The 42,792-nt window shown below is 72.2% G+C and carries 41 protein-coding genes and 1 tRNA gene; 9 read left to right on the forward strand and 33 right to left on the reverse strand.

The annotated features are described in order from the left end of the window. Positions 1 to 608 precede the first annotated feature (608 nt). Together RMN98_RS06915 and RMN98_RS06920 are read left to right on the forward strand one after the other, a co-directional pair. The gene (locus RMN98_RS06915) at positions 609 to 935 is read left to right on the forward strand and encodes a multidrug efflux SMR transporter (protein WP_309648075.1); all 327 of its coding nucleotides are present in this window, start codon (positions 609 to 611) and stop codon (positions 933 to 935) included. Position 936: 1 nt separating this feature from the next. Then, positions 937 to 1,557 carry a TetR family transcriptional regulator gene (locus tag RMN98_RS06920; RefSeq protein ID WP_309648076.1) on the forward strand — a complete coding sequence of 207 codons (621 nt, stop codon included), beginning with the start codon at positions 937 to 939 and terminating at the stop codon, positions 1,555 to 1,557. 401 nt (positions 1,558 to 1,958) lie between these two features. On the opposite strand, the gene RMN98_RS06925 is transcribed toward RMN98_RS06920, so the two are convergent. The 6 genes from RMN98_RS06925 to RMN98_RS06950 form a co-directional block, all read right to left on the reverse strand. Next, positions 1,959 to 2,032, reverse strand: a tRNA-Met gene (locus RMN98_RS06925). Positions 2,033 to 2,079: 47 nt separating this feature from the next. Next, positions 2,080 to 5,106 (reverse strand): UPF0182 family protein, encoded by a 3,027-nt coding sequence (locus tag RMN98_RS06930; RefSeq protein WP_309648077.1) that lies wholly within the window; start codon positions 5,104 to 5,106, stop codon positions 2,080 to 2,082. After that, positions 5,103 to 5,672, reverse strand: coding sequence for a PPA1309 family protein (locus RMN98_RS06935; RefSeq protein WP_309648078.1), 570 nt, complete (start codon positions 5,670 to 5,672; stop codon positions 5,103 to 5,105). Before RMN98_RS06935 ends, RMN98_RS06930 begins: the two co-directional genes overlap by 4 nt. Continuing rightward, the gene (locus tag RMN98_RS06940) at positions 5,669 to 6,718 is read right to left on the reverse strand and encodes a PDZ domain-containing protein (protein ID WP_309648079.1); all 1,050 of its coding nucleotides are present in this window, start codon (positions 6,716 to 6,718) and stop codon (positions 5,669 to 5,671) included. The genes RMN98_RS06935 and RMN98_RS06940 overlap by 4 nt, the downstream gene beginning before the upstream one ends. 48 nt (positions 6,719 to 6,766) lie before the next feature. Next, positions 6,767 to 7,132 carry a hypothetical protein gene (locus RMN98_RS06945; protein ID WP_309648080.1) on the reverse strand — a complete coding sequence of 122 codons (366 nt, stop codon included), beginning with the start codon at positions 7,130 to 7,132 and terminating at the stop codon, positions 6,767 to 6,769. Between the two features lie 36 nt (positions 7,133 to 7,168). Then, entirely contained in the window at positions 7,169 to 7,609 is a 441-nt protein-coding gene (locus RMN98_RS06950) for a molybdenum cofactor biosynthesis protein MoaE (RefSeq protein ID WP_309648081.1), read from the reverse strand. A gap of 43 nt (positions 7,610 to 7,652) precedes the next feature. Between RMN98_RS06950 and RMN98_RS06955 the strand changes: the two genes are divergently transcribed. Further along, on the forward strand, positions 7,653 to 8,975 hold the full coding sequence (locus RMN98_RS06955) for a zinc-dependent metalloprotease (RefSeq protein WP_309648082.1): 1,323 nt from the start codon (positions 7,653 to 7,655) through the stop codon (positions 8,973 to 8,975). After that, on the forward strand, positions 8,972 to 9,520 hold the full coding sequence (locus tag RMN98_RS06960) for an NUDIX domain-containing protein (RefSeq protein ID WP_309648083.1): 549 nt from the start codon (positions 8,972 to 8,974) through the stop codon (positions 9,518 to 9,520). Before RMN98_RS06955 ends, RMN98_RS06960 begins: the two co-directional genes overlap by 4 nt. A gap of 6 nt (positions 9,521 to 9,526) precedes the next feature. On the opposite strand, the gene RMN98_RS06965 is transcribed toward RMN98_RS06960, so the two are convergent. The 3 genes from RMN98_RS06965 to RMN98_RS06975 form a co-directional block, all read right to left on the reverse strand. Further along, the gene (locus RMN98_RS06965) at positions 9,527 to 10,048 is read right to left on the reverse strand and encodes a M48 family metallopeptidase (protein ID WP_309648084.1); all 522 of its coding nucleotides are present in this window, start codon (positions 10,046 to 10,048) and stop codon (positions 9,527 to 9,529) included. A 9-nt stretch (positions 10,049 to 10,057) separates the two neighbouring features. Then, entirely contained in the window at positions 10,058 to 11,098 is a 1,041-nt protein-coding gene (locus RMN98_RS06970) for a PHP domain-containing protein (protein ID WP_309648085.1), read from the reverse strand. Positions 11,099 to 11,424: 326 nt separating this feature from the next. Further along, entirely contained in the window at positions 11,425 to 12,219 is a 795-nt protein-coding gene (locus tag RMN98_RS06975; protein ID WP_309648086.1) for an enoyl-CoA hydratase-related protein, read from the reverse strand. Between the two features lie 203 nt (positions 12,220 to 12,422). Here RMN98_RS06975 and RMN98_RS06980 point away from each other — a divergent pair, with 203 nt between their 5' ends. Beyond that, on the forward strand, positions 12,423 to 12,581 hold the full coding sequence (locus RMN98_RS06980; RefSeq protein WP_091115022.1) for a DUF5679 domain-containing protein: 159 nt from the start codon (positions 12,423 to 12,425) through the stop codon (positions 12,579 to 12,581). A gap of 143 nt (positions 12,582 to 12,724) precedes the next feature. Beyond that, on the forward strand, positions 12,725 to 13,612 hold the full coding sequence (locus tag RMN98_RS06985) for a hypothetical protein (protein ID WP_309648087.1): 888 nt from the start codon (positions 12,725 to 12,727) through the stop codon (positions 13,610 to 13,612). A gap of 5 nt (positions 13,613 to 13,617) precedes the next feature. Here the strand turns inward: RMN98_RS06985 and RMN98_RS06990 are convergent, their stop codons facing one another. From RMN98_RS06990 to RMN98_RS07010, 5 genes are all read right to left on the reverse strand, one after another. Beyond that, positions 13,618 to 13,791: a hypothetical protein gene (locus tag RMN98_RS06990; RefSeq protein WP_309648088.1), complete on the reverse strand. Its 174-nt coding sequence runs from the start codon at positions 13,789 to 13,791 to the stop codon at positions 13,618 to 13,620. 140 nt (positions 13,792 to 13,931) lie between these two features. Beyond that, positions 13,932 to 14,129, reverse strand: coding sequence for a hypothetical protein (locus RMN98_RS06995; protein WP_309648089.1), 198 nt, complete (start codon positions 14,127 to 14,129; stop codon positions 13,932 to 13,934). 47 nt (positions 14,130 to 14,176) lie between these two features. Next, positions 14,177 to 14,518, reverse strand: a complete 342-nt coding sequence (locus RMN98_RS07000; RefSeq protein WP_309648090.1) for a WhiB family transcriptional regulator — start codon at positions 14,516 to 14,518, stop codon at positions 14,177 to 14,179. 140 nt (positions 14,519 to 14,658) lie between these two features. Continuing rightward, complete coding sequence (locus RMN98_RS07005) at positions 14,659 to 14,886, reverse strand: hypothetical protein (protein WP_309648091.1); 228 nt, start codon at positions 14,884 to 14,886, stop codon at positions 14,659 to 14,661. Positions 14,887 to 15,074: 188 nt separating this feature from the next. Next, entirely contained in the window at positions 15,075 to 17,132 is a 2,058-nt protein-coding gene (locus RMN98_RS07010) for an ATP-dependent DNA helicase UvrD2 (protein ID WP_309648092.1), read from the reverse strand. Positions 17,133 to 17,206: 74 nt separating this feature from the next. Here RMN98_RS07010 and RMN98_RS07015 point away from each other — a divergent pair, with 74 nt between their 5' ends. Next, positions 17,207 to 17,452 (forward strand): mycoredoxin, encoded by a 246-nt coding sequence (locus tag RMN98_RS07015; protein WP_309648093.1) that lies wholly within the window; start codon positions 17,207 to 17,209, stop codon positions 17,450 to 17,452. 1 nt (position 17,453) lies between these two features. Here the strand turns inward: RMN98_RS07015 and nudC are convergent, their stop codons facing one another. Then, positions 17,454 to 18,365, reverse strand: a complete 912-nt coding sequence (gene nudC / locus RMN98_RS07020; protein WP_309648094.1) for an NAD(+) diphosphatase — start codon at positions 18,363 to 18,365, stop codon at positions 17,454 to 17,456. Between the two features lie 31 nt (positions 18,366 to 18,396). Between nudC and deoD the strand changes: the two genes are divergently transcribed. Next, positions 18,397 to 19,131 (forward strand): purine-nucleoside phosphorylase, encoded by a 735-nt coding sequence (gene deoD / locus RMN98_RS07025; protein ID WP_309648095.1) that lies wholly within the window; start codon positions 18,397 to 18,399, stop codon positions 19,129 to 19,131. A gap of 58 nt (positions 19,132 to 19,189) precedes the next feature. Here deoD and RMN98_RS07030 read toward each other — a convergent pair whose 3' ends face one another. From RMN98_RS07030 to RMN98_RS07075, 10 genes are all read right to left on the reverse strand, one after another. Next, the gene (locus RMN98_RS07030) at positions 19,190 to 22,405 is read right to left on the reverse strand and encodes a UvrD-helicase domain-containing protein (RefSeq protein WP_309648096.1); all 3,216 of its coding nucleotides are present in this window, start codon (positions 22,403 to 22,405) and stop codon (positions 19,190 to 19,192) included. Then, positions 22,402 to 25,650, reverse strand: coding sequence for an ATP-dependent DNA helicase (locus RMN98_RS07035; RefSeq protein WP_309648097.1), 3,249 nt, complete (start codon positions 25,648 to 25,650; stop codon positions 22,402 to 22,404). Before RMN98_RS07035 ends, RMN98_RS07030 begins: the two co-directional genes overlap by 4 nt. 176 nt (positions 25,651 to 25,826) lie before the next feature. Further along, positions 25,827 to 26,705 carry a GNAT family N-acetyltransferase gene (locus RMN98_RS07040; RefSeq protein WP_309648098.1) on the reverse strand — a complete coding sequence of 293 codons (879 nt, stop codon included), beginning with the start codon at positions 26,703 to 26,705 and terminating at the stop codon, positions 25,827 to 25,829. Positions 26,706 to 26,858: 153 nt separating this feature from the next. Further along, the gene (locus RMN98_RS07045; RefSeq protein ID WP_309648113.1) at positions 26,859 to 27,524 is read right to left on the reverse strand and encodes a lysophospholipid acyltransferase family protein; all 666 of its coding nucleotides are present in this window, start codon (positions 27,522 to 27,524) and stop codon (positions 26,859 to 26,861) included. A 67-nt stretch (positions 27,525 to 27,591) separates the two neighbouring features. Next, on the reverse strand, positions 27,592 to 28,386 hold the full coding sequence (locus tag RMN98_RS07050; RefSeq protein ID WP_309648099.1) for a GNAT family N-acetyltransferase: 795 nt from the start codon (positions 28,384 to 28,386) through the stop codon (positions 27,592 to 27,594). 36 nt (positions 28,387 to 28,422) lie between these two features. Continuing rightward, positions 28,423 to 28,803, reverse strand: coding sequence for a response regulator (locus tag RMN98_RS07055; protein ID WP_309648100.1), 381 nt, complete (start codon positions 28,801 to 28,803; stop codon positions 28,423 to 28,425). Continuing rightward, complete coding sequence (locus tag RMN98_RS07060; RefSeq protein ID WP_309648101.1) at positions 28,800 to 29,375, reverse strand: hypothetical protein; 576 nt, start codon at positions 29,373 to 29,375, stop codon at positions 28,800 to 28,802. The genes RMN98_RS07055 and RMN98_RS07060 overlap by 4 nt, the downstream gene beginning before the upstream one ends. Then, positions 29,365 to 29,883, reverse strand: coding sequence for a pyruvoyl-dependent arginine decarboxylase (locus tag RMN98_RS07065; RefSeq protein WP_309648102.1), 519 nt, complete (start codon positions 29,881 to 29,883; stop codon positions 29,365 to 29,367). Before RMN98_RS07065 ends, RMN98_RS07060 begins: the two co-directional genes overlap by 11 nt. Beyond that, positions 29,880 to 32,006 (reverse strand): ATP-binding protein, encoded by a 2,127-nt coding sequence (locus RMN98_RS07070; protein WP_309648103.1) that lies wholly within the window; start codon positions 32,004 to 32,006, stop codon positions 29,880 to 29,882. The genes RMN98_RS07065 and RMN98_RS07070 overlap by 4 nt, the downstream gene beginning before the upstream one ends. A 453-nt stretch (positions 32,007 to 32,459) precedes the next feature. Then, positions 32,460 to 33,857 (reverse strand): amidase, encoded by a 1,398-nt coding sequence (locus RMN98_RS07075; RefSeq protein WP_309648104.1) that lies wholly within the window; start codon positions 33,855 to 33,857, stop codon positions 32,460 to 32,462. Between the two features lie 230 nt (positions 33,858 to 34,087). Between RMN98_RS07075 and RMN98_RS07080 the strand changes: the two genes are divergently transcribed. After that, positions 34,088 to 36,514 (forward strand): SCO7613 C-terminal domain-containing membrane protein, encoded by a 2,427-nt coding sequence (locus RMN98_RS07080; RefSeq protein ID WP_309648105.1) that lies wholly within the window; start codon positions 34,088 to 34,090, stop codon positions 36,512 to 36,514. Between the two features lie 106 nt (positions 36,515 to 36,620). On the opposite strand, the gene RMN98_RS07085 is transcribed toward RMN98_RS07080, so the two are convergent. From RMN98_RS07085 to RMN98_RS07120, 8 genes are all read right to left on the reverse strand, one after another. Continuing rightward, positions 36,621 to 36,917 carry an MGMT family protein gene (locus RMN98_RS07085; protein ID WP_309648106.1) on the reverse strand — a complete coding sequence of 99 codons (297 nt, stop codon included), beginning with the start codon at positions 36,915 to 36,917 and terminating at the stop codon, positions 36,621 to 36,623. Then, on the reverse strand, positions 36,914 to 37,438 hold the full coding sequence (locus tag RMN98_RS07090) for a hypothetical protein (RefSeq protein WP_309648107.1): 525 nt from the start codon (positions 37,436 to 37,438) through the stop codon (positions 36,914 to 36,916). The genes RMN98_RS07085 and RMN98_RS07090 overlap by 4 nt, the downstream gene beginning before the upstream one ends. Next, entirely contained in the window at positions 37,435 to 38,733 is a 1,299-nt protein-coding gene (locus tag RMN98_RS07095) for a DUF58 domain-containing protein (RefSeq protein ID WP_309648108.1), read from the reverse strand. Before RMN98_RS07095 ends, RMN98_RS07090 begins: the two co-directional genes overlap by 4 nt. A 12-nt stretch (positions 38,734 to 38,745) precedes the next feature. Further along, positions 38,746 to 39,744, reverse strand: coding sequence for an AAA family ATPase (locus RMN98_RS07100; protein ID WP_397209042.1), 999 nt, complete (start codon positions 39,742 to 39,744; stop codon positions 38,746 to 38,748). After that, the gene (locus RMN98_RS07105) at positions 39,741 to 40,214 is read right to left on the reverse strand and encodes a hypothetical protein (RefSeq protein WP_309648109.1); all 474 of its coding nucleotides are present in this window, start codon (positions 40,212 to 40,214) and stop codon (positions 39,741 to 39,743) included. Before RMN98_RS07105 ends, RMN98_RS07100 begins: the two co-directional genes overlap by 4 nt. Next, positions 40,211 to 40,999, reverse strand: a complete 789-nt coding sequence (locus tag RMN98_RS07110) for a DUF4129 domain-containing protein (protein ID WP_309648110.1) — start codon at positions 40,997 to 40,999, stop codon at positions 40,211 to 40,213. Before RMN98_RS07110 ends, RMN98_RS07105 begins: the two co-directional genes overlap by 4 nt. Positions 41,000 to 41,103: 104 nt before the next feature. Beyond that, positions 41,104 to 42,015: a hypothetical protein gene (locus tag RMN98_RS07115; RefSeq protein ID WP_309648111.1), complete on the reverse strand. Its 912-nt coding sequence runs from the start codon at positions 42,013 to 42,015 to the stop codon at positions 41,104 to 41,106. A gap of 135 nt (positions 42,016 to 42,150) precedes the next feature. Then, positions 42,151 to 42,792, reverse strand: a 642-nt coding sequence (locus tag RMN98_RS07120) for a rhodanese-like domain-containing protein (protein WP_309648112.1), incomplete at its 5' end; no start/stop codon positions are given.

Here is a 42,792-nt window from a genome sequence, read left to right on the forward strand (position 1 = left end):
TCGCCCTGATCGACAACTGCTCCTGCGCATGCAGCCGCCGGATCTCAGCCCAGTCCTCCACTGTCATCACCCAATCCATCGTGGTCGGGTGGCCTACTTTTCGAAGAGCGCTACTGGCCTAGTTTTCGAGGAGCGTCGACAAGCTGCCGAACTCAAGGCCCCACATCGCTGCGCGCCGTCCGGCCGGGATGTGGGGGGACCTCCTCCTTGAGGTAGACGGAAACCCGCCATGCTCCCGCGTTGCACTGGCCGGGCAGCTCGCAGCAACAACCCATTGCCACAACGTCTACGGCGAGGCACCCGGTCGGGTCGCTAACCACCACCATCCCCCCGCAGTTGTCGTCGCACGAGATGATCCGAGCCACACGCAGTCGGGGCCACGACGGCAGAGCTGGCGGTGATCACCGGCACCCGCCTCTTCGCCCACGAAGAGAGGCCCGCCGAGGTAGCGGCCGCGCTGCTGCCTGTCCTCTTGCCCGAAGGGCCAGTTCGAAGCTCAAACAGGGGCAGCCCTCCGCGGGTGCTCGCCCGCGGCCCTGACGGAGCAAGAATGCGTGCCCCCCACGCTTCTGCTAAAGTGGTACGCCCGTACCAATAAGGAGGTCGCAATGGCCTGGGCGCTGATAGTCATCGCCGGACTGCTCGAGACCGGATTCGCGGTAGCGCTGAAGTCGAGCGCTGGTTTCAGCCGACTTGTTCCCAGTCTCCTGTTCCTGGTGTTCGCCGCCGGCAGCTTCACCCTGCTCAGCATCGGGCTCAGGACGCTGCCTGTCGGCGCGGCCTATGCCGTGTGGACCGGGATCGGCGCCGCGGGTACCGCGTCCTACGGAATCTTCTTCCTCGACGAGTCCAGCGAAGTGTGGAAACTGGTGTCGATCGGACTGATAGTCGCCGGTGTCGTAGGTCTTCAGCTCACCAGCGGCGAGGCTCATTGACGTGGCCAAGGTCAGCAGAACCGCGCGCCGCATCTCAGCGAAGGGTCAACAGCGCAGGCAATCCATCATCACCGCAGCCAGTGAGCTCCTGTTGGAACAGGGGTTCTCTGCGGTGAGCCACCGAACGGTGGCCGACCGCGCCAGGATCCCGCTCGCGGCCACCACCTACTACTTCTCCTCGCTGGAAGACCTCATGGGCGAGGCACTCCACGAACTTGCACGAGGCTGGACGGCGCAGGCGAACGCCGCGGTGGAGGCCCTACCGGCTCGACTGGGCAGCACACAGGAGGTAGTGGCGGCCATCCTCAGCATCATGGTTCTCTCCCCCACGGATCGAACGGCCACGGACTCCGCGTCACTGCTGGTGTTCTACGAGCGCTATCTCGAATCGGCGCGACACCCCCACCTGCGTGACGCCGTCCGAACCTTCAACGCGCAACTTGACGAGCTGATCATCCAGATCCTGGCACGTGCCGACCTTCCTCCTGGACTGGAGTCCGCACGGCTCGTCCTCGCAGTAGCCGACGGAGCGCTGCTGCGGGCGGTGGCGGAGGGTGCGGCGGTCAACACCGTCGCCCCAACGATCCATCAGCTCGTCGAACAACTCCAGCAATGCCGATAGCTCAAGCAGTGCCGCGGATTGAAGTTACCGGACGGTTGGGTCTGCCCAGACTTGCGTTGACACCTGACCTGTGAGGACTCGTCCCACACTGGACGGCGCCTCCGCGCCGAACCCTCGTCACCCTGATCGGGGCACTCGGTTGCTTTCTCAATGACCCAGAGGTCAGGGCCCCAGATGCCGCCAAAATGACGTCCCCACAGGGCCCAGCTCGTCTCCGGACGTCCCGGCGCATCCAGATTCGTGTACGACGGCACGCTCAGCTCGTGGCCCAGCCGCTGGACGCCGCGACTACCCTCGCCCGCGCCGACTGCTTACAGATGCGGACAACCAGCGGTCGAGAAGCGCCAAAGGCGGCTCCCGGATCTCTCCGAAAACCGCCTCTGACCTGGTGTTTCTCTTTGTAGCGGGGGCAGGATTTGAACCTGCGACCTCTGGGTTATGAGCCCAGCGAGCTACCGAGCTGCTCCACCCCGCGTCGGTGAACACAACGTTAATGCATGCGGGGTGAGGCAACAAATCGGGCTACTGGGCAGCACCTTCCGTCGCCCCGTCGGTGGCCCCGTCGGTGGCCCCGCTGGCCGTGTCGCCACCCGTCGAGCCGGTCGCGCCGCCCGGTCGGGTGTTGGCGAGGGCGACCGCGTCGGAGATGAGCTGACGGGCCTCCTGGACCTTCTCGGCGTAGGTGACGGGGTCACCGTCGGTCAGTGCCTGGTCGGCGTCAGCGAAGGCAGCCTCGGCCTGGGCCAGCAGGTCACGGATCTGCTGGTTGATGGTCTGGGTCGGCTCCGGGTCGCCCGGGTTGCCCGGGTCCGGCTCGGGGACGGTCGGGTCGGTGACCGTCTCGGGGTCGACGTTGAGGGCGTCGGCCAGGGCCGCCGTCATCGTGGCGCCGATGCCGACCTCGTCCCCGTAGGAGACGAGGACGAAGCGCAGGATCGGATAGCTCGACGTGGAGCCGGCGCGCACGGCGTAGACCGGCTCCACGTAGATGAGCCCGTCCTGGACCGGCAGGGTCAGCAGGTTGCCGAAGAGCGGCGGCGACTGACCCGACTGGAAGGGCAGCAACGCCTCGCGGACGTTGTCGTCGTTGCTGAACTCGTTGGCGATCAGGCCGGGGCCCTTGGTGTTCTGGTCGGTCAGCTCGCGCACCGTGATCTTGCCGTAGTCGGGCGACGTGGCGTCGGAGTTGACCGACACGAAGGACGCCAGGTTGCTGCGGCCGAACGGCACGAACGTCGAGGTCAGGGACCAGGTCTCCTGCGACGTCGTCGCGCCCTCGGCACCCACCGTCTCGTCGACGAAGAGGCGGTAGGGAGGCTGCAGGTCACCCTGGCTGTTGGGGTCCTCGGGCACCTCCCAGCGGTCGTCACCCTGGTACCACGCGGTCTCGTCGGTGATGTGGTAGCGGGCGTACTGGTAGCGCTGCACCTTGAAGAGGTCCTCGGGGTAGCGCAGGTGCTCCATCAGCTCGTCCGAGATCTCGGACTTGGCGACCACCGTGTCGGGGAAGGCCCCCATCCACGCCTTCAGGATCGGGTCCTCCTCGTCCCACTCGTAGAGCGTGACGGTGCCGTCGTAGGCGTCGACCGTGGCCTTGACCGCGTTGCGCATGTAGTTGATCTCGTCGGTCGGCAGCGTCGCCAGTCCGGTGGTGTTCTGCAACGAGTCCTGGGTCATGGTCTCGAAGGACTCACGCTCGGCGCTCGCGTAGCGGTCGGTGGTCGTGTAGCCGTCGACGATCCAGACGACCTTGCCGTCCACGACTGCCGGGTAGACGTCGTCGTCGATGGTGAGCCACGGCGCGACCTTCTCGACCCGCTCGCGCGGGGTGCGGTTGTAGAGCACCTGGCTGTTCTCGTGGACACGACCCGACAGCAGGAAGTTGGGCTCGCCGAACTTCACCGCGTAGAGCAGCTGACGGAAGGTGGAGCCGATGTCGACACCGCCCTCGCCGTCGTACGTCGTGGTCTGGTCCTCGTCCTGGTTGGGACCGGCCAGGCTCAGCTCGACGCTGGCCGAGCCCTCGGACTGCTTGCCGACGACGGAGTAGTCGGGGCTGTCCTCGCCGAAGTAGATCCGGCTCTCGTAGTCGCCCGTGGCCTGGCTGAGCGCGTCCTGGCGACTGCCGTCGGGGTTGGTCTGGTTGCCCTCGGCCCACTGGATGTCGGTGCCGGGGCTGTTGTCGTCGGAGCCGCGCTGGTTGGCGTAGGCGGCGATGACGCCGTTGCCGTGGGTGTAGACGGTGTGCAGGTTGGACCAGTTCTGGTCGCCGGCGTTGAGGCCCGACTGGTCGAGCTCGCGCACGCCGAGCACGAGGGCCCGGTCGATGCCGTCGATCTCGTAGCGGTCGACGTCGAGCACGTCAGCGACCGAGTAGTAGGCACGACCTTGCTGGTTCTGCTCGAAGGTCTGGCGCACCAGCTGGGGGTCCACCAGCGGCACGGAGGCCGACTCGGCACTGAGCGTGCCGGCGGCGTCGGCGTTGGCCGTGGAGTTGCTGGTGTAGGCCTCGCTGTCGATCGACTCGAGGTCGTAGGCCTCCCGTGTGGCGGCGATGTTGGCCGCGATGTACTTCGCCTCGCGGTCGGCCTCGGAGGGCTTGACCTGGAACTGCTGGACGATGCCGGGCCAGATCATCCCGAGCAGGATCGCCGACAGGGCGAGCAGAGCGAGGCCGACCGACGGCAGCGTCCAGGTGCGGCGCCAGACGTTGAGGAAGAAGAGCACCGCGCAGATCAGCGCGATCCCCATCAGGATGCCTTTGGCGGGGAGCACGGCGTTCTCGTCGGTGTAGGTGATGCCGGTGATGAGGCGCCCGCCCTGGTTGACCAGGTCGAAGCGGTCGAGGTAGTAGTCCCCGGCCTTGGCCAGCACGAAGAACCCAAGCAGGACCGAGAGCTGGACCTGGGCGGCACCGGAGAGCCGGTCGCGGCTCGCCTGGAGCCGCACGCCGCCGTAGAGGTAGTGCGTGACCCCGGCCGCGATGAGCCCGACGACCAGGGCGGCCATCGTGAAGTCGACCATGAAGTGCAGCCAGGGCAGGTCGAAGACGTAGAAGCCGATGTCGCGCTTGAAGTAGGCGTCGGTGGTGCCGAACTCCTGGGAGTTGCGCCACAGCATCCAGGTGCGCCACTGACCGGCTCCGGAGGTGCCGGCGAAGATGCCCAGCACCACCACGATGCCGATGACCAGCCATGTGCGGATGGGGGTGACGGCGTCGCGGTAGCGGTCGAGGTTGGTCTGCTCCGGCGACGAGGGTCTGAAGAGCGGCCGGAAGCGGTAGGCCAGGACGATGTTGACGGCCACGATCACCGCCATCAAGGCCCCGAAGCCGAGGAACAGCCCGGTGCGGGTCCAGAAGAGGGTGCTGAAGACGCTGCCGTAGCCGGCGGCGGTGAACCACAACCGGTCGGTGTAGAGCGCAGAGAACGTCGTGAGCCCGAAGAAAGCGACGATGACGACGACCGCGGTGATCACCAACGCGCGGGAACGCCGAGACGTCGACCTCGGGGTCGTGTCGCGTGGGTCGTCGTCGAACAGCTCGCTCACTCGTTCTCCTCTTGTTCTGACGGTTCATCCGCCAGTGTCGCGCTCAGCAGTCCCAGCAGACCGGGGACCAGGTCGATGCCCCCGACGACGGATTGGTCGTCGTCGTGAGCACGCAGCCTCAATGCACAGTACGTAGAACCGCCGCGAGTAGTTCCCGCGACGATGCGAACTTCCTGGCGGTCCGGGTGCTCGCGGGCGAACTTCTGGGCCGCTGCCTGGTCCTCGGGGAGGTCGTCATCGACGTCCGGAGGCAGCACCAGCCGCTCCACGACCGCAGCGCAGCCGTGGACCCCGGGCGGCCACACGATGGACTCCAGGGCCCGCTCGAGCTCCACCGCAGGGTCGAGCTGGTCCTGCTCGATCGCGGTCAGGGAGCCCTGCTCGGAGGAGTGGTCCAGCCCCATCATCGAGGCCAGGGCCGGCTCGTGCTCGACCAGCCGGGCCGTCGGCACCAGCGCGTAGAGGCGGGCCGGCTGGTCCCACCCGCCCTCGGCGATGTGGCTCTCGATCTCGAGCACGGCCGAGGCCAGCGCCGGGTCGGCGTCGAGAGGGTCGGTCAGGCTCATGAGGCGTCCTCGCAGGAGGGCAGGTCGGCATCGGGATCCTCGACCCAGTCCTGGATCGCCTTCAGCGCGATGGGCATCGTGGTCGCCTTCACCAGGCGCATGTCGTCGTTGTTGGCACCGAGGGCCTCCTCGCAGTTGTCCGGCGGCACCAGGAACAGCTCGGCGCCGTCGTCGCGGGCGCCGGCGATCTTCTGCTGGATCCCGCCGATCGGGCCGACCGTGCCGTCACCGGCGATCTCGCCGGTGCCGGCCACGACCTTGCCCCCGGTGAGCGAGCCAGGTGTGAGCGTGTCGTAGATCGCGAGGGAGAACATCAGCCCGGCGCTCGGTCCCCCGATGGCGGGGTCGATGTTGACCCGAACGTCGAAGGGGAAGAGGTAGCCGATGCCCGGCGTGATGCCGATGCGCAGCTCCCCGTCGACCTTGCGCGGGACGATCGAGACGTCGTAGTCGGTGCGCACCCGTCGTACCTTGAAGTCGACCGCCTCCCCCGGCTCGGCGCCGTTGATGGCATCGACCAGCTGCTGGGGGTCCTTCAAGGGCCTTCCGTCGACCTCGAGGAGGATGTCGCGCACCAGCAGCTTGCCCTCCGAGGGTGATCCGGGCTCCACGAACGCGACCTCGACGGCGGACGTGGGCTGGTAGCCGAGCTGGCGCAGCGCCACCGCCGTCGCGGCGTCCTGGGAGGTCACCATCGAGACCGCCCCCTCGCGGTCGTTGGACTCGGGCGTCTCGTCCTCGCCGTAGACCGCGTCGTACGGGTAGACCGCGTCGTCGGACTTGGCCCACACGAGCATCAGGTCGAAGAGGTTCTTGCGCAGCTTGGGCACCGAGACCAGGACCGTGGTCATGCGCAGCTGACCGTCGTCGCGGTAGGTCTTGGCACCGTCGACCTGGATGATCTCCGCTCCGGCGTCCTCCGCGAGCACGTCGACGGTGTAGCCCGGCGCGTAGGTCACGTAGGGAAGCGGCAGGAAGGCCGCCGTGACGAGGAGCGCGAGCACCAGCGGTCCCGCGATCAACGCGGCGATCAGGCGCTGGCTCATGGCGCCCACCCTCTCATCCCCGCCAAGCACCGCAGGGAGGGGATCAGGTCAGGACACCCGTCGCTGGGGCTGCTCGTCCGGCGGCTCGAAGGCCGGCCGATCGGCGGGCGGATCGGCGACCACGGCCTGCTGGACGGGCGGCGCGACGGGCGCCGGGGCCGGCCGCGGCGCGCTTGCGCGCGAGGGTCGTACGGCGATCCCCGTGCTGCGGTCGGGCTGACGCGTCGGAGCATCCGCGGGGCGGCCGGTCGCTCGGCCCGGGACCGGTCTGCTCCGCTCGAGCGCCTCGCCCAGTCGGCGTACGGCGACGTCGCGATCGACCTCGCCGCGCCCCTCACGCCCCAGCCAGCTCACCCACACCATGGCGACGACCGTCACCACGGCGGGCGGGACGAGCCAGAGCAGGATCTCCATACCCGTCAGGGTAGGTCTCCGAGCGGGCCGATCAGGCTAGGGCGCGCCGACCCATTCCTCGGTGCCGTCGGCGAACGCCTGGTGCTTCCAGATCGGCACCTCGGCCTTGAGGGTGTCGATCAGCGCGCGCGAGGCGTCGAATGCTTGACCGCGGTGCGAGGCGGCCGTGGCGACGATCACCGCGATGTCGCCGATGTCGAGGTGACCGACCCGGTGCACCGCCGCGACCCCGTGGACGGGGTGGTCCGCGGCGACCTGCTCGCACACGGCGCGCAGCCGCTCGAGGGCGGTGGGATGCGCGGAGTAGTCGAGTCCCTGGACGTCCTTGCCCCCGTCGTGGTCGCGCACGCGACCGACGAACACGGTGACCCCGCCGTCGGTGGGATCGTCGAGCACGGCCATGACCTCGTCGATGCTGAGGGGGGTGTCCCGGATCTCCACGAGACGCACGACGGATGCGCTGACGGATTCACTCACGGGCCGACCTTACGACCTTGCCGGTTCGCAGTAACGTGGACTCATGAGCACAGGATCAGGAAGCGGCTCCGGCGAAGGGCCCGACGACGCCCAGAATCCCTTCAAGGGCACGCCGTTCGAGCAGTTCTTCTCCGGAGGCATGCCCGGGCTGGGCGGCGCCGGTGGGGCGATGCCGGACCTGCAGGCGCTCTTCGGCCAGATCCAGGCGATGATGCAGCCCTACGACGGCGCCCTGAACTGGGAGGTCGCCGAGGACATCGCCCGCAAGTCCGTGGCCCAGTCCCCCGACCCGACGCCCTCGCAGCGCGAGAAGGACGCGGTCGCCGACGCGGTCCGCCTGGCCGACCACTGGCTGGACGAGGCCACCGGCTTCCCCTCGGCGGTCACCACGACCGCCGCCTGGAGCCGCGCCGACTGGATCGTGCAGACCCTCGAGGTGTGGAAGGTGCTCGTCGAGCCCGTCGCCGAGCAGTCGGTCAAGGGCGTCAGCGCAGCGCTGCCGCCCGAGGCACAGGCTGCGGCCGGTCCGATCCTCGGCATGCTCGGCAAGGCGATCGGCGCCATGCTCGCCAACCAGGTCGGCGCCGCCCTGGGCGGTCTGGCCGGTGAGGTCCTCACCGCCTCCGACATCGGTCTTCCCCTCAGCGCTCCCGGCCGAGCGGCGCTCGTGCCGGCCAACGTCACGGCTTTCGCCGAGGGCCTCGACGTCTCCGAGGACGACGTCGTCCTCTACCTCGCGCTGCGCGAGGCCGCCCACCAGCGCCTCTTCGCCAGCGTCCCGTGGCTGCGCGACCACCTGCTGGGTGCGGTCAAGGACTACGCCGGCGGCCTCGAGATCAACGCCGAGGGCCTCCAGAGCCGCATCGAGGAGCAGATGCGCGGCATCGACCCGAGCAACCCCGAGTCCCTGCAGCAGCTCATCGAGGGCGGCCTCTTCGACCTGCCCAAGTCGCCCGCCCAGCAGGCGGCGCTCGAGCGGCTCGAGATCGCGTTGGCACTCGTCGAGGGCTGGGTCGACGAGGTCGTCGGCCAGGCCACCGAGTCCCGCATGCCCGCGGCCACCCGCCTCCAGGAGGCCGTACGCCGACGGCGTGCCGCCGGCGGTCCCGCCGAGGAGACCTTCGCCGCCCTGGTCGGGCTCGAGCTGCGCCCGCGCCGGCTCCGCGACGCCTCGACGCTGTGGGGCTCGCTGCGCACCCGCCAGGGCACCGAGGCCCGCGACGGGGTCTGGACCCACCCCGACCTGCTGCCCACCTCGGCCGACCTCGACGACCCGCTGGGCTTCCGCGAGGACGCCGCCGCCCCCGAGAGCCTGACCGAGGACGACTTCGACGCCGAGCTGCGCAAGCTGCTCGACGGCGAGTGACCCTCCACGGCGACGCGCTCGGCTCCCTGCGTGGCTGGCCGGCGCCGACGTCCGCGCAGGACGTGGTGCGTCGGCGTTATGTCGAGCACCTCGAGGCGCGCCCGGACGCGATGACGCGGGAGTGCCGGCCCGACCACCTGACGGCCAGCACGCTGGTGCTCAGCGCCGACCACAGCCACGTGCTGCTGACCCTGCACGCCAAGGCCCGCCGGTGGTTCCAGTTCGGCGGCCACTGCGAGCCGGGCGACACCACGCTCGCCGGGGCCGCGCTGCGGGAGGCGACCGAGGAGTCCGGTCTCGCCGACCTGGTGCTCGACCCGGTCCCGGTCCAGCTGAGCGAGCACGCCGTGCCGTTCTGCGGCGAGGGCCCCGACGGTCCGGTGCACCACCTCGACGTGCGCTTCGTGACGGTCGCGCCCGCCGACGCCCACCACGAGGTCAGCGACGAGTCGCTCGCCGTGGGCTGGTGGCCCGTCGACGCGCTCCCCGACCCGGACCCCGACCTCGTCGAGCTGATCTCCCTGGCCCTGGTGCGGGTCTCGTAGACCGGGTCAGTCCGTGCCCGGCGGCGGTTCCATCTTCACGGCCGCCGACCACCCCTCGAGGTAGCCCTTGGCCTTGTCGGCCTGCGGGTAGCGGTCGACCCAGCCCCAGAACGCCACGTCGTGGCCCGCCTCGAGGAGGTGGGCCAGCTCGTGGACCAGCACGTAGTCGATCACCCAGCCCGGCATCCCCTGGAGACGCACGGAGAGCCGGATCGAGCGGTCACCGGGCGTGCACGAGCCCCATCGGCTGTTCTGGTTGTCGACCCAGCGCACCGACTCGGGCACCGCCAGGCCGCCGAGGTAGTCGTTGCTCAAGCGCCACGCCCGCTCGCGCAGGTCGTCGTCGCTGAGCTGACGGCGCTGCTCGGAACGCTCGATACGCTCCACCATCGTCTCGACCCACTCGGCCTCCTCACGTCGGGTGAGCGTGGCCGGGATCAGCACCACGATGCGGTCGCCGTCGCGGTAGGCGGACACCGTGCGGCGGCGCCGCTTGCTGCGGCGCACCTCCACCTCGGGCTGTCCCATGGAGGGAATCTACTTGCGCGCCCAGCTCAGGAGGCGCTCCTGCGACCACGTGTTGACGATGCGATCCGGATCGATCCCGGCCGCCTCGGCACGCGCGCAGCCGAGCACCAGGAAGTCGAGCTGCCCGGGCGCGTGGGCGTCGCTGTCGATGGAGAACACGCAGCCGAGGTCGCGGGCGAGCTCGAGCAGCTGTGTCGGCGGGTCACGACGCTCGGGCCGGGAGTTGATCTCGATCGCCACGTCGTTCTTGGCGCACGCCTCGAAGACCGCCCGGGCGTCGAACTGCGACTGCCCGCGCACTCCCCGCCCACCCGTGACGAGGCGGCCGGTGCAGTGCCCGAGGACGTTGGTGCGGGGGTTGCGGACCGCACTGACCATCCGGCGCGTCATCTCGCGCGTGTCCATGGCGAGCTTGGAGTGCACGCTGGCGACGCGCACGTCGAGCCGGTCGAGCAGCTCGTCGGTCTGGTCGAGCGAGCCGTCGTCGAGGATGTCGACCTCGATGCCCTTGAGCAGGGTGAAGCCGCTGCCGGCGAGGTGGGCGTTGACCGCGTCGACGACGTCGAGCTGGCGGGTGAGCCGCTCGGCGCTCAGGCCGTGAGCGACCCGCAGCCGCGGCGAGTGGTCGGTGAGCACGAGGTAGTCGTGGCCGAGCTCGATCGCGGTGAACGCCATCTCCTCGATGGGCGAGCCGCCGTCGGACCAGTCGGAGTGGGAGTGCAGGTCGCCGCGCAGCTGCGAGCGCAGCTCGTCGCCGACGCCGCCGTCGGTCAGCGGTCCGGCCAGCTCGCGCTCGGCCTTGGCCAGCCGCTCCGGCACCTCCCCGCGCACCGCCGCCGCCACGACCTTCGCCGAGCTCGCGCCGATGCCGGGCAGGTCGGTCAGCGTGCCCTCGGCGACGTGGCGCCCCAGCTCGTCGGACGACAGCGGCAGGACCGTCGCGGCGGCCCCGCGGAACGCCTTGACCTTGTAGGTGTCCTCCCGCGCCCGCTCGAGCAGGAAGGCGATCCGGCGCAGCGCGGCGACCGGCCCGGCGTCGTACGTCGTCATGCGGCTCGCCTCCTCGACGGATCCATCTTTCCTCCACAGCCCGTGGACGACCATTGTGGCTGGTCAGGGCGTCGTACGACGGAGTCCCGGGCGTGTCCTCCACAGGCTTCTCCCGTCATTGCAGCCCTTTCTCCACGGGTGACGCCCGTTCTGCACACAGTTATCCACAGGCCCGTCCACAGGCTCCGCCGCGGAGACGTTGACCCGGGACGGGACGGGTCCTAGCGTTCGGGACAGACGAGGCCCCCGGGCCGCCGGTCGACGTTCGCAAGGGGAAGGCAAACGTCGTGCCGGTGGGCCGGGGGCCTCTTCTCGCTCGCGCGTGCTCAGCGGCCGGTGAAGACCGCGGGGCGCTTCTCCTGTGCGGCACGGATCCCCTCCTGGAGGTCCGCGGTCGCGAGCGTGATGGGCTGGGCCATCGCCTCCCACTGCAGGCAGGCCTCGACGTCCTGGTGGCCACCGTCGGCCAGTGCGAGCTTGGTCAGCCTGCTCGCGATCGGCGCGGTGGCGGCGATCCCGCGGGCGACCTCGAGTGCGTCCTCGAGGAAGGTCTCACGCTGCATCACCCGCGACACCAGACCCAGCGCCTGGGCCTCCTGGCCCTCGACGACACGGCCCGTGAGCAGCAGGTCCTTGGCGGCTGCCTCCCCGACGACGTGCGGGAGCAGGTAGGTGCCGGCCATGCCCGGGTGCATGCCGAGCTTGACGAAGGGCAGGCCCATCTTGGCGCCGGTGGCCGCGAGGCGCAGGTCGCAGGCCAGCGCCATGCAGAGGCCGGCGCCGATGGCGGCGCCGTTGATCGCCGCGATCGTCGGGACCTCGAGCCGGCGGATCGAGAGCCACGCACGGTAGAACGCCAGCATGCGGGTGCGCAGGTGGTCGACCGACGCGTCGGGCTCCGACGCGATCCAGCTGGTGTTGCCACCGGAGCAGAAGGCAGAGCCCTCCCCCGTGACGACGACCGCGCGCACCGAGGCGTCACCAGCCAGCTCGTCGATGGCCGAGACCCAGGAGGTGGTCATCTCGTCGGACATCGCGTTGCGCATGTCGGGGTTGTCCAGGACCAGCAGGGCGACGCCCTCGGAGGGGCGCTCGAGGCGCAGGTGGGTGAGCTCAGTCATGGGCCGACCCTACTGAGCGGGGCGCCGGCGCGCCGTGAGGGGCTTCACGGGCGATTTCAGGCGCGCGGGGCGCCTAGTGCGCCTGCGCGCCCTCGTGTCGTAGGGTCGCATCGGCTCATGGGCACCCGTCCACGAGCTTCCGACGGGCTTCCCCACCGATCCCCGTCGCGACGACCGAGTGAAAACTAGTCAAGGAGGCCGTCATGGCGGAGACCTGGAGCGGCGAGTTCTACTGCGTGAAGTGCAAGGAGAAGCGCGAGGCGGAGGGCGAGGTCAAGGTCAACGACAAGGGCACCCGCATGGCCAAGGCCGTGTGCCCCGTGTGCAGCACCAACCTCAACCGCATTCTCGGCAAGGCCTGAGTTTCTAGCACCGCGCACCACATGCTTCGCGGCGGCGTCCCCCCTCACGGGTGGCGCCGCCGCTGGCATGTCCGGGCACCCACGTCCCTGCGGCCTGTGGAGGAGCACCGCCGTCCAGCGCCTGACGGTGCGAGGGTGGCCCGATGGCACACCCACCTCCCCTCGCCGGGCTGCCGGAGCACCTCGCGCTGAGGCCCGGCGTCGCCGTGGCCCGCCACGACGACCACCGCCTCCAGGTGGGGATCGACCCACCCCAGCGGGTCGTCGTGGCCGACGTGCCGGCGGTGCGACGCCTCCTGGACGCGCTCGTCGGGTCGCAGGCCGTGCCGGTGCCGGACGAGCACACCTGGCCCGTGCTGCGTCGCCTGTGGGAGGCGGGCCTGCTCGTCGACGGCCGGGCCGTCGCCGCATCGGCAGCCCTCGGCCCCCCGGCCGCGGTGCGAGCGGCCTGGGCGCAGGTCGGTCCCGAGGCTGGGGACCGCCTCGCGGCGCGGGCGGCTGCCCGAGTGCGCGTGCTGGCCGAGGACGAGGCCCGCGCCGACGTGGCCCGCCTGTTGCACGCCTCCGGGGTGCAGGTGGTCGAGAACGGCGCTGCGGACGTCTGGCTGGTCGCCCACGACGGTGAGGTCCCCCGCGCCTGGGTGGACGACCTGGTGCGCGAGGGTGTCGCGCACCTGCTGCTCGCCGGTGCCTGCGGCTCGGTGGTCGTGGGGCCGTTCGTCCTGCCGGGCGTGACCGCCTGCCTGCGCTGCCTCGACGCCCACCGGGCGGAGGCCGACCCTCGTCGCGCCCTCGTGGTCGAGCAGGTCGTGGCTCGCCCGACCGCGGTCGTGCGTGACCCCGCGCTGCACGCCATGGCGCTCGCGTGGGCGGCGCGCGACGTGGTGCGGTTCGTCGAGGGCGCCCAGCCCTCGACCTGGTCGACGTCCTTCGACCTGGGACCGCTCGTGGCGCCGGTGGGCCGCCTGTGGAGCCGGCACCCGCACTGCGGCTGCTCCTGGGACGAGGCCCTGCTGGGGCGCGCGGGCTGACGCCCTCACCAGTGCTCGGCGTCGAGCTTGCCCTCCATCGAGCGCAGGTGCTCGCGCGAGCACGCTGGGCAGTAGGCGACCGGCTGGCCGCGCTCGACGGCCGTGGACCAGGTCAGCGCCGCCTCGCCGTCAGCCTCGTCGCCAGCCTCGTCACGGCCGCAGAAGTCACAGGTGCGCACAGGGTCAACCTAGGGGTTGGCCCCTCTGCGGGCACGGGCCGGACATGGGCGAGAGCCGGGCACGACGAGGAATCGTCGTGCCCGGCTCCCGTGGTCACCCGCGATCAGGGTGAGGGTGATCGGGGTCGATCACCCGGGTCCTACAGAGCGCGAGCGAGGGCGAGGCGGGCCTGCTGCGCTGCCCGCTCAGCCTTGCGGCTGAGCCGGGCGGCACGGGCAACACGGTTGCCCCTGCGCAACTGCTGCGCCTCTCCCAGGCGCGCGCTCATCTGCGCGCGGGCCAGGTCTTCGTGCATCAAGTGACTCATGTCGGTGCTCCGGTTCAGGAAAAGGGTCATGTGAAGGGTGTGCTCCGAAAAGGTGCGTTGGTCGGGATGGCGAGCGCTTACGCGGCCGCCTCGTTCTTGCGGGGCCGTCCACGGGGACGCTTGCGGGGGATCACTACTCCTTGCAGGAACAGCTCACCTCCCCAGACGCCCCAGGGCTCACGCCGGTCGAGAGCTCCGCTGAGGCACAGTGCCTGGACGGGACAGTCCTGGCAGAGGGCCTTGGCGAACTCCACGTCGCTCGGTGACTCTGCGAACCACAGCTCGGGGTCGTTCACCCGGCAGGGCAGCAGGTCGTGGGCGACGTGACCGGCCTGGTCGTGCAGCAGACCCAGGGACAGGTCGGGCTGCTCGCTCTCCGAGAGAGCCCCAGCAGTGCGGTCGAGAACGCTGATGGTCATCATTTCACCTCCTTCTCGGTGACCTGATCGCGGTGCAGGTTGGTGCGGGTGCGAGATCTGGGCCTGGGTGCGAGAAACACAAAGGCCGCGGATCCCTGGGTGGGATTCCGCGGCCTGGAGGTGCCGGTCTGGTTGCTAGCTCAGACGGGTGGACTCCAGGCGTGGACTCCCGGGACGTAGGCGGCGAGGCCCATGTGTCCCTGGGGTGCGACGGCGCGCAGACGTGCGACGACCGGGATGCGGCGATCGACAGCGCGCTGGCCCGTCACCCAGGTGGTGCCGAGGACGACGTGGCCGCACACGGGCATGCCAAAGTCGGACGCGGTCGTCTGGATGGACGGGTTCGTCGTGATGATGTTGGTGATCATGCGGGCCACCTCCTTCGGATCTTCAGGCGCCGACCTTGTCAGGGCCGTGGTGCGCGATTTGCTTGGTGACGGAAAGTTACCCCGCCCGCAATGTCATGAGCAAACGATTTTATGACTATTTCCAAGATTTCTTTCCACCCCGTTCTCGAACGGCCTCTCAGGGGGTCCCGAGGCCGCCCGGTAGCTCGCTAGTCCATCAGTGCGAGGACGTCGTCGCCGTAGCGCTCGACCTTGGAGGGACCGACCCCGCTGATGCTCAGCAGGTCGGCCTCCGAGCGCGGCTTGTGCTCGGCGATCAGCTGGAGGGTCGCATCGGTGAACACGACGAACGCCGGCACCTCGTCGTCGCCGGCCCGCGCCTTGCGCCACTCGCGCAGTCGCTCGAACAGGGCCTCGTCGTAGGAGGCCGGACAGTCGGCGCACCGGCCGCGCTTCTTCTCGGGGCCGGTGCGTAGTGGCTTGCCACACTCGCGACAGCTGGCCACCTTGCGACCGGCCGGAGTCGCCCGCTCGGCGCGTGACTCGGCCGGCAGCAACGGGTCGAGGAAGCGCGACGGCTTGCGACGCGCGGCCTGACCGGGGTTGCGGGCCTGGGCCCAGGACAGGGCGAGGTCGAGGCGGGCGCGCGTCATGCCGACGTAGAGCAGGCGGCGCTCCTCCTCGATCGCGGCCGGGGTGTCGGCGTAGGTGATCGGGAGCGTGCCGTCCTGGAGCCCGCAGAGGAAGACCGAGTCCCACTCGAGGCCCTTGGCGGCATGGAAGGTCGCGAGGGTGACGCCCTCGGCGACGGGGGCGTGCTGCTCGGCGGCGCGGCGGTCGAGGTCGTCGACGAAGGCCCCCAGCGTGGCGCCGTCGGCGCGGGCGAACTCCTCGGCCTGGCTGACCAGGGCCTGCCAGGACTCCCAGCGGTCGCGGGTCTGGCCGCGCGAGCCCGGGGCCTCGACGGTCCAGCCCATGCCGGCCAGGGTCGCCTTGACGGTGTCGACCAGGCCGTCGTCGCCTGCCTCCCCCGAGCGGGCCGTGCCACGGATGCGGGTGACGGCCTCGCGGACCTCGGGCCGGTCGAAGAAGCGGGCCGCGCCCCGGATGACGTAGGGGATCGCGAGGTCGGACAGGGCCTCCTCGTAGGCCTCGGACTGCGCGTTGATGCGGAAGAGCACCGCCACCTCGGACAGCGGACGCCCCTGGTCGCGCAGGGCCTGGATGCGCCCGGCGATCTTCTGCGCCTCGGCGACCTCGTCGGGGGCGGGGGTGTAGGTCACGGCGGGACCGGCCGGTCGCTGGGCGCGAAGCTCGACGCCCTTGCTGGTCGAGCGGGCGAGCAGCGTGTTGGCAGCCGTGACGATCTGCGGGGTGGAGCGGTAGTTGCGGACCAGCTCGATCGAGGTGGCCTGGGGGAACTTGGCCGTGAAGCCGGTGAGGTAGTCGGCGTTGGCGCCGGCGAAGGAGTAGATCGTCTGCGCCGGGTCACCGACGACGCAGATCTCGTCGCGCCCGCCCAGCCAGAGGTCGAGCAGCGCCGACTGGAGGGGCGAGACGTCCTGGAACTCGTCGACGACGAACCACTTGTACTGCCGACGCACCTGGGCGGCGACGCGCTCGTCCTCGGCGAGGATCCCGGCGGTGAGGAGCAGCACGTCCTCCATGTCCATGCGTCCCTGGTCGCGCTTGACCTCCTCGTAGGCAGCGAACACCCGACCCACCGAGTCGGGGGCCTGGCCCGTCACCGAGCGCCCGCGCTGCTCGGCGATGCGGGCGTAGTCGTCGGGCTGGACGTTGCTGACCTTGGCCCACTCGACCTCGGAGGCGAGGTCGCGCAGCAGCGCCTGGTCGGCGTTGAGCCGCTGGCGGCGGGCGGCCGTGGCGAGCAGGCCGATCTTGGACTCGATGATGCTGGGCAGCTCGGTGCCGTGGACGTGGGGCCAGAAGTAGCGCAGCTGGCGCAGCGCTGCCGAGTGGAAGGTGCGTGCCTGGACCGCGCCCGCGCCGAGCTGGCGCAGCCGCCCCCGCATCTCCCCTGCCGCGCGGGTGGTGAACGTGACCGCCAGGACCTCCGAGGGTGCGTAGACGCCGCTGTGGACGCCGTGGGCGATGCGGTGGGTGATAGCCCGGGTCTTGCCCGTCCCGGCACCGGCGAGGACCCGCACCGGACCGCGCAGCGTCTCGGCCACCCGGCGCTGCTCGGGGTCGAGCGCGGAGAGCAGGTCGGCGGCGCTGTCGGCGCCCCTCTCGGTGTCCTGCGACATCGTGGAACAACTCCTGGTGCGAGGTGGTTGGATCGGGTGAACACGACCCTAGACGGCGGAGGCGACAGTCCCAGATGAGCAGCTTCACGATGTACACGACCCCCTGGTGCGGCTACTGCCACCGGCTCAAGAGCCAGCTCGACCGTGAGGGGATCACCTACGACATCGTCGACATCGAGCAGCAGCCTGACGCAGCCCTGATCGTCGAGTCGGCCAACAACGGCAACCAGACGGTGCCGACCCTGGTCTACTCCGACGGCACCGCTCAGACCAACCCGTCCCTGGCGGAGGTCAAGGAGAAGGTCGCCTCCCTGGCGTAGGTCACCAGCTGCCGGGGAGCGGACCGCCGTACCAGTGCTCGATCAGGGACCGGCTGATCGAGACGCCGCCGGGCAGCAGGAGCGTCCCGGCCTCGGCCTGCTCGCGCATCTCGGCGCGGGTGAACCAGGCCGCCTCCTCGATCTCGTCCTGGTCGACCTCGATCGTGGTGGACTCGGCGCGGCCGATCATCGCGAGCATCAGGCTGGCCGGCAGCGGCCAGGGCTGGTTGCCGAAGTAGGTGACGTCGCCGACCTGGACGCCGACCTCCTCGGCGACCTCACGTCGTACGGCGTCCTCGAGGGTCTCCCCCGGCTCGCAGAAGCCGGCGAGGGTGGAGAAGCGGCCCTCGGGCCAGACCGACTGCCGCCCCAGCAGGCAGCGCTCGTCGTCGCTGCCGGGCTCGCCGGAGGTCACGAGCATGATGACCGCGGGGTCGGAGCGCGGGAACTGCGGCTTGCCGCACTGCGTGCAGTGCAGCTCGTGGCCGGCCGCGGCAGGGACGAGCGAGCCCCCGCAGCGGGGGCAGAAGCGGGTCGCCCAGTGCCACTCCGCGAGACCGAGGGCGTGGAGGACCAGCGGCGCCATGTCGGTCGAGCCGCCCGCGAGGGCCGGCAGCAACCCGCGCAGCGGGAACCACTCCCCCTGCTCGGCCTTGGCCAGGGCGCCGTCGGCGAGGACGGCGAACCACGTCTCGTCGTCGCGCTCGCCCAGCAGCACCCGCACACCGTCGGGCGCCTGCTCGGGGCTGGTCCACCCGATCGCGCCGTCGCGCGGTCGCACCCGGGTCCCGGACACCACGAGCACCCGCGTGCGTGGGTCGGACCAGCGCTCGTCCAGCCAGGCGTCGTCCTTGCGGCGCAGGCCGGAGCGGTCGTGAGCGGGCGTCGAGAGCCGGAGGTGGGGATGAGTCACGGACCCGAAGTTAGTCCTAGGGTCATGAGGCATGAGCACCCACATCGGCGCCGCCCGCGGCGACATCGCTCCCCTCGTCCTGATGCCCGGCGACCCGCTGCGCGCCCAGTGGATCGCCGAGACGTTCCTCGACGACGCCCGCTGCTACACGCAGGTGCGCGGCATGCTCGGCTTCACCGGCACCTGGCAGGGGCAGCCGGTCTCGGTGCAGGGCAGCGGGATGGGCCAGCCGTCGCTGGCGATCTACGTCAACGAGCTGTTCACCGACTACGACGTGGCGTCGGTGATCCGGGTCGGCTCCTGTGGCGCGCTGACCGAGCGTGTCGCGGTGCGTGACCTGGTCATCGCCTCCGGCGCGTGCACCGACTCCTCGATGAACCGGATCGCCTTCGAGGGCCTCGACTACGCCCCTGTGGCCGACTTCGGGCTGTTGCGCGACGCGGCGGCCACCGCCGAGGCACGGGCCGCGGTCGCTGGCCCGGGTGGTCCGGCCGTGCACGTGGGGCTGATCTTCAGCAGCGACTCGTTCTACGCCGCGCGGCCCGAGCTCACCGCGCGGATGGTCGACTACGGCGTGCTGGCCGTCGAGATGGAGGCGGCCGCGCTCTACACGCTGGCCGCCAAGCACGGCCGGCGCGCCCTGGCGATCTGCACCGTCTCCGACCACGTGGTCACCGGCGAGGAGACCTCGGCGCACGAGCGCGAGCAGACCTTCGGCGAGATGGTCGAGATCGCGCTGGCGGCCGGGGGCGCTTCCGGGGCATAGCCGCGACGACGGCGGGGTCCGCGCAGGCGGCGCTCGCGGGTCCTCCGGCTCCAGCGGGCTACGGCCTGAGCAGCTGCTCCAGGAGCTCGCGGCCGGGCAGGTCGGGCGGCTCGATGAGCCGGTCGCTGCGGACGTAGTAGAAGCCGGCGCGCACCTTCTCGAGGGGAACGCCGTGCAGCTCGGCCCAGGCGAGCCGGTAGACGGCGAGCTGCAACGGGTCGGCGTCGTGGGTGCGGCTGGTCTTCCAGTCGACGACGAGGAAGCCCCCGCCCGGCTCGGCGTAGACGGCGTCGATGCGCCCCCGGACCACCTGCCCGTCGAGGACCAGCGCGAACGCAGGCTCCACGACGTGCGGGACCCGGTCGGCGAAGAGGCCCTTCTCGAAGAGCTCGACCAGCTCCGCCAGCTCCGCGTCGTCGGCCACGTCGGCGTCACCGCGCCCCGAGAGCTCGTCGGGGTCGAGCAGCGACTGCTGACCGAAGCGCGCCTCGACCCAGGCGTGGAACCGGGTGCCGAACCGGGCTGCCGGCGACGGCTGGCGCGGCATCGGGCGGGCCAGGTCGCGGGCGAAGGCGTCGGAGTCGTCCCGCAGCCGCGCGAGCGCCGTGGCCGACAAGCTGGACGGCAGCGACACCGCCACGTCGGTGGCGCGGTCCTGCCGGGCCTCCAGGAGGAGCCGATCGATCTCGGCGTCCCAGTCGGCGACCTGAGCGGCCTCGACCATGTCGAGGCCCTCGTCGGGCGTCTTGGGGTCGGCGGCCAGGACCCGGGCTGCGGCGTCGAGCCGGAGCCGAGCCTCGACCCCCCGCTCGGTCGGCGGCCACGGCCGCGCCGGGTCGATGGCGTCGTAGGGATTGGGGTCGCCCTTGACCGGCTTGTCGCGCCAGCGCTCGACCGGCTCGCCCCACGCTTCGAGCTGCTCTCGCACGACCCGTTGGTAGGCGGAGGGACCGTAGGCGGTCGCGCGGGTGGCCCAGCAGTAGGACGTGACCGAGAGCAGGTGAGCGGCCCGGGTGAAGGCGACGTAGCCCAGCCGGAGCTCCTCCTCGGCGTCGTGCTCCCGGGTGGCGGCGCGGTAGGCGTCGAGGGCGGTCTTGTCGGAGCCCTGGAGCTGGGGCAGGTCGGCGGCGTCACCGCGCAGCGGCGCCGGGAGCACCGACGGCGATGACGTCCAGAGGGTGCGTGAGCGGTTGGAGGGGAAGCGGGTCTCGCACACCCCCACGAGGAACACCGAGGCCCACTCGAGGCCCTTGGCGCGGTGGACGGTGAGCAGCTTGACCGAGTCGGCCTCGCTGGGGGTCGCGATGTCGAGACCGTTGCCCTGGTCGTCCTCGGCCGTCAGGTAGGCCAGGAGGGCCGGGAGGGTCACGTCGCCGTCGACGGCCTGGAAGTCGGCCACCGCCTTGACGAAGAGGTCGAGGTTGTCGCGGCGCGCCGAGGCCGCGGGACTGACCGCTGAGGCGAGCTCGACGTCGACCCCGGTCGTCTCGAGGATCCGGCGTACGACGTCGAGCAGCGGCTCGCCGACGTGGGTGCGGAGCTGGCGCAGCTCACCGGCGAGCAGGGCGAAGCGCTCCCGGGCCTCGGGTGAGAAGGGTGCCTCCCCCGGGTCTGCGAGCGCGTCGTCGAGGGCCGGGATCTCGGCCGGGTCGATGCCGTCGGCGATCTCGACCAGCTGCTCGCCGATCGACGGCGACTCCGACCGGCGCAGGTGCCGGCCCGCGAGCTCCTGGGCCCGCCGGCTCAAGAGGCGCAGGTCGCGCGGACCGATCGCCCAGCGCGGCCCGGTGAGCAGCGTGAGCATGGCGGCGTTGGAGGTCACGTCGTGGAGCAGGTGCAGCGTCGCGACGACCTCTGCGACCTCGGGCAGCCGCAGCAGCCCGGACAGGCCGACGATCTCCACGGGCACCGAGGCGCGGGTGAGGGCGTCGAAGACGTCCTCGGCGTGCGCGTTGTCGCGGGTGAGCACGCCGATGTCGGACCAGGCTCCCGTGTGGGCCAGCTGCACCGCCGAGACGAGGTGGTCCAGCTCCTCGGCGTGGGTCTCGAACACCGCGGTCGTCACGGTGCCGCGCTGCGCCTCGGGCGCGGCCAGCAGCGGCTCGACCTGGTCGTAGGCGGCGTAGAGCGGCGCTGCGAGCCGGTTGGCGACCTCGAGGATCCGTTGGTCGGAGCGACGGCTGACGGTCAGGTGGTGGGTCGGACACGTCCCGGTCGCCGCCGGGAAGGTCTGGTCGAAGTTCAAGATGTTGGAGACCGATGCGCCGCGCCAGCCGTAGATCGCCTGGTTGGGGTCGCCGACCGCCGTGACGGCGTGGCCCAGGCCGGTCGCCGGGTCGGGCCCGGAGAAGAGCCGCGACAGCATCGTCGCCTGGGCGACCGAGGTGTCCTGGTATTCGTCGAGCAGGACCACCTTGTACTTCGCCCGCTCGGCGGTGCCGACCTCCGGCTGGTCCTCGGCGAGCCGGGCTCCGAGCTCGATCTGGTCGGAGAAGTCCATGAGGCCCAGGTCGCGCTTGAGGCGGCGGTAGCCGGCCACGAGCTGTAGCAGCTCGGCGCGCCGGTCGATCGCGGAGATGGCCTTCTCGCAGGCCTCGCGGTGACCCTTGCGGTCCTTGCCGGCGCGTTCCTCGGCGATGGCGCGCTCGAAGCCCTGACGGGCCTCCGCGTCGGTCGCCCGCACGTCGTCGGCACTGCGCAGGTGCTCGCTCATCGCCCCGTCGAGGGCGAGGAGGTTCTGGATGGCGGTGGCCGGGTGGTCGGTGAGGTGGACGACCTCGCCGGTGAAGCGGTCGACGACCCGAGCGCCGAGCTGGTAGCGCGCGGCGTCGGTGATCACCCGGGTGTCGGGCTCGTGGCCGATGCGCAGGCCGTGCTCGGTGAGCAGGTTGGCGGCGTAGGCGTTGTAGGTCAGGACGGTCGGCTCGATCGGCTCCTCGGCCTCCCCCTCGGCTCCGTCCGGACCACGGGTGGTGTCGAGGGCGCCCGCGGCCAGGAGGGCGTCGCGGATCTTGCGACGCAGCTCGCTGGCGGCCTTGGTCGTGAAGGTGAGGCCGAGGACCTCCTCGGGCCGGACCTGCCCGGTGACCACGAGGTAGACCACCCGGGCCGCCATCAGCGTGGTCTTGCCCGACCCGGCACCGGCGATGACGACCGCCGGTGCCATCGGCGCGGAGATCGCCGCCCACTGCTGCTCACTGGGTGCGTAGGACGTCATCATGACCGCCTGGAGGTCCTGCGGCGTCTCGATCCGCAGCGGTGCGGGGCGGCTCACTGGTCGGTCACCGACCCGGCGCTCTTGATCGGGCAGATCGGGACGAACGAGCAGTCGCGGCACTGCGTGCCCGCCACGGCCGGGAAGCGCTCCGTGCGCAGCAGCTCGGCCGCCCGGACCAGCTCGTGGCGCAGGGCACCGCGGTAGGGACCCTGGTCGTCCTGGGGGTCCTGGGTCTGCACGGCGGCCGCGGTGGACTCGTCGAGGATGCCCAGCTGGACCAGCTCGGCACCGCCGGCCCGGGCGCTGCTCCCCTCGGGGAGCAGGTCGTCGACGGCGCCACGGTCGACGGCGTACTGGTAGAGGCCGAGCTGGACGTGCTGCTCGACGGACTTGTCGCTGGGCTTGTTGCGACCGGTCTTGAGGTCGACCACGACGACCGAGCCGTCGGCGTCGAGCTCGACGCGGTCGGCGTAACCGGTCAGCTCCACCTCGACGGGCTCCTCGTCCTCGGCTCCCAAGGTGACGACCGCACGGAAGGGCTGCTCGGTGGCCAGCAGGGTGCGACCGTTGGCGTGGTGCCACTGGAGGAAGCGGGCGAGCGCTGCTCGCACCCGCTCGTGCTCGCGCGCCTTGGACCACGGCGTGCGGAACTCGAGACGGTCCCAGACCTCGTCGACGTGGGTCATCAGCAGGTCGGTGTCGTCGGGACCCGCGGGGATCTCCCCGGACGCGACACGCTCCGCGAGGGCGTGGAGGAGCTGCCCGAGGTTGGCCGACTGGTGGGCGCGGGCGACCCCGCCTGCCTCCCGCTCGAGGAACCACTGGGTGGGACAGACCATCAGCGACTCCAGCACGCTCGCCGACACCGGCACCGGCTGGTCCGGGTCGCGCACCGGCTGCACCGACCGCGACGCCGCGCGGATGCCCCACCACGAGGCGGGGTCGGCCTGGGGCACCAGGGACCTCGTGCCGGCGGTCTCCCCCGCCAACCGGGCCAGGCGTCGCGCCGCGGCGTCGCGCAGTGGCGTCGGCGTCTCCGGGTCCGCCAGGGTGCGCCGGAGCTCACCCACGAGGCCGCCCATCGAGAGCGGTCTCGCGGGTCGCCCCACGACGTGGGCGACGTCGCCGACCCCGAGCTCCTCGAGGAAGCGCGACGGCTGCTCCCCGTCGTCGTCGGGCGACTCGACCGCGGTGACCACCAGGCGCTCGCGGGCCCGGGTGCACGCGACGTAGAAGAGCCGACGCTCCTCGAGCAGGAGCTCGCGCGGGCTCACCGGCGGCACCAGCCCGTCGGTGCCGATGCGGTCGGCCTGGAGCAGGGTCGTGCGGCGGCGCAGGTCGGGCCAGGCGTCCTGCTGCACGTGGGCGATGACGACGAGGCGCCACTCGAGCCCCTTGGACCGGTGCGCCGTCAGCAGCCGCACCGCGGCGCCCCGGGCACCGCGCTCGGCCAGGGTGTCGGCCGGGATCTGCTGCGCGGTGAGCGTGGCGAGGAGGTCGGCGACGCCGAGGTGGACCCGCTGCTCCTCGGAGCGCGCGACCACGTCGAAGAGCGCGCACACGGAGTCGAGGTCACGGTGGGCACGACGGGCAGCACCGCCACCGACCTCCACCGCCCGGCGCAGCCGCTGGGGCCAGCCGGTCCCGGACCACAGGTGCCAGAGGACCTCCTCGGCCGACGCGCCCTCGTCCAGCGCCGCCCGGCCACTGGCCAGCAGGTCACCCAGGGCACGCGCCCGGGTGATCTCGGGGCCGTGCAGCCCGTCGAGGAACGCCGGGTCGACGACCGCGCGTCGGACCAGGTCGCGCGACGGAGCAGGCGAGGTGCCCTCGGCGTGGGCCTGCTCCTTGGCGCGGGTGCGCAGCGCGCGGGCCAGGCGTCGTACGTCGCCGGAGTCGAGACCGCCCAGGGGGCTCAGGAGCAGCGCCTCGGCGCGGGTGGGATGGACGTAGGCGACGTGGTCGGGGTCGTCGTTGTCGAGGTTGACCACGGCGGACATCGCATCGATCAGCGGCAGCACGGCAGGGTCCCGGACCAGCGGCACCTCGTCGCTCGCGACCTCGACGGGCACACCGGCGGCGCCGAGCGCTCGGCGCAGCGGCGGGATCGAGGTCCGGCCCGAGCGCACGAGCACCGCCATGTCGTCCCACGCGATGCCGTCCTCGAGGTGGGCCCGGCGCAACAGGTCGGCGAGGTGCTCGGCCTCGGCCCGGTCGGTGTCGAAGGTGCGCACCAGCACCTTGCCGTTGCCGATGCCGGGCGCGTCGGCCCGGGGCTCGAGGAAGGCGAGCTTGGCGGCCTCGGGGATCGAGCCCGGCAGGGCGAGGCGCGAGGCGACGCGTTGGGAGGCGAGGAGCAGGTGCGGCCCGAAGCGACGCGTCGTGCGCAGCGCCACCACGTCGGCGCGCTCGCCGTCGGCCTTCAGGAAGTCGGCGGGGAAGTCGAGGATGCCGCGCACCTCGGCGCCGCGGAATCCGTAGATGGACTGGTGAGGGTCGCCCACCACGGTCAGGTCGCGGCCGTCGCCCGCGAGCTGACGCAGCAACGCGACCTGCCCGGGGTCGGTGTCCTGGTATTCGTCGACGAAGACGTGGCGGTAGGCGGCGCGCAGCTCGTCGCGGTGCTCGGCGGCCTCGATCGTGGCGCGGCGGATGAGGTCGGCGTAGTCGGTCGCACCGACGTAGTCGAGGTTGGTGAGGTATTGCTCGAGGAAGAGCCCGGCAGCGAGGAACTCGGGCAGGTCGTGCTCCTCGCCCAGCGCCCGGAGGTCGGCGCCGTCCTTGCCCTTCTCGCGGGCCCGCGACAGCACGGCGTTGACCTCGCGGGCGAAGCCGCGCGTCCCGAGCGCGCGGTGCAGCGACTCGGGCCACGTCACGGACTCGGGGTGGTCGGTCAGGAGCTCGCGGAGCACGACGTCCTGCTCGGGCGCGGACAGCAGGCGCAGCGGGGCGGCATAGATCTCGGCCGGGGCGTAGCGCCGCACGAGGCCGTAGGCGAAGGAGTGGAACGTCGCGCACAGGCTGGTCGCCATGGTGCGCCCGAGACGGGCGGTGACCCGGTCGCGCAGCTGCTCGGCGGCCTTGCGGGAGAAGGTCAGCGCGAGGACCTCGTCGGGTCGCGCGCCCTCCTCGACCCTGCGCACGATCGCCTCGACCAGGGTCGTGGTCTTGCCCGTGCCCGGCCCGGCCAGCACCAGCAGCGGCCCGCCCGGGTGGTCGACCACCTGCTGCTGGTGCTCGTCGAGCTCGGGCACCACGACACGGGCCTCGGGGCGGACGAGGTGGTAGGTCGACGCAGGCACGAGGCCACCTCATCACACGGCACCGACAGTGACGGGCGACGACCTCGAGACAGCCCGCTGGCTGCGGGGCGTCATGCGAGCCGAGCAGGCGACTCCGCTGTCGACTCCGCGATCCGTATGACGTCCCACGGCCGGTCGGCAGCCACCAAGGTCGGCGACCTGCTCGGCGGACGACGTCAGGCGAGCTCGAAGTCCTCGAAGTCGAAGCCCGGTGAGACCAGGCAGCTGACGAGCGCGTCGTCGGTCGAGGGCAGCGTGCGCTGCCACTCGCCTGCCGCGACGAGCAGCTGCGGGCGTGAGGCGTCGACGAGGTGGGTCGTCGCCACGGCAGGCACGGCACCGTCGCCACCGAGCTCGAGGGCCACCGCACCCGTGTGCGCCAGCCACAGCTCGGCGGAGGACACCCGGTGCCAGGCCGACGACTCCCCCGCCGGCAGCAGGAAGTAGATCAGCGTGGCCGTCGGGCGGACCCGACCGTCGGGAAGGGTGACGGTCACGGGTGAGGCCCACGTTTGGCGGTACCACCCGCCCTCGGGGTGCGGCTGCAGGTCGTGGACGACGGCGAGCGCGGGCCGTCGTACGGCCAGCGCGTAGCGGTGGTTGGGCACGAGGATGGGACCGTCGGGGCCCTCGGCGGCGTAGTCGACCAGCCCCTGGTCCACCCAGCCCTCGCGCTCGTAGAACCGGCGGGCGCGGGCGTTGCCGGCCGCCGCGACCAGCCACGCGCGGTCGTGCCCGGCACCGGCGATGCGCCGCAGGCCCTGGGCCATCAGCGCCTGCGCCACCCCCGTGCCGCGGTGGCGCCGGTCCACGAAGACCTGCTCGAGCTCGTCGTCGTGGACGACCACGAAGCCGGCCACGACGCCCTCGACCACCGCGACGCTCGTCTGCGGCACGCGGTCGGCGGTGCGGGTGCGGAAGGACTCCGGCGTGCGCACGGCCGTGAGCTCGTCGGGGACGTGTCCGTCGTGGCCGTCGTGCCAGCCGGTGTCCCAGATGGCGGCGACTGCCTCGACGTCGTCGGGGGTGGCCGGTCGCAGCAGTGGCTCGCTCACGCGCAGCAGCGTCGGGCCCCCGGAATGTGCGGGACTTTTTCCACCCTCGGGGCGCGTAAGTGGGTCTAAAACGTCCCGCACTATCCAGCCGAGAGCGTCGCCGTCCGGACCGCCGGGGTCGATGACGACCGAGAACGGGTCGGTCCCAGCGGATCAGGCCTCGACGGGCCGCTCGTTGTAGACCCCGGCGGGCTCCTGGCCGCTGAGGCCCTGGATCGCGGCCATGATCTCGTCGGTGACCTCGCGACGAGCCCGCCCGAGCGGGACGCCCTCGAACCGACCGGCCACCTGGATCGGCTCGCCGAAGGAGACCGTGACCCGCGCCAGCGTGGGGAACCGCGCGCCCACGGGCTGGAGACGCTCGGTCCCGATCAGCCCGACGGGTACGACGGGGACACCCGCGGTCAGCGCGAGGTGCGCGACGCCGGTGCGCCCCCGGTAGAGCCGGCCGTCGCGCGAGCGGGTGCCCTCGGGGTAGATGCCGAACGCACCGCCACGCCCCAGCACCTCCAGCGCCGTGTCCAGGCTGGCGATCGCCGCCTTGGAGTCGTCGCGGTCGACGGGCAGCATCCCGAGCCCCTCGAACCAGCCGCGCTGGAGCGCACCCCGGACCCCGGTGCCCGTGAAGTAGTCGGACTTGGCGAGGAACGCCACGGGCCGCGGAGCCACGATCGGGATGATCATCGAGTCGGCGAAGCTGAGGTGGTTGCTGGCGAGGAGGACGCCGCCGGTGGTGGGGACGTGCTCGAGGCCGTGCACCGTCGGACGCCACACGACCTTGGCCAGCGGCGGGACGACGGTGTGCAGCACGTGGTACATCACGCCGCTCAGTGTGCTGGTTACCGGCCGGTCAGCCGATTCGCCCTTGCGGGAACGCCGCGCGGGCTCACGGTCGGTGCCAGACGTAGGGCGTGGAGGTGGTGACCCGGCGCAGGCCGGAGCGCTCCAGGATCGGCCGCGACATCTCGGTGCAGTCGCTGTGCAGGTAGCGCACGCCGCGCGCCATCGCCGACCCGGCCCGAGCGCCCGTCAGCGCCCGGTAGATCCCCCGCCCGCGCCATCCCGGCAGGGTCGCCCCGCCCCACAGCCCGGCGCACTCGGTCCCGGGCACGATCTCGAGCCGGCCCGCGCTCACCACCACGCCGTCGGACGACTCCGCGACCCAGACCTCCGTGAGGCCCCCGCTGCGGTCGACGCGCGCGAGGAGGTCGGCGCCGCTGCCCCCGCGCCCGAAGACGCCGACCTGCATGTCGGCGGCCGCCTCGAGCAGGGCGACCCGGTCGGCGAGCTGGTCCACCCGTCGTACGACGATCCCCGCGGGAGGCTCGACGGCTGCGGCGAGCAGCGCCTCGGCCTCCCCGAGCATGATCGTCTCCTCGTCCTCCGGCTCGAAACCGGCGCGGAGCAGCCGGCCGTGGAGGTCGTCGGTGACGTCGTGCGACCGGGTCTTCCACTCCACCGAGTCCACGGCGGGGTCCGCGGAGAAGTGCTCCACGCTGCGGCGTACCAACGCATCCAGCTCGGCGCCCGCGACGTGCGCGAGCGAGCGGTAGGTGACCATGCCACCGAAGCCGTAGGTGGCTCGCCACACGGGACCGTCCTGGTCCCAGGCGATGCTGCCGATCACCTCGGACTCCCCGCGCAGCTGCAGGTCGTAGGTCTCGAGCAGGTCGTGGCTCATGCACCCATCATCACCCCGGCAACGGCCGGACTGCACTCACCAGTCGAGCAGCGCCGACACCTGCTGGGCGAGGGTCATGGGGTCGAAGGGCTTGGGGATGACTCCGGCGATCGGGAGACCGTCCCACACCTGGCGTTCGTCGGCCTGGCGCTTGGCGGTCACGAGGATCACGGGGATGTCCTTTGTCCGCTCGTCGGCCCGGAGCCGGTGGAAGGTCTCGATGCCGTCCATGACCGGCATCATCACGTCCAGCAGGATCGCGTGGGGACGGTGCTCGGCGGCCTGATCCAGGGCGGAGGCGCCCCCGTCGGCTGCGAGGACCTGCCACCCGCCGACCAGCTCGAGGGACAGCTGGGCTATCTCGCGGATGGAGTCGTCGTCGTCGACGACCAGCACGACCGGCTCGGCGGGGATCATCTGGACCGCGCCGGTCCGGCGAAGGTGCCGGCGTAATAGGTCTGGCGGTCGATCTTCTCGACCGTCACCTCGGCCTGGCTGTGCAGGAAGTGCTCGATCGCGGCACCGAAGCCCAGGGAGTCGTCGTTGAAGGCGCAGATGTCCCAGGCGCAGACCGCTCGCTCCGCGACGAGGAGCTCGACGACCCGCTCGATCATGGCTTGGAAGACCCGGGAGCGCCGGTGCTCGGCACGCACGAGCGTGAAGCCGAGGTAGAAGACCGCCCGGCGCGCGGTGTGCTCCGGGTAGTGGTGCGCGAAGTAGTCCGGGCTGATCCACGGCACCGTCTCGAGGTCGGAGGTCAGCGTGGAGATGCCGACGATCTGGTCGTCGAGACGGGCGACGTACTTGTGCACGCGGGGGTCGCGCATCTCCTCCATGAACTCCGACTCGTGCAGCACCTGGCGGGCCACGGCCCGGGTCGCGAGCTCCCCGAACGTCTCGCGGTAGAGCCCGAAGTAGTCCTGGGCCGTCTGCTCGTCGACGGTCTCCTCGATCGTCACCGTCGGGGGGTGCGTGGTCTCAGCGCGCATCGGCACCCCAGGAGACGACCGAGTAGGCGGCCAGGACCAGGGCACAGACCGGCCGGTCCACGCAGTGTGCCGAGGAGACCATGGTCTCGACCTCGCCGTAGCCGCCGCCCCTGCTCTCGACCATGTCGGTGAGGGTCAGCGTGATCATCTCGAGCAGGGACTCCTCACTGCCCGCGTGCTGCTCCACGAAGAGCCCGGCCCCGGTGTCGGGGTCGCGGACCCAGCCGAGCCCGGCCCAGACGATCTCTCCCGGCTGCTCGGCATGGGCTGCGGACAGCACGCAGTAGAGCCGGTCCCCGTGCACGCCACCGAGGTCGTCGCTCTCGAGCCGGACGGCACTGCCCGGCGGGATCACCGACGACAAGGCGATGAGGTTGAAGTTGGACACCCCCGCGTCGAGCAGCGCCCTGTCGAACGCGGCCAGGGCAGTCCGCCCGACCCCGCTGCCGCTGCGGACGGTGATGTCCGGGGCGGAGCCGTCGGGGATCGTGGAGGGGACGTGGTTCACGCAGGTGACTCCTTCAGGGGGGACTCAGCCCGAGGCAGGCTGAAGTACAGGGTGGTGCCGTGGCCGTGCGAGCTCTCGGCCCAGATCCGGCCGCCGTGACGTTCGACGATGGAGCGACTGATGGCCAGGCCGAGGCCGGTGCCGCCCTTGACACGGGCGTCGGATGAGTCGACCTGCTCGAAGCGCTCGAAGATCGCCTCCAGCTTGTCGGCGGGGATCCCCCGCCCCTCGTCCCGGACCCGGAAGACGACCTCGCCGGGCCGGGCTCCGGGGCCGTCCTCGGGGACGGTGTCGGCGACGACGCGGCCGCCCACGTCGGAGAACTTGATGGCGTTGCCCAGCAGGTTGGTCAGGGTCTGGATGATCTGGTCCTCGTCGGCACGGACGACACCGACGCACGAGCCGATCCGGACCTCGATGCTCATCGAGCGCGCCAGCCCGTCGATCTGCGCGACCGCCGCGGACACGAGGTCGCCCGCCTCGATCCTGGCGACCTCCATGGCCCGCGTGCCGGACTCGATGCGCTCGAGGTCGAGGACGTCGTCGATCAGGCGCGTCAGCCGCTCGCTGCTCTGCACCGCGATCGTCAGCACCGACCGCGCGCTCGTGCTGAGGTCGCCGAGGACCCCACCGGCGAGCAGCCCCAGCGATCCCCGGATGGAGGTGAGCGGGGTGCGCAGCTCGTGGCTCACCACCGAGAGGAACTCGTTCTTCATCCGGTCGACCTCGCGTCGCTGCGTGACGTCGCGGAAGACCACGACCGCGCCCTGGACGAGCCCCTCATCGACCACGGGGCTCGCGGTGATCTCGACGGGGAACGTCGAACCGTCCGCGCGGACGTAGCTGTCCTCCTCGGCGTTGGTCACGATGCCGGAGATGGCCTCCGTGACGTAGCAGCCGCTCCACGGGTAGGGCAGCCCCTGCGGGTCGGGCGCGTGGAAGTGGTCGTGGGCGTGGCGACCGAGCAGGTCATCGGCGCGGTGGCCCAGAGCGGCCGCACCCGACGGGTTGATGAACGTGACCCGGCCGTCGACATCGACGCCGTAGATGCCGTCGCCGACCGAGGTCAGGAGCACCTCGGTCTGACGCGCGAGCCGACGCAGGTCGGTGGTCTGCTCCGCCACCCGGCGCTCCAGGCCACGGCGGAGCTGGGCGTTGTCCCGCGCGAGCAGTGCCTGCCGCGCGCCCGCAGCGACGATGAGCACGAGCCACAGGACCGCCTGCGGTCGCTCGAGCCGACCCTCGCCGGCAGCAACCTGCACGGCTCCGGCCACGAGGAAGGACGCGACGACCAGGGCCGTGCCCCAGGCGTCGGTCGCGTCGGTGTCGTGCGTGGTCGCGGGCGCGTCCTGAACGGTGCTGGGGAAGCACGCTGCGAGCCCGATGAGGACGTAGCCGGTGATCCAGCCGAGGTCGAGCACCGTGCCGAACTCGAAGGTCTCCTGCGCGGCGCGCACGGCGAAGGTCAGGTCGCCGACGGCGTACATCACGAAGCCGCTGGCGATCAGGGCCAGCGGGAGCCGGTCCGCGCCGCTGCCGCGCAGCACCAGCAGGACCGCCACCGTCGCGAGCAGGACGTCGAGCACCGGGAAGGCCAGGTCGACGGCTCGGGCCGCCAGGCTGCCGGAGGCCGACCCGATGAGCTCGTCGTAGACCAGGACCGACGACATCACGAGCACGGCGGCAGCGGCGACGAAGCCGTCCAGGGACATCAGCACCTGGTCGACCCCGCGCCGCCGGGTCGTGGGGAAGTTCAGGACTCCGACGATCGAGAGCAGCAGTGCCACCCCGATCGTGGTCTCGCCGACGACGCTCGGGGCCGCCACCGGGTCGGCACCGACGGCGCTCGACCACACGTTGCCCGCGACGGCGACGACGGCCGCGCTGGTCAGCAGCAGCCAGGAGCGCCGGCGGCGTCCCGTCGTACGCCGGGCGCGCGCAGCGCAGGCGAGGAGGGTGAAGAGGCCGGCCACCAGGAGCCCGATGCCGCTCGCGGCGGCGCTCAGGTTGGTCGGGTGGTGCACCTCGAGGAGCAGCCCGAAACCGACGACCCCCACCACGGATGCGGGCAGCACGATCCGGAACGCACGCTGCTGCGCGGCAAGGTCCCGAGCCCTCTCCATGCCCCGGAAGGTATCGCAGAGCAAGGTCATCCGGCCCGGGGACGCCCGGAAAGGAGTCCCCGGGCATAGGCGAAGGGCCCTCGTGAGTATGAGTCACAAGGGCCCTTCTGGGTGATCGGTCTCGGTGATGCTCGCGATCGACTGCTCGTCATCTCCGGCCCCGGCAGCCGCATCACCCGACTGCCGCGACAGGTCCCCGGGCGAGCCGGTTCTCCGTCGTCTGGACCCTCGTCTCCGAGCTGTCCCGCTCTCCCCGGGGGGAGTGCGTGGGAGTAGTTCTACGCCTGGTGTGACGTCCGACACAAGGGGTGCGCGAGACATTCTCCTGGTTCCACCGGAAGTGGGCCGCTCCTCCACAGATCGGGCCCTGCTCATGCACAGAACGCGCCTGGTTCTCCACAGCTCTGCCGGTCGAGCAGCGATGGGCATCAGCGAGGAACGCCCCCGAGACCCTCAGCGGGAGTACGCCCGTGCCTGCTCGAACGCGGCAGCCACCTCGAGCAGCCGGCGGTCGGCGCCGTGGGGCGCCACGATCTGCAGCCCCACGGGCAACCCGCCCGGCGTCGTGCCTGCCGGCACCGAGATGGCCGGGCACCCGGTCATCGTGACGAGGTAGGCCGAGCGCATCCAGTCGAGGTAGGACGTCAGCGCCACGCCGTTGATCTCGGTGGGGAACTCCTGGTCGGCGGGGAAGGGCGGCACCTGCGAGACCGGCAGCACCAGGACGTCGTAGCGCTGGAAGAACACCCGCATCCGCTCGGCCAGGGTCGTGCGCTGCGCGTAGGCCCGGGCGACGTCGGAGCCGGTGAGCGACTCCCCCGCGCGGATGTTGTCGGCGAGCGAGGCCTTGAAGGCATCGGGCTCACGCGCCAGCAGCGGGCCGAGCTTCGCTTGGAAGAGCCATGCCCGCAGCGTCCGGAACGCCTCCTCGGCGCCCTCCATGTCCGGGTGGTCACCGAAGACTTGCGCGCCCGAGCGGGACAGCAGCCGCCCGGCCTCCTCGACCACGGCCGCGACCTCACGGTCCACGGCGAAGGCCCCGCCGAGGTCCAGCGACCAGGCCACGCGCAGCCCGTGGAGGGACCCGGCGACCGGTGGGGCGAAGGTGGAGCCCGGGTCGCCCAGCGCCAACGGGGCCCGTGGGTCCGGGCCCGCGATGACCGACAGCAGCAGTGCCACGTCGCCGACGTTGCGCGCCATCGGACCGCCGGTGGCCGTCGCCTCCCACTGGTTGTCGCGCGGCCACTCCGGCACCCGTCCCAGGGACGGACGCAGTCCGACGACCCCGCAGAACGACGCGGGGTTGCGCAGCGACCCGCCCATGTCGGAGCCCTCGGCGAGCGGGACCATGCCGGAGGCCAGGGCCGCGGCCGCTCCCCCGCTGGACCCGCCAGCGGACCTGGTGGGGTCGACCGGGTTGAGGGTCGTCCCGAACACCTTGTTGAAGGTGTGGGAGCCTGCGGCGAACTCCGGCACGTTCGTCTTGCCGAGGAGCACGACGCCGGCTCGCCGCAGGCGTTCGACGATCAGCTCGTCGGTGTCCGGGACGTGGTCGGCGAGGATCGTCGACCCGTAGGTAGTCCGCCAGCCGGCGGTGGCGTGGGTGTCCTTCACCGCGAAGGGCAGGCCGTGCAGCGGCCCGGTGGCCGCTCCTGACGCGAGGTGCTGGTCGGCTGCCGAAGCCCCTGTGCGGGCTCGCTCCTCGTCGAGGGACACGATCGCGTTGAGCTTGCCGTTGCGCTGACCGATCCGCTCGAGGTGCAGGTCGAGCAGCTCGCGCGCCGAGATCCGCCGCTCGCGGACCGCGGTCACCATCTCGCGGGCGGTGGACTCGACCGACAGCTCACTCATGGGGTCATGATCGCCGACGACCGCGTCGACGTCCCACTCGCTCCGGGTGCCGGTCTCGTCACGAGCCGTCGTAGGTCCCCCTGATCGCCGAGGCGACGACGGCGGCGGACTGGATCACCCCGGCTGCCCTCGCGCGGCTGGCTGCGCTGGCGCACCCTGAGTAGGCGCACTCAGCACGACTGAGCCACCGCGCACGCGCACCGAGTGCCCGACTAGGACTTACTGGGCACATGACGCGTTACGCCGATCCCTTCACGTGCCCCGACTGCCACATGCCGATCCCCCCCGGTGCCGACACGTGTCGGTCCTGCGCCCTCCCCCTGACCCACCCGCTCGCCGGGGAGCTGCTGCGCACCCTCGCCCGCGCCGACGACCTGCTGGGCCAGCTGCGTGCCACGGCCACCCGCCCCGTCACCGTAGGCCCCGGCGCCGTGAGCACCGGCGGCTCGCTGATCCCCCCGGTCGCCCCGATGCCGGCCGCGGCGCCCTCGCCCCGTCGTACGGGCCTGCGCGCGGCGACGGTCCCCCAGGTCCTGCTCGGCCTCGGCGCCACCTGCCTGCTCGTGGCCGCCGTCATCTTCCTCGCCGTCGCGTGGTCATGGCTCGGCATCGAGGGCCGTACGACGGTCCTGGTCGCGCTCACCGCCGTCAGCGGCGGCACGGGCGCATGGCTCGCAGGGCGCGGGCTCCGCGTGGCCGGAGAGGCGTTGACCGTCGTCGCGCTCGGCCTGCTGACCCTCGACGTGGTGGGCGCCGACAGCGCGGGTTGGCTCGGTGACCTGTCGACCGCCGGTCTCGTCGCCGTGGTCGGCGGCGTGCTCGGCTCCGTCTCGCTGGGGCTGGCCCTCACCCCCACCCGGCTGGTCGTCCCGCAGCTGACCGCCGCCCTGGGGCTCGGCCTCACCTGGGCCGGCACGGAGGGCACGGTCGACGGGCAGGACCTCCTCGTCCCGACGCTCGTCGTCCTCGCGTTCGCGGCCCTCGCGCTCGTCGGGCGCACCACCCGGCGCACGGTGCTCCCCTGGGCGGCCCTGGTCGGCGCCGGCTTCGCGTGGTTCGACCTGCTCGTCTCCTCTCTCGACGGCCTCGAGGTCGACGGCGTCGTCAGCTTCGCCGGGGTGTGGGGCGGCACGGGTTGGGGTGTCCTCGTCGCCGCGGCGCTGCTCCTGCTGCCGCTGGTGCTCGACCGTCGCCACGAGCTGGCGCTCACCTGCCTCACCGGTGCCACCGTCCTCACGACCGGGATCCTGACCGCGCCCGCCTTCGACGAGCCCCTCACGACAGCGACCGCAGTCGCCCTCGGCGTGCTCCTCGCCGCCACGGCCACCGCGCGCCTCATGCCCCGCGCCTGGTCCGCCCTCGCCCTCGTCCCCGCAGCGCTCGCCGCGCTCCCGGTCACCGTCGTCGCGGCTGCCCTCCTCCTCGACGCGGGCAGCCGCGTGCTCCTGGTCGACGGCCAGGACCTCCGTCTGTCCGACGACGACGCCCTGGTGCACCCGGCCCTGCTCGTGCCCGCCACGACCGCCCTGCTCCTGCTGGTCGCGGTCGCCCTGCCCGTCGTGCAGCGGTTCGTGCGCACCCTCGCGCCCCTGGCACTCGTCGTCACGGCCGTCGCGACGCTGGCCCTCCTCGGGGTCCCGCTGTGGACCGTGGTCGTCGCGACAGCCGTGGTCGGTGCCGCCCTGGTCACCGACGGCCTGCGTCACGACGCACGAGCGGGCACCGTCCGTGCCGTCGTCGGCGGGGTCGTCCTCCTCGCCGCGGTCGTGGCCTCGCTGCCCTCGCCGGCGCTCCTGACCGGGACCCTGGCCCTGCTGACGCTGGCCGCGACCGCGCTCCTGCTCCGCGGCCGGTTCCCCGAGGCCGACCTGCTGGGCGGCGTCACCCTCCCGGTCGCCCTGGCCGCGACGATGTGGTCCGCCGCGGACCTCGCCGACGCCGACACCGTCCTGCGCGCGGTGCCCGTCCTGGTGGTCGTCGGGCTGCTCGCGATCGCCCGGCCCCGCGTGGAGCTGGAGACCTCGGCGGCGCTCGCCGGTGCCACGGCGGCCGTGCTGTCGGTGGCTGCGGCCGTCGACGAGCCCACGGCACTGGCCGTCCACCTCACCGTGGCCGGCGCGCTGGTCACCGCGACCAGCCTGGTCCACACCTCGCGCCGCCCGCTGGGGTGGGTCGGCGGGCTCCTGCTCGCCGCCGCCACCTGGGTCCGGCTCGCCGACCTGGGGGTCGAGGCACCCGAGGCCTACACCCTGCCGACCGCTGCCGCCCTGGTCCTCCTGGGGCTGCACCGCCTCCGCACCGCCCCCGAGGCCGCCAGCACGACCACGCTCGGCCCCGGCCTGGTGCTCGCCACCGTGCCGTCGCTGCTGTGGGTGCTCGCCGGCGACCCGATCTCGCTCCGGGCGCTCCTGCTCGGTGCCGCGTGCCTCGCGCTCGCCCTGCTCGGCGCCCGGCTGCGCTGGAGCGCGCCCCTGGTCGTCGGCGCCGTGGTCGGCGGGCTGTTGGTGCTGCGCGAGCTGGCGCCGTACGCACAGCAGACGCCGCAGTGGGTCGTCATCGGCCTGGCCGGCACGGTCCTGACCGTGGTGGGGGTGACCTGGGAGCGCCGACTCCACGAGCTGCACCAGGCGGCGACCTACCTCGAGCGGCTGCGGTGAGGACCCGACGACGCCGAGTCGGCGCAATGGTGCTCCCAGGAGCCCTGCAACATCGCGCCGACTCGGCGTTCGCGGTGCAACATCGCGCCGACTCGGCGCACACCTGTCACGAGGCGGCCGGCGACCAGAAGGCCGCCGCGATGTCGACGCTGCCCGAACGGCGCAGCGGGGTGCCCTCCTCGAGGTAGGCCTGACGCGCTTCATCGTGGTGGCTCGGCGGCAGCGACCCGTTGCTGCGCACCACCCGCCACCACGGCACGGGCCCGCCGTGGCGGGACAGGCACGCACCGACCTGCCGCGGGCCACCGCCGACCACGTCCGCGATCGCGCCGTAGGTCGTGACCCGCCCGCGCGGGACCCGCTCGACGACCGACAGCACCTCCTCCACGTAGTCCTCGGTCATGTCGCCCTCCTCGGCCCCAGCGACGTCGTCGCGACCACCCCCGCCACCGCGAGCGCGGCGACCGCGGCCACCCAGAGACCGGCCGGCTCCGGCTGGCCCTCCAGGCCCGTGGCCAGCAGCCACACCACCGGTGCGACGACGAACAGCGCGGAGCCGCGCACCAGCCAGGTCAGCGTCAGGCGACGGTCCAGCGGCACGTCGTCCGGGCCGTAGGACACCACCAGGGCGGCCACGTGGGACGCGACCAGCGCGCCGGCCGCGAGCACGGCCTCGGGTGGGGTCGACGGCGAGGAACCCAACCCCCAGGTGAGCAGCACCGTCGCGAAGGCGATCGTGCCGACCGCCGACTCGGGGAACACCGCGAAGCCCAGGCTCGCCACCACGACGACGCCGAGCGCGAGCCGACCGGGCGGGTCGCCGGTGAGACCGGCAGCCCACGTCGCCAGCACGGGACCGGCCAGCACCACCAGCCGGAGGGCCCACTGTCCCCGGCTCCACGAGCGGATCGCCTGGCCGATCATCGTGACCCCAGGTGCGGCTGGCGGGCCCGGCGGGCCAGGCGGTGGGTGACCTCGTCGATGGTGCCCGGTCCCCGCCACGGCACCACCGGGCAGCCGAGCGTGGCCAGGCTCGCCAGCACCTGCTCCCGCTCGAGGCGCCGCATCCGCCACGCGAGGTCGGCCAGGAGCGGGTCGGCCTCCGGGGGGAGGCCCGGCTCTGCGTCCGCCGGCATGGTGTCGACGACCAACGTCGGCAGGCCGCGGCGTACGGCGGTCGCGGTGAGGGTCGCGACGACCTCGGCCAGCATCGGCGACAGCACGACGACCATGGTGCCCTCGGTGGCACGGAGCTGGAGCCGCTCGAGCTCGCCGTCGTGCGCTGCCCCGGGCTGGATCGACGCCAGCGTGCCGAGCACGCGGCGCAGGTGACGCCGGCCGGAGCCGTAGCCGACCTGGAGGGTGGAGCGGCCCAGCACCCGCAGCGACACCCGATCGCCCTGACGGGTCGCGTGCTCGGCGACCGCGGCGGCGGCGCGGACCGTCAGGTCGAGGCTGCTCTCGGCCCCGCCGACCCCCCCGGAGCGGCCGTGGTCGGCGATCGCGTCGACGACCAGCAGCACGCCGGAGTCCTCCTCGGCGCGGGTCGTGGTGACGTGGAGCCGGTCGGTGCGGGCCGAGACGCGCCAGTTGATGCGGCGCAACCGGTCGCCGGGCACGAAGGCCCGGATCCCGGCGAACTCAGTGCCGCTGCCCGGACGTGACGAGCGGTGGGCGCCGACGAGCCCTCGCGGCTGGGGCGACTCGGCGTGCGAGGCGTAGTGCAGGCCGACCGGCAGCACTCGGACCTGGTCGCCGATGATCGTGCTCGGCCCCCAGCGGAAGCCGGCCCAGGGAGAGGTCAGCGCGACCACCTCCTCACCGACGACCCGGCGGCCCCACCGCCGAGGACCGAACTCCAGGTCGACGGCGCCGGCGGCGAGCAGCCCCGTCACCCGCCCGCCGTGGGGGCGGACGGACACGAAGGGCTCGCGCGACGCGACGCGGGTGACCTGCTCGACGTCCTCGGCGTCGGTCAGGACCAGGCGCGACGTGGTGCCCTGCCCCTCGTGGAGCGCGTGGTGGTCGAAGTCCGAGCGGACCGACGGTGTCCGGCGAGGGCGACCGGCGAGAGCGAGGGCGGTGGCGACGACCAACGGGGCCACGAGCACCAGCAGCGTGGGGCGGCCGGCGAGCACGGCCGCAAGCGTGCCGGCCGTGGCCACCACGGCGGCGCGGCTGGTGGCGGCGGTCGGTCGCCACTGCGGGATCCCGGTCATCGCGAGACCTCCTCAGCGCTCGAGCGCCGAGGGCGTCGTCACCCGGTCGAGGACGTCGTCCACGACCGAGGTGCCGCTGCTGGCGCTCATCCACAGCTCGGGCTTGATGGTGATCCGGTGGGCCAGCACCGGACGGGCGATCGCCTTGACGTCCTCGGGGATGACGTAGTCGCGGCCTCGCAGGAGCGCGAACGCACGCGCCGCGAGCACCAGTCCCAGCGAGCCACGCGGCGACGCCCCGGTCAGCACCTCACGGTGGGCGCGGGTGGCGACGGCGAGGTCGACGCAGTAGCGCGCGACGCTCGGGTCGACCCGCACCGTCTCGACCGCCTCCTGCATGGCGCGCAGGCCCGCGGCGTCGGTGACCTGGTCCAGGACCACCTCCTCCCGTCCGCGGTCCATGCGCCGGGCCAGCACGTCGTACTCCTCCTGGAGGCTGGGGTAGCCGAAGCCGACCCGCATCAGGAACCGGTCGAGCTGGGCCTCCGGGAGCGGGTAGGTGCCTTCGTACTCGATCGGGTTGGCCGTGGCGACGACGTGGAACGGTTCGGGCAGCACGAAGGTCTCCCCCTCGACCGTGACCTGGCGCTCCTGCATCGCCTCCAGCAGCGCCGACTGGGTCTTGGGCGGCGTCCGGTTGATCTCGTCGGCCAGCAGCAGCCCCGCGAAGAGCGGCCCCTGGCGGAACTCGAACTCGCCGCGGCGCTGGTCGTAGAGGAAGGAGCCGGTGAGGTCGGAGGGCAGCAGGTCCGGGGTGAACTGCGCACGGGAGAAGTCGAGGCCGAGCGCCTGGGCGAACGACCTGGCCGCCAGCGTCTTGCCCAGCCCCGGGAAGTCCTCGATCAGCACGTGACCCTTGGCGAGCACGGCGGTGAGCACGAGCACCAGCGGCTCGCGCTTGCCGACGACCGCCTGCTGGACCTGGTCGAGCACGCGGCTCGCGGTGCCCGCGGCCTCGTCGGTGCTCATCGGGGGGCCAGCGGGGGTGCCAGCGGGGGTCGGCTGGGTCATAGGGACTCGATCCTCTGCACGTGTCGTTCGATCTCGGACCTGGTCAGGCGGCGCGGTGGGTCGGTGAACAGCGAGGCCAGCTCGGGACCGAGCAGCTCACGACCGCGCAGGGTGTCGGGCCGCTCCCCGTGACGCAGCCTCAGGGTGCGTCCCGCCAGCAGCACCAGGCGGTCGCGCAGTGCCCGGTCGGGCAGGGTGGCGGCCATGTGGCTCTCCATGACGCTGAGGTAGCGCTGGGTCTGCAGGTCGAGACCACGCGGGGCCGCGGGGCGCACGGTGTCGGTGCTCCAGGTGGGTCCCGGCTCTCCCAGGGCGTCGAGCACGAACCCGACGGCGGCGACCAGGAGCACGACCAGGAGGCAGACCCGCAGGGGGTCGAACCCGGTCTCGGCCACCTCGCCGACACCCAGCACGACGGCCGCCATGACGACGGCGAGGGCGCCGCGCCGACCCCAGTGGACCGGCCTCATCGCGCCCGGCCCCGGTCGACGGCCCGGTCGACGACTCGGGTGGCCCAGCGTCGGGCGAGGTCGGCGTGCAGCTCCTCGAGCGCCGCGCCCGCCTCGGCGCGGGCCTGCTCGTCGATCTCGTGGTCGGAGAAGCGCGCCTCGCGGTAGAGCGCTGCCAGCGTCGACACCGAGTGCCGGTCGGCCGAGACCAGGTCCAACAGGCGCAGCGTGAACTCCGAGGACGTCTCGTGGGGCAGGCGGGCCACCCCCACCCCGGCCGCCTGGGTCTCGAAGCGGTGCCAACAGGCGACGATCGCGTTGCGGGGCGAGCCCTCGGCGAGCGCGTCACGCTGGTCGGGGGCGTCCTCGAGGATCGCCTGCGCCACGGCCGGCGAGGGCTGGGAGAGGGTGTCGAAGTCCTCCTCGGGGGACGCCTGCGGGCGTGAGCGGCGCCGCAGCAGCGCCAGTCGTCGTACGACGGCGAGGAGGCGACGACCCAGCAGGACGACCGCCACCAGGACGATGGCCGAGACCACGAGGGTGCCGAGCACCCGGGCCCACCCCGACGACTCGACCGGGCGCGGGTCGAGCGGCTGCGGGTCAGGGACGGTGCGGGGGCCGGTCGCGGTGTTCGGATCGGTGTTGCGCGACAGCGACACGTCGGCGCTGCCCTGGTCGTCGGCGACGTCGTCCGGCCCGATCGAGGCTGCCCAGGTGCCGAGCACCAGCAGCAGCCCCGTCACCGCCAGGACCCCCAGGACAGCCAGGGCGGACGATCCGCTCCGGGGCGGCCGAGCGTCTGCCATGCCGAGCAACGTACCTCCTGGGTGAGGCGCCGGAGCATGACGATGGCCCCGTCCTGCGTGAGGACGGGGCCATCGTCATGATCCCGGGTGGTGCGTCTGGTGCGTCAGAGGATCGGGGCGAACGGCTCCGTGCCGAGGGCCAGCTTGAGACCGCCGATGCCGCTGAACTGCTGGGCGTAGGAGAGCTCGCGGAACAGGTCGCCGACACCGTTGGAGGCGGGCAGCGGGGCCAGCGCGAGCGTCGACAGCGTGCCGAGGGCCTTGCCCTCACCGTCGAGGAACGCCGAGCCGGAGTCTCCGGGGACGCCGGGGGTCAGCGTGTAGACGGGGTGGTTCCAGCCGCCACCGTCGGTGCCCAGGCTGGCGCCGGTCTTGGGCGAGAGCTGCTCGATGCCGAAGCGGATGCCGGAGTTGCCGAAGCTGTAGACGCGGTCGCCCGCGGCGGTGCCGGCCTGGTTGACACCCACCGGGCCGCCCCAGAAGGGGATGCTCGGGTTGACGTCGGCGACGTCGCCGGCGTCGATCTTGACCAGCGCGAAGTCGTTGTAGGCGCACGCGTTGGCGTCGCTCTCGCCGCGACCCTGCATGGTCAGCCAGGAGCTGTAGACCAGCTCGCCGGCGCCGACCTGCTCTCCGGCGCTCAGCAGCGAGCCACCTCGGTTGAAGGTCACGCGGGTGCCGAGGGGCAGGGACTCGGCGAGGCAGCCGTCAGTGTCGGTGGCCGCACCGGTGCTGGCGCAGTGGGCGGCCTGACCGAGGTAGACGGCACCGGCGGCGTCGGTGAAGACGAAGTTGGCGGTGCACTGACCGCTGCCCGCGGTGTTGGTCTGCACGCCCGGCGTGATGCCGGCCGAGGCAGCGGGCGCCCAGGTGGCGACGCGGAGGGACTTGGTGGACTTGGCGGGCCTGGCGGCCTCGGCGCCGGGGGCGCCGGCCAGGGTGACAGCCAGGGCGGCGCTGGAGAACGCGGCGGCCAGAGCTGCGAGGCGGCGCGTGGACTTCGGTGCAGCGAGCATCGAGTGATAACCCTCCTGAGTGGGTCGGCAACGGTGCCGACGGGTGCGGTCGTCGTGCTCAACGACACACCCACCCGAAGAGTTACGGGCGAGTAGTCACAAATGACTACTCGCCCGTGACGGGTCTCACGCTGATCAGTACGACGGCTGGCTGGGGTCGATCTGGTTGACCCAGGCCACCACGCCGCCACCGACGTGCACGGCGTCGGCGTAGCCGGCACCCTTCACGATCGCGAGGGTCTCGGCGGAGCGGACGCCGGACTTGCAGTGCATGACGATCTGCTTGCCCGTGTCGACAGAGGGAAGCTGCGACAACGCTGTTCCGTTGAGGAAGTCGCCCTTGGGGATCAGCACGGAGCCGGGGATCTGGTTGATCTCGTACTCGTTGGGCTCGCGCACGTCGACCAGGACGAAGTCGCGGGTGCCTGCGTCGCGCTCCTTGAGCATGTGCTCGAGCTGGGTGACCGAGATCGTGGAGCCGGCGGCCGCGTCGGCCGCCTCCTCCGAGATCGCGCCGCAGAAGGCGTCGTAGTCGATCAGCTCGGTGACGGTGGCGTGCTCGCCGCAGAGCGCGCAGTTGGGGTCCTTGCGGACCTTGAGCTTGCGCCACTCCAGCTCGAGGGCGTCGTAGATGACCAGCTTGCCGACGGCCGGGTCGCCGATGCCGGCGAGGACCTTGATGGCCTCGTTGACCTGGATCGAGCCGATCGCGGCGCACAGGACACCGAGGACGCCGCCCTCGGCGCAGCTCGGGACCATGCCCGGCGGCGGGGGCTC

The sequence above is a fragment of the Nocardioides sp. genome (assembly GCF_031397825.1).
Taxonomy (GTDB): domain Bacteria; phylum Actinomycetota; class Actinomycetes; order Propionibacteriales; family Nocardioidaceae; genus Nocardioides.

Coding starts and splice junctions, on each gene's coding strand:
- RMN98_RS06915 (WP_309648075.1), top strand. CDS start 609: ATGGCCTGGGCGCTGATAGTCATCGCCGGACTGCTCGAGACCGGATTC.
- RMN98_RS06935 (WP_309648078.1), bottom strand. CDS start 5,672: ATGAGCCTGACCGACCCTCTCGACGCCGACCCGGCGCTGGCCTCGGCC.
- RMN98_RS06940 (WP_309648079.1), bottom strand. CDS start 6,718: ATGAGCCAGCGCCTGATCGCCGCGTTGATCGCGGGACCGCTGGTGCTC.
- RMN98_RS06945 (WP_309648080.1), bottom strand. CDS start 7,132: ATGGAGATCCTGCTCTGGCTCGTCCCGCCCGCCGTGGTGACGGTCGTC.
- RMN98_RS06955 (WP_309648082.1), top strand. CDS start 7,653: ATGAGCACAGGATCAGGAAGCGGCTCCGGCGAAGGGCCCGACGACGCC.
- RMN98_RS06965 (WP_309648084.1), bottom strand. CDS start 10,048: ATGGGACAGCCCGAGGTGGAGGTGCGCCGCAGCAAGCGGCGCCGCCGC.
- RMN98_RS06970 (WP_309648085.1), bottom strand. CDS start 11,098: ATGACGACGTACGACGCCGGGCCGGTCGCCGCGCTGCGCCGGATCGCC.
- RMN98_RS06975 (WP_309648086.1), bottom strand. CDS start 12,219: ATGACTGAGCTCACCCACCTGCGCCTCGAGCGCCCCTCCGAGGGCGTC.
- RMN98_RS06980 (WP_091115022.1), top strand. CDS start 12,423: ATGGCGGAGACCTGGAGCGGCGAGTTCTACTGCGTGAAGTGCAAGGAG.
- RMN98_RS06985 (WP_309648087.1), top strand. CDS start 12,725: ATGGCACACCCACCTCCCCTCGCCGGGCTGCCGGAGCACCTCGCGCTG.
- RMN98_RS06995 (WP_309648089.1), bottom strand. CDS start 14,129: ATGACCCTTTTCCTGAACCGGAGCACCGACATGAGTCACTTGATGCAC.
- RMN98_RS07000 (WP_309648090.1), bottom strand. CDS start 14,518: ATGACCATCAGCGTTCTCGACCGCACTGCTGGGGCTCTCTCGGAGAGC.
- RMN98_RS07005 (WP_309648091.1), bottom strand. CDS start 14,886: ATGATCACCAACATCATCACGACGAACCCGTCCATCCAGACGACCGCG.
- RMN98_RS07010 (WP_309648092.1), bottom strand. CDS start 17,132: ATGTCGCAGGACACCGAGAGGGGCGCCGACAGCGCCGCCGACCTGCTC.
- RMN98_RS07015 (WP_309648093.1), top strand. CDS start 17,207: ATGAGCAGCTTCACGATGTACACGACCCCCTGGTGCGGCTACTGCCAC.
- deoD (WP_309648095.1), top strand. CDS start 18,397: ATGAGCACCCACATCGGCGCCGCCCGCGGCGACATCGCTCCCCTCGTC.
- RMN98_RS07045 (WP_309648113.1), bottom strand. CDS start 27,524: ATGTACCACGTGCTGCACACCGTCGTCCCGCCGCTGGCCAAGGTCGTG.
- RMN98_RS07050 (WP_309648099.1), bottom strand. CDS start 28,386: ATGAGCCACGACCTGCTCGAGACCTACGACCTGCAGCTGCGCGGGGAG.
- RMN98_RS07055 (WP_309648100.1), bottom strand. CDS start 28,803: ATGATCCCCGCCGAGCCGGTCGTGCTGGTCGTCGACGACGACGACTCC.
- RMN98_RS07060 (WP_309648101.1), bottom strand. CDS start 29,375: ATGCGCGCTGAGACCACGCACCCCCCGACGGTGACGATCGAGGAGACC.
- RMN98_RS07070 (WP_309648103.1), bottom strand. CDS start 32,006: ATGGAGAGGGCTCGGGACCTTGCCGCGCAGCAGCGTGCGTTCCGGATC.
- RMN98_RS07075 (WP_309648104.1), bottom strand. CDS start 33,857: ATGAGTGAGCTGTCGGTCGAGTCCACCGCCCGCGAGATGGTGACCGCG.
- RMN98_RS07080 (WP_309648105.1), top strand. CDS start 34,088: ATGACGCGTTACGCCGATCCCTTCACGTGCCCCGACTGCCACATGCCG.
- RMN98_RS07085 (WP_309648106.1), bottom strand. CDS start 36,917: ATGACCGAGGACTACGTGGAGGAGGTGCTGTCGGTCGTCGAGCGGGTC.
- RMN98_RS07090 (WP_309648107.1), bottom strand. CDS start 37,438: ATGATCGGCCAGGCGATCCGCTCGTGGAGCCGGGGACAGTGGGCCCTC.
- RMN98_RS07095 (WP_309648108.1), bottom strand. CDS start 38,733: ATGACCGGGATCCCGCAGTGGCGACCGACCGCCGCCACCAGCCGCGCC.
- RMN98_RS07100 (WP_397209042.1), bottom strand. CDS start 39,744: ATGACCCAGCCGACCCCCGCTGGCACCCCCGCTGGCCCCCCGATGAGC.
- RMN98_RS07105 (WP_309648109.1), bottom strand. CDS start 40,214: ATGAGGCCGGTCCACTGGGGTCGGCGCGGCGCCCTCGCCGTCGTCATG.
- RMN98_RS07110 (WP_309648110.1), bottom strand. CDS start 40,999: ATGGCAGACGCTCGGCCGCCCCGGAGCGGATCGTCCGCCCTGGCTGTC.
- RMN98_RS07115 (WP_309648111.1), bottom strand. CDS start 42,015: ATGCTCGCTGCACCGAAGTCCACGCGCCGCCTCGCAGCTCTGGCCGCC.